The organism is Campylobacter concisus (assembly GCF_002913225.1).
Classification (GTDB): domain Bacteria; phylum Campylobacterota; class Campylobacteria; order Campylobacterales; family Campylobacteraceae; genus Campylobacter_A; species Campylobacter_A concisus_J.
Genome location: NZ_PPAW01000018.1, coordinates 1 through 57671, shown reverse-complemented (window position 1 = coordinate 57671; position 57671 = coordinate 1). Strand labels below are relative to the sequence as shown.

The 57671-nt window shown below is 37.7% G+C and carries 58 protein-coding genes and 1 pseudogene (1 of these 59 running past the window's edge); 49 read left to right on the top strand and 10 right to left on the bottom strand.

Features of this window, described 5'->3' with window-relative positions:
• The 18 genes from CYP26_RS04325 to CYP26_RS04240 form a co-directional block, all read left to right on the top strand.
• On the top strand, positions 1–911 hold the 3' portion of the coding sequence (locus CYP26_RS04325) for an iron-containing alcohol dehydrogenase family protein (RefSeq protein ID WP_103630509.1). 166 nt of this gene lie to the left of the window's left edge; 911 of the gene's 1077 nt are visible here — the last part of the coding sequence; the start codon falls outside the window, past its left edge; its stop codon occupies positions 909–911.
• On the top strand, positions 911–1546 hold the full coding sequence (locus CYP26_RS04320; protein WP_103630508.1) for a class I SAM-dependent DNA methyltransferase: 636 nt from the start codon (positions 911–913) through the stop codon (positions 1544–1546). Before CYP26_RS04325 ends, CYP26_RS04320 begins: the two co-directional genes overlap by 1 nt.
• A 74-nt stretch (positions 1547–1620) precedes the next feature.
• On the top strand, positions 1621–2802 hold the full coding sequence (locus CYP26_RS04315; protein WP_103630507.1) for a DegT/DnrJ/EryC1/StrS family aminotransferase: 1182 nt from the start codon (positions 1621–1623) through the stop codon (positions 2800–2802).
• On the top strand, positions 2802–4370 hold the full coding sequence (locus CYP26_RS04310; RefSeq protein ID WP_103630506.1) for a cytidine 5'-phosphate N-acetylneuraminic acid synthetase: 1569 nt from the start codon (positions 2802–2804) through the stop codon (positions 4368–4370). The genes CYP26_RS04315 and CYP26_RS04310 overlap by 1 nt, the downstream gene beginning before the upstream one ends.
• The gene (locus CYP26_RS04305) at positions 4367–5041 is read left to right on the top strand and encodes a cytidylyltransferase domain-containing protein (protein WP_103630505.1); all 675 of its coding nucleotides are present in this window, start codon (positions 4367–4369) and stop codon (positions 5039–5041) included. The genes CYP26_RS04310 and CYP26_RS04305 overlap by 4 nt, the downstream gene beginning before the upstream one ends.
• A 1-nt stretch (position 5042) precedes the next feature.
• The gene (locus CYP26_RS04300; RefSeq protein WP_103630504.1) at positions 5043–6101 is read left to right on the top strand and encodes an N-acetylneuraminate synthase family protein; all 1059 of its coding nucleotides are present in this window, start codon (positions 5043–5045) and stop codon (positions 6099–6101) included.
• A gap of 1 nt (position 6102) precedes the next feature.
• Complete coding sequence (locus tag CYP26_RS04295) at positions 6103–7068, top strand: radical SAM/SPASM domain-containing protein (RefSeq protein ID WP_103630503.1); 966 nt, start codon at positions 6103–6105, stop codon at positions 7066–7068.
• On the top strand, positions 7065–7610 hold the full coding sequence (locus tag CYP26_RS04290; RefSeq protein WP_103630502.1) for an acyltransferase: 546 nt from the start codon (positions 7065–7067) through the stop codon (positions 7608–7610). Before CYP26_RS04295 ends, CYP26_RS04290 begins: the two co-directional genes overlap by 4 nt.
• The gene (locus CYP26_RS04285; protein ID WP_103630501.1) at positions 7600–9372 is read left to right on the top strand and encodes an LIC12162 family transferase; all 1773 of its coding nucleotides are present in this window, start codon (positions 7600–7602) and stop codon (positions 9370–9372) included. Before CYP26_RS04290 ends, CYP26_RS04285 begins: the two co-directional genes overlap by 11 nt.
• On the top strand, positions 9354–10865 hold the full coding sequence (locus CYP26_RS04280; RefSeq protein WP_103630500.1) for a lipopolysaccharide biosynthesis protein: 1512 nt from the start codon (positions 9354–9356) through the stop codon (positions 10863–10865). Before CYP26_RS04285 ends, CYP26_RS04280 begins: the two co-directional genes overlap by 19 nt.
• 5 nt (positions 10866–10870) lie before the next feature.
• Positions 10871–11503 (top strand): class I SAM-dependent methyltransferase, encoded by a 633-nt coding sequence (locus CYP26_RS04275; protein WP_103630499.1) that lies wholly within the window; start codon positions 10871–10873, stop codon positions 11501–11503.
• Positions 11493–12224: a LicD family protein gene (locus tag CYP26_RS04270; RefSeq protein WP_103630498.1), complete on the top strand. Its 732-nt coding sequence runs from the start codon at positions 11493–11495 to the stop codon at positions 12222–12224. The genes CYP26_RS04275 and CYP26_RS04270 overlap by 11 nt, the downstream gene beginning before the upstream one ends.
• A 19-nt stretch (positions 12225–12243) precedes the next feature.
• Entirely contained in the window at positions 12244–13020 is a 777-nt protein-coding gene (rfbF, locus tag CYP26_RS04265; RefSeq protein ID WP_103630497.1) for a glucose-1-phosphate cytidylyltransferase, read from the top strand.
• Positions 13002–14114 (top strand): CDP-glucose 4,6-dehydratase, encoded by a 1113-nt coding sequence (gene rfbG / locus CYP26_RS04260; protein ID WP_258031408.1) that lies wholly within the window; start codon positions 13002–13004, stop codon positions 14112–14114. The genes rfbF and rfbG overlap by 19 nt, the downstream gene beginning before the upstream one ends.
• Positions 14102–14509, top strand: coding sequence for a WxcM-like domain-containing protein (locus CYP26_RS04255; RefSeq protein ID WP_219809005.1), 408 nt, complete (start codon positions 14102–14104; stop codon positions 14507–14509). The genes rfbG and CYP26_RS04255 overlap by 13 nt, the downstream gene beginning before the upstream one ends.
• A 9-nt stretch (positions 14510–14518) precedes the next feature.
• Entirely contained in the window at positions 14519–15235 is a 717-nt protein-coding gene (locus CYP26_RS04250) for a hypothetical protein (RefSeq protein WP_103630495.1), read from the top strand.
• Positions 15222–16334 carry a DegT/DnrJ/EryC1/StrS family aminotransferase gene (locus CYP26_RS04245; RefSeq protein ID WP_103630494.1) on the top strand — a complete coding sequence of 371 codons (1113 nt, stop codon included), beginning with the start codon at positions 15222–15224 and terminating at the stop codon, positions 16332–16334. The genes CYP26_RS04250 and CYP26_RS04245 overlap by 14 nt, the downstream gene beginning before the upstream one ends.
• Entirely contained in the window at positions 16324–17223 is a 900-nt protein-coding gene (locus CYP26_RS04240) for a glycosyltransferase family 2 protein (protein WP_103630493.1), read from the top strand. Before CYP26_RS04245 ends, CYP26_RS04240 begins: the two co-directional genes overlap by 11 nt.
• A gap of 48 nt (positions 17224–17271) precedes the next feature.
• Here CYP26_RS04240 and CYP26_RS04235 read toward each other — a convergent pair whose 3' ends face one another.
• Positions 17272–17838, bottom strand: coding sequence for a sugar transferase (locus tag CYP26_RS04235; RefSeq protein WP_258031407.1), 567 nt, complete (start codon positions 17836–17838; stop codon positions 17272–17274).
• 103 nt (positions 17839–17941) lie between these two features.
• Between CYP26_RS04235 and CYP26_RS04230 the strand changes: the two genes are divergently transcribed.
• On the top strand, positions 17942–18925 hold the full coding sequence (locus tag CYP26_RS04230; RefSeq protein WP_103630492.1) for a YeiH family protein: 984 nt from the start codon (positions 17942–17944) through the stop codon (positions 18923–18925).
• On the opposite strand, the gene nadD is transcribed toward CYP26_RS04230, so the two are convergent.
• Complete coding sequence (gene nadD, locus CYP26_RS04225) at positions 18909–19790, bottom strand: nicotinate (nicotinamide) nucleotide adenylyltransferase (protein ID WP_103630491.1); 882 nt, start codon at positions 19788–19790, stop codon at positions 18909–18911. The genes CYP26_RS04230 and nadD overlap by 17 nt on opposite strands.
• A gap of 79 nt (positions 19791–19869) precedes the next feature.
• Between nadD and gap the strand changes: the two genes are divergently transcribed.
• From gap to CYP26_RS04180, 8 genes are all read left to right on the top strand, one after another.
• A complete protein-coding gene (gap, locus tag CYP26_RS04220; protein ID WP_103630490.1) occupies positions 19870–20868 on the top strand; it encodes a type I glyceraldehyde-3-phosphate dehydrogenase in 999 nt (332 codons plus the stop codon).
• A gap of 16 nt (positions 20869–20884) precedes the next feature.
• Positions 20885–22084, top strand: coding sequence for a phosphoglycerate kinase (locus CYP26_RS04215; RefSeq protein ID WP_103630489.1), 1200 nt, complete (start codon positions 20885–20887; stop codon positions 22082–22084).
• Positions 22085–22087: 3 nt separating this feature from the next.
• Positions 22088–22771 (top strand): triose-phosphate isomerase, encoded by a 684-nt coding sequence (locus CYP26_RS04210; protein WP_103630488.1) that lies wholly within the window; start codon positions 22088–22090, stop codon positions 22769–22771.
• Between the two features lie 217 nt (positions 22772–22988).
• Entirely contained in the window at positions 22989–23807 is an 819-nt protein-coding gene (fabI, locus tag CYP26_RS04205; protein WP_103630487.1) for an enoyl-ACP reductase FabI, read from the top strand.
• A gap of 80 nt (positions 23808–23887) precedes the next feature.
• Complete coding sequence (locus tag CYP26_RS04200) at positions 23888–24556, top strand: DUF2625 family protein (RefSeq protein WP_103630486.1); 669 nt, start codon at positions 23888–23890, stop codon at positions 24554–24556.
• Positions 24557–25437: 881 nt separating this feature from the next.
• Positions 25438–26460, top strand: a complete 1023-nt coding sequence (locus tag CYP26_RS04190) for an NADH:flavin oxidoreductase/NADH oxidase (RefSeq protein ID WP_103630484.1) — start codon at positions 25438–25440, stop codon at positions 26458–26460.
• Between the two features lie 130 nt (positions 26461–26590).
• Complete coding sequence (locus CYP26_RS04185; RefSeq protein ID WP_103630483.1) at positions 26591–27937, top strand: FAD-dependent oxidoreductase; 1347 nt, start codon at positions 26591–26593, stop codon at positions 27935–27937.
• A gap of 3 nt (positions 27938–27940) precedes the next feature.
• On the top strand, positions 27941–28654 hold the full coding sequence (locus CYP26_RS04180) for a DUF4272 domain-containing protein (RefSeq protein WP_258031405.1): 714 nt from the start codon (positions 27941–27943) through the stop codon (positions 28652–28654).
• A gap of 34 nt (positions 28655–28688) precedes the next feature.
• Here the strand turns inward: CYP26_RS04180 and CYP26_RS04175 are convergent, their stop codons facing one another.
• The 6 genes from CYP26_RS04175 to CYP26_RS04150 all read right to left on the bottom strand — a co-directional run bounded on the left by CYP26_RS04175 (position 28689) and on the right by CYP26_RS04150 (position 32939).
• Entirely contained in the window at positions 28689–29447 is a 759-nt protein-coding gene (locus CYP26_RS04175) for an energy transducer TonB (protein ID WP_181000860.1), read from the bottom strand.
• Positions 29448–29484: 37 nt separating this feature from the next.
• Positions 29485–29868: a TonB system transport protein ExbD gene (gene exbD / locus CYP26_RS04170; RefSeq protein WP_103630481.1), complete on the bottom strand. Its 384-nt coding sequence runs from the start codon at positions 29866–29868 to the stop codon at positions 29485–29487.
• Entirely contained in the window at positions 29855–30283 is a 429-nt protein-coding gene (exbB, locus tag CYP26_RS04165; RefSeq protein WP_103630480.1) for a TonB-system energizer ExbB, read from the bottom strand. Before exbB ends, exbD begins: the two co-directional genes overlap by 14 nt.
• Positions 30284–30466: 183 nt before the next feature.
• On the bottom strand, positions 30467–31123 hold the full coding sequence (locus tag CYP26_RS04160; protein ID WP_103630479.1) for a cysteine hydrolase family protein: 657 nt from the start codon (positions 31121–31123) through the stop codon (positions 30467–30469).
• On the bottom strand, positions 31123–32109 hold the full coding sequence (locus CYP26_RS04155; protein WP_103630478.1) for a sensor histidine kinase: 987 nt from the start codon (positions 32107–32109) through the stop codon (positions 31123–31125). Before CYP26_RS04155 ends, CYP26_RS04160 begins: the two co-directional genes overlap by 1 nt.
• Complete coding sequence (locus CYP26_RS04150; protein ID WP_021092061.1) at positions 32106–32939, bottom strand: DUF234 domain-containing protein; 834 nt, start codon at positions 32937–32939, stop codon at positions 32106–32108. Before CYP26_RS04150 ends, CYP26_RS04155 begins: the two co-directional genes overlap by 4 nt.
• A gap of 110 nt (positions 32940–33049) precedes the next feature.
• Here CYP26_RS04150 and CYP26_RS04145 point away from each other — a divergent pair, with 110 nt between their 5' ends.
• Genes CYP26_RS04145 through thiE form a run of 3 tightly spaced genes read left to right on the top strand, consistent with a single transcriptional unit; the run spans position 33050 to position 35730 of the window.
• The gene (locus CYP26_RS04145) at positions 33050–34378 is read left to right on the top strand and encodes an aminotransferase class V-fold PLP-dependent enzyme (protein ID WP_103630536.1); all 1329 of its coding nucleotides are present in this window, start codon (positions 33050–33052) and stop codon (positions 34376–34378) included.
• Positions 34365–35123 (top strand): bifunctional hydroxymethylpyrimidine kinase/phosphomethylpyrimidine kinase, encoded by a 759-nt coding sequence (thiD, locus tag CYP26_RS04140; RefSeq protein ID WP_103630537.1) that lies wholly within the window; start codon positions 34365–34367, stop codon positions 35121–35123. Before CYP26_RS04145 ends, thiD begins: the two co-directional genes overlap by 14 nt.
• Positions 35116–35730, top strand: coding sequence for a thiamine phosphate synthase (thiE, locus tag CYP26_RS04135; RefSeq protein ID WP_103630477.1), 615 nt, complete (start codon positions 35116–35118; stop codon positions 35728–35730). Before thiD ends, thiE begins: the two co-directional genes overlap by 8 nt.
• 488 nt (positions 35731–36218) lie before the next feature.
• Here thiE and CYP26_RS04130 read toward each other — a convergent pair whose 3' ends face one another.
• On the bottom strand, positions 36219–37325 hold the full coding sequence (locus tag CYP26_RS04130; protein ID WP_103610807.1) for an FtsW/RodA/SpoVE family cell cycle protein: 1107 nt from the start codon (positions 37323–37325) through the stop codon (positions 36219–36221).
• Positions 37326–37377: 52 nt separating this feature from the next.
• On the opposite strand from CYP26_RS04130, the gene CYP26_RS04125 reads away from it, so the two are divergent.
• The 15 genes and pseudogenes from CYP26_RS04125 to CYP26_RS04055 form a co-directional block, all read left to right on the top strand.
• Positions 37378–38349: an RluA family pseudouridine synthase gene (locus CYP26_RS04125; protein WP_103630476.1), complete on the top strand. Its 972-nt coding sequence runs from the start codon at positions 37378–37380 to the stop codon at positions 38347–38349.
• On the top strand, positions 38282–38956 hold the full coding sequence (locus CYP26_RS04120; RefSeq protein WP_181000856.1) for a fibronectin type III domain-containing protein: 675 nt from the start codon (positions 38282–38284) through the stop codon (positions 38954–38956). The genes CYP26_RS04125 and CYP26_RS04120 overlap by 68 nt, the downstream gene beginning before the upstream one ends.
• Positions 38957–39074: 118 nt before the next feature.
• Entirely contained in the window at positions 39075–39488 is a 414-nt protein-coding gene (locus tag CYP26_RS04115; RefSeq protein WP_004317176.1) for a hypothetical protein, read from the top strand.
• The gene (trmB, locus tag CYP26_RS04110) at positions 39488–40675 is read left to right on the top strand and encodes a tRNA (guanosine(46)-N7)-methyltransferase TrmB (protein ID WP_103630475.1); all 1188 of its coding nucleotides are present in this window, start codon (positions 39488–39490) and stop codon (positions 40673–40675) included. The genes CYP26_RS04115 and trmB overlap by 1 nt, the downstream gene beginning before the upstream one ends.
• On the top strand, positions 40659–41330 hold the full coding sequence (locus tag CYP26_RS04105) for a cell division ATP-binding protein FtsE (RefSeq protein WP_004317228.1): 672 nt from the start codon (positions 40659–40661) through the stop codon (positions 41328–41330). The genes trmB and CYP26_RS04105 overlap by 17 nt, the downstream gene beginning before the upstream one ends.
• Positions 41317–42132 (top strand): cell division protein FtsX, encoded by an 816-nt coding sequence (locus CYP26_RS04100; protein ID WP_103570181.1) that lies wholly within the window; start codon positions 41317–41319, stop codon positions 42130–42132. The genes CYP26_RS04105 and CYP26_RS04100 overlap by 14 nt, the downstream gene beginning before the upstream one ends.
• The gene (locus tag CYP26_RS04095) at positions 42129–43346 is read left to right on the top strand and encodes a murein hydrolase activator EnvC family protein (RefSeq protein ID WP_103630474.1); all 1218 of its coding nucleotides are present in this window, start codon (positions 42129–42131) and stop codon (positions 43344–43346) included. The genes CYP26_RS04100 and CYP26_RS04095 overlap by 4 nt, the downstream gene beginning before the upstream one ends.
• Positions 43347–43419: 73 nt before the next feature.
• The gene (pyrH, locus tag CYP26_RS04090; RefSeq protein ID WP_103630473.1) at positions 43420–44136 is read left to right on the top strand and encodes a UMP kinase; all 717 of its coding nucleotides are present in this window, start codon (positions 43420–43422) and stop codon (positions 44134–44136) included.
• A gap of 18 nt (positions 44137–44154) precedes the next feature.
• Positions 44155–44370 carry a DNA-directed RNA polymerase subunit omega gene (locus CYP26_RS04085; protein ID WP_004317259.1) on the top strand — a complete coding sequence of 72 codons (216 nt, stop codon included), beginning with the start codon at positions 44155–44157 and terminating at the stop codon, positions 44368–44370.
• Positions 44357–46546, top strand: a complete 2190-nt coding sequence (locus CYP26_RS04080) for a RelA/SpoT family protein (RefSeq protein ID WP_103630472.1) — start codon at positions 44357–44359, stop codon at positions 46544–46546. The genes CYP26_RS04085 and CYP26_RS04080 overlap by 14 nt, the downstream gene beginning before the upstream one ends.
• Positions 46547–46555: 9 nt before the next feature.
• Positions 46556–47764 (top strand): tyrosine--tRNA ligase, encoded by a 1209-nt coding sequence (gene tyrS, locus CYP26_RS04075; RefSeq protein ID WP_103630471.1) that lies wholly within the window; start codon positions 46556–46558, stop codon positions 47762–47764.
• Entirely contained in the window at positions 47765–48856 is a 1092-nt protein-coding gene (locus CYP26_RS04070) for a nitronate monooxygenase (protein ID WP_021092139.1), read from the top strand. It abuts the gene before it with no gap.
• Positions 48853–50298, top strand: coding sequence for an N-acetylmuramoyl-L-alanine amidase family protein (locus tag CYP26_RS04065; RefSeq protein WP_103630470.1), 1446 nt, complete (start codon positions 48853–48855; stop codon positions 50296–50298). The genes CYP26_RS04070 and CYP26_RS04065 overlap by 4 nt, the downstream gene beginning before the upstream one ends.
• Positions 50295–52163 (top strand): bifunctional tRNA (5-methylaminomethyl-2-thiouridine)(34)-methyltransferase MnmD/FAD-dependent 5-carboxymethylaminomethyl-2-thiouridine(34) oxidoreductase MnmC, encoded by a 1869-nt coding sequence (gene mnmC, locus CYP26_RS04060; RefSeq protein WP_103630469.1) that lies wholly within the window; start codon positions 50295–50297, stop codon positions 52161–52163. The genes CYP26_RS04065 and mnmC overlap by 4 nt, the downstream gene beginning before the upstream one ends.
• A 21-nt stretch (positions 52164–52184) precedes the next feature.
• Positions 52185–52427: pseudogene (locus CYP26_RS04055) on the top strand (tRNA (adenosine(37)-N6)-threonylcarbamoyltransferase complex transferase subunit TsaD); the annotation flags it as partial.
• A gap of 48 nt (positions 52428–52475) precedes the next feature.
• On the opposite strand, the gene putP reads toward CYP26_RS04055, so the two are convergent.
• Complete coding sequence (gene putP, locus CYP26_RS04050) at positions 52476–53963, bottom strand: sodium/proline symporter PutP (RefSeq protein WP_021092063.1); 1488 nt, start codon at positions 53961–53963, stop codon at positions 52476–52478.
• 148 nt (positions 53964–54111) lie between these two features.
• Here putP and CYP26_RS04045 point away from each other — a divergent pair, with 148 nt between their 5' ends.
• The 4 genes from CYP26_RS04045 to CYP26_RS04030 form a co-directional block, all read left to right on the top strand.
• Positions 54112–54822, top strand: coding sequence for an amino acid ABC transporter permease (locus CYP26_RS04045; RefSeq protein WP_012140157.1), 711 nt, complete (start codon positions 54112–54114; stop codon positions 54820–54822).
• A complete protein-coding gene (locus CYP26_RS04040; protein WP_103558564.1) occupies positions 54815–55543 on the top strand; it encodes an amino acid ABC transporter ATP-binding protein in 729 nt (242 codons plus the stop codon). Before CYP26_RS04045 ends, CYP26_RS04040 begins: the two co-directional genes overlap by 8 nt.
• 11 nt (positions 55544–55554) lie before the next feature.
• Positions 55555–56325 carry a basic amino acid ABC transporter substrate-binding protein gene (locus CYP26_RS04035; RefSeq protein ID WP_103630468.1) on the top strand — a complete coding sequence of 257 codons (771 nt, stop codon included), beginning with the start codon at positions 55555–55557 and terminating at the stop codon, positions 56323–56325.
• 128 nt (positions 56326–56453) lie between these two features.
• On the top strand, positions 56454–57671 hold a 1218-nt coding region (locus CYP26_RS04030; RefSeq protein WP_181000855.1), incomplete at its 3' end, for a cache domain-containing protein.

The window sequence follows — 57671 nt, the reverse complement described above, 5'->3', positions numbered from 1 at the left end:
AAGATGAAATTTTCTTTGTTCAGACAAAGGATGAACCTAAAACTAAAGGTATTAATCTTTTAAGAGATAATTTGCTTGTAAAAAATAAAATAAATCCAAAAGCAATTGTATCATTGGGTGGTGGTTGTACTCTAGATACTGGAAAAGCAATAGCAAATTTATTAAAAAATCCAGGAAATGCCGAGGACTACCAGGGATGGGATTTAGTAAAAAATCAAGCTATTTATAAGATAGGTATACCAACAATTTCTGGCACTGGGGCTGAAGCTAGTAGAACTTGTGTTATGACAAATCCTGAAAATGGTTTAAAACTTGGAATGAATAGCGATTTTACCATATATGATCAACTTATTTTAGATCCTAATTTAACAAAAAGTGTACCAAGAGATCAGTATTTTTATACTGGAATGGATACTTATTTGCACTGTATTGAATCACTAAATGGTAGTTATCGTAATGCAATAGGTGATGCCTTTTCTCATCAAGCCATAAATTTATGTAGAGAAATATTTTTAAGTAAAGATATGATGAGTGATGAAAATAGGGAAAAATTAATGGTTGCTTCATACCTTGGTGGATGTGCGATAGCAAATAGTTATGTAGGATTAGTTCATCCATTTTCTGCTGGTCTTAGTGTTGTTTTTGATACACATCATTGCATTGGAAACTGTATTGCAATGACTGCAATGGATGAATTTTATCCAAATGAACTGGAAGAATTTTGGACGATGGCAAAAAAACAAAATGTTAGTATTCCTAGAGGAATTGCCAGTAGTGTTTCTGAAGATATATACAAAAAGCTTTATGTATCAACTATAATTCATGAAAAGCCATTAAATAATGCCTTAGGGGATCGATTTAAAAATATTTTGACTTTTGAAAAAGTAAAAGAAATATTTAGGAAAATGTAATGGCAAAGTATCATAAGTATGTTTTTGATGTAGAAAAGCGCACTTTTATAGGTGATTTTGAAAATATGTATGCACATGAGTCTATTGAGAAATTTGATTCATGGCATCAAGATGATAGTAGGCAATTACAGCGTAAGATATGTTTAGAAATTTTAAATCAGTATAATTTTAATACTATAGTAGATATTGGCTGTGGTAAAGGGGCTCTAACACATATTTTAAAGAAAAAAAACAATACTTGCTTGGGCATAGATATATCTCAAACTGCCATAGATGTTGCAAAAGAAAGGTTTAGCGATATCGATTTTGTTGTGCGTGACATAAATAATATAGGAGCTTTTTCTGATTTGATATTAACAAGAGGCATTTGCAGGGGGGGGGGTAAATTAGACTTAGTATTTTCAAGCGAGGCTTTTTCTTATTTTTCAAATTATAAAGAATTGCTAAAAGAGATATCTGAAGTCAGTGAGTATTTTATGATAAGTCTATATTTGCCAAATGATCCAATAGGATTTGTCAAAAGCGAATCCGAATTGTTGGATAGTATAAGATATTATTTTGAAATTGTAGAACATGTTAGCCTTAGTGTGCAAAAGTCTGTAATTGTTTTTGCTAAGTCAAAACAATATTTTTGATTTTGCTTTAATGATATTTACTCCTATAAATATTTTTATATAGAGTATGCGATATAGAAAGTTGAGACAATATTATGGATTTTAAAATAAATTTTAGTGGGACTGGCCACAAGTATACTAAAGAAGAGTTAAATGTTGTTTTGGAAACTATGCAAGATGCGGATCCGCTTACTCAAGGAATATATAGGGATAAATTCGAGAAAGCATTTTGTGAGTATAATGGAAATGATTTTGCATTTAGTGTTTGTAATGCTACCGCAGCTCTTGAACTGGCTGCTCAGCTTTGTTTGTTTAAAGAAAATGATGAAATTATTGTTCCGTCTCATACATTTACTTCTAGCGTTTATCCTTTTATTAAAAAAGGGGCAAAAGTTGTTTGGTGTGATATAGACTTAGATACTAGAGTTGTAAATTTAAAAAATATAAAAAAATGTGTTACTAAAAATACTAAAGTAATAGTTGTCGTTCATCTTTATGGTTTTATGATCCCAGATATTGAAGAAATTGCCAAGTTTGCAAAAGAAAACAATATTTTATTAATTGAAGATGTTGCTCAAGCAATGGGGACTGAAATACATGGTAAAAAAGCTGGAACTTTTGGTGATTTTAGTATTTTTTCATTTCATTCACATAAAAATATTACAACACTTGGAGAAGGCGGGATTATAGCAGTTAAGGATAAAAAATATGCCGATATAATTCCAATGTTGAGGCATAACGGACATTGCGCTTTTGAAGGTGAAAGAAAAGAATACTGGAAACCAGCAATGGGTAATGTTGATATCCCAAATTTAAATGGTATAGATTTGATGCCAAACAACTACTGTTTAGGTGAAGTAGAATGTGCATTGGGAACAAAACTGCTTGATAGGCTTGATCAGATGAATGAGTTTAAGAGAAAAAGAGCTGTAGATTTTATAGATAATTTAAAGGATTTTAGAAGTATTGTTTTTCATAGAGTAGACAATGAGAGCCATAATTATCATTTGCTGGTTGCATATATTAAAGCCAATAAGAGAGATCAACTGATGGAACGATTAGCATATGAAAAGGGCATAAAATGCGTTGTTCAATACTGTCCACTAAACCGTTATCCTTTATATAAAAAGCTAGGATTTGGTAATGCAAATTGCCCAAATTCTGATACTTTTTTTGATAACATGATTTCTTTTCCGTTTCATCATTGGATGAGTGATGATGATTTTTCTTATATGATAAAATCAACAAAAGAAGTAGCAGTAGAATTAGGACTTTAATGGATAATTTACTTTTAGTAATTCCTGCAATTAAAAAAAATGCTGTTATTCCAGATCAATTAGTTAGAAAGCTAAATGGAGTGACTCTTTTTCAAAGAGCTATAAATACAGCACTGGATATTACAAATAAGATTTTAGTAGTTACCGACTCTGAAGAAATTTCTTTAATATGTAATAGAAATAGCATTAATTTTTATAAAGACAAAGACCTGCGCTTAAATTCTGAGAATATTTTAGAAATAATATATTCCATTGTAAAGCCATATAAAGAAGATAATATTTTTATTTATAGAGCAAACACTCCACTTGTCGATAGTGAAATTTTAAAAGATGCTTATACTACTTTTAAAAGAGACAGTTTAAAAATTTTAATGTCAGTTAAATCTAACAATAAAAATATCTTTTTTATGGAGAATGATACACTAAAACCTATCGAAAGAGATGTTTTTTATAGAGAGTTAAAGGCGTTTTATATATTTTCAAAAAAAAATCTCGCACTAAAAGATTTTAAGCCATATATTCTAGATAGTGAAAAATGTATAGAGATCGAAAGCTATCAAGATTGGTGGGTATGTGAGAAAATTTTAAGAAGAAAACGTATAGTGTTTAATGTTATAGGGGATTCTTGTATTGGAATGGGTCATATTTATAGGTCGTTAACTATAGCAAAAGAAATAAACGACCATGAGATAATTTTTGTTTGTGATGAAAAATATAACTTTGCTGTCAACAATATTGCTTCTAAATACCATAAAGTTTTTTCGTCAAGTAATGTGCTAAAAACAATTCTTGATTTAAAACCAGATCTTGTTATAAATGATTGCCTTAATAATGATGAAATGTATATTCATAGTCTTAAGAATGCCAATGTAAAAATTGTAAGTTTTGAAGATATAAGCGAAAGTTCACGATATGTTGATTTGGTGTTTAATGAATTATTTGAAATTCCACAAAAAGATGGAAAAAACTATTTTTGGGGGCATAAATATACACTATTAAGAGATGAATTTGATGATGCAAAGCGAAATGATAATTTTAAAAATGTAAATAGTATTTTATTGTCTTTTGGCGGTAGTGATCCAAACAATTTAACACTAGTGGCATTAAAGTCTATATTGAAAACATGTATAGAATTTGAAATAAAAATAAATATAGTTTGTGGAAGTGCATATGCTTACGAAGAAGAGTTGAAGGATTTCATTGCAAATTGTAAATATAAAAATATTTTTTTATTTATTAATAGTGTTGCTATGTCAAAAATAATGGAAGAGTGCCAGGTTGCTATTTCATCAAATGGTAGAACTGCGTATGAACTAGCAGATATGCATATTCCAACTATTGTTATATCTCATCATGAGAGAGAGGCTACTCATACATTCACATCCCTTCAAAACGGATTTATTAATCTTGGTGTTTTTGATAAAAAAACAGCCATAAAACTAGAAGAAAAATTTAAAAAATTAGTTGAAGATATAGATTATAGGGAGCTTTTGTTTAATAATATCAAAAAATATAATTTCAGGTCCAACAAGAATAAAGTTATTTCTAAAATCTTGGAGCTGCTATGAAAACAACTGGTGTTATTCAAGCTAGAATAGGATCTAAAAGATTACCATGTAAAATGATGTTAAATTTAAATGGACACCCAGTAATAGAATGGGTTGTAAAGAGAGTTCAAAGATCATCTTTAGATGAGATTATCGTTGCTATACCTGATACTAAGGAAAATGACATTTTAGAAAAGTATCTAAAAGACTTAGATGTAAAAATTTTTAGGGGTGATGAAAATAATGTTCTAAAAAGATTTTATGATGCTCTTAAAGGCACACTATCTACACATTTTGTTAGAGTCTGTGCAGATAATCCACTGATAGATCCAGCAGAGATAGATAATCTAATTAAATTTTATAAAAATAATAATTGCGACTACGCTTATAATCATATACCAAGAGGTAATTTATATCCAGATGGTCTTGGTGCAGAAATAATATCTTCGGAGCTTTTTTTTGATATTTTTCATAAAGTTACATTGGTTGAGCATAAAGAACATGCGTTATCGTATATCTGGGACAATCAAGAAAAGTATAATATAAAAACGTTTGATCCGAATAATGAAATTTTAAAAAGACCGGACTTGAAATTTGATATAGATACATTTAGTGATTACTATAAGCTAGCAATGAAAGACTTTGATATAGATGTTAGTTCTTTAGACTTAGTTAAAATTTTTGGAGAATGAAATGAAACTTGTAGATTTTATGAATAGTGTAAACCCTTATGAAACAAAACTTTATAAACCTTTTATAATAGCTGAAGCCGGTGTAAATCATGAAGGAAGTATGCAAATTGCAAAAAGACTGATTGAGGAGGCGTATGAAGGTGGTGCTGATGCGATTAAATTTCAAACATATAAAGCAAATACAATAGCTTCCAAAAATTCTCCTGCTTATTGGGATACTACGAAAGAGCCTATTTCTAGTCAATATGAACTTTTTTGCAAACATGATAAATTTTGGAAAAAAGAGATGGAAGAGCTTAAAAGCCATTGTGATAAAGTTGGTATAGAATTTCTTAGTACCCCATTTGATATCGAGAGCGCTAAATTTTTAAATGATCTGATGGATGTTTTTAAAATTTCATCTAGTGATGTAACAAATAAGCCTTTTATAGAATTTATATGCAACTTTAAGAAACCAATAATACTATCCACTGGCGCTAGTTTTTTATACGAAATACAAGAGTCTGTTGGCTGGATAGAAAGAGCAGGCAATACTTTGGCTCTACTTCATTGTGTGCTCAATTACCCAACTCCTGATGAAAATGCAAATTTGGGTATGATACTTGGGTTAAAAAGAGCATTTCCTGACAAAATTATAGGCTATAGTGATCATACATTGCCAAAAGATATGCAAATTTGTAAAAACGCAATTTTGCTTGGGGCTACTATTATTGAAAAGCATTTTACTCATGATAAGACTTTGACTGGAAATGACCATTATCACGCAATGGATAAAAATGATTTAACTAAATTTAAAAAAGATATAGAAGAAACTTTTAAAATTTTGGGAAAATTTGAAGTTAGTGCGCTTGATGATGAAAAACTAGCTAGAGATAATGCTAGAAGAAGCTTGGTAGCATCAAAAGATATTAAAAAAGGTGATATTATAAAAAGAGATGATCTCACCTTTAAAAGACCGGCAATGGGGATAAGTCCCAAATTTATAGATGATATTGTAGGTAGAAGAGCATTTTGTAATATAAGTGAAGATGAAGTTTTAAAATGGAATATGGTCGAGTAGAATGCAAGATAATATTTCAAGATACACAGAAAAAGACTTAAATAATATTTTAAGTAATGAACTAGGTGAAAAATATATTAGTTACAGGAAGGAATGGAATAGTATTAGTTATAATAACTTTCCAGATTTTCCATTGCATATAGATTTTGAAATGCAAGATAGATGCAATCAGTCTTGCATAATGTGTCCAAGAAATACCAAAAAACATCCAAATATAAATTATAAAGTAAATACAAATTCCAAATTAAGTTTTGATTTATTTAAGAAAGCTATTGATGAAGGAAAAAACAATGGTTTAAGGTCTATAAATCTTGGTGCTTTTGCTGAGCCACTATTAAATAAAGACGTTTTTAAAATGATTAAGTATGCAACCGATAATGGTATTGTAGACACAAGAATTATTACAAATGGATTGTTATTAGAAAAATATATAGATGATATTTTTGATAGTGGGCTAGTTAATCTTTTTGTATCGCTAGATGCATTTTATGAAAATACATACAATAATATTAGAGGCAAAGGCATGTCTTTAGTTAAAAGTTCATTAGAAAAATTTTTAGCGGAAAGATCTCTTAGAAAAAGTATACTCCCAATAACTAGAGTTTCTTTTGTAGATATGAAAAAGAATAGAGATGAAAAGAAGAAATTTATAGAATTTTGGAGAGATAAAGTAGACTTTATAGATATACAGGTTTTTGACAATTACAATATAGATATTAATGGCGAATTTGATTTTTCTATGCACAAGAAATGGAATTGTTTTTCCCCATTTGCTAGAGTGGCTGTTTTGTCGAATGGTGATATATTGCCTTGCTGTAATTTTTTTGGTAGAAACATACCAATAGGCAACATAAAGATTATTTCTATAAAAGATGCATTCAATAGTAAAAAGATGAATAATATTAGACAAGGTATATTGGATGATAGTCTAAGAAATTGTTCTATTTGCCAAAGGATTGGTGAGTGATAAAAATTTTTAAAAAAATACTTATATTTTTATATTGTAACTTTATATTGGAGATAATTGCGTTATCTCCAACAATTATTGGAGATAAATTAAGATGGATATATGTTAAAATTTTTGCTAGAAAGTTAGGTAAAAATTTTAGAGCGCATACTGGAACATTTTTTTATTATCCTAAAAATTTGAGTATAGGCGATAATGTTAGTATAAACGGAAATTGTATAATTCAATCTCTATCGAATTTGAAGATAGGAAATGATGTAATGATAGCTTCAAATTGTAATATAATGACATCAAATCATGGTTTTAAAGATAAATATATACCCATGAATCTACAAAAAAATGAAACAAATGAACTTATTATTAATGATGATGTGTGGATAGGCTTTGGAAACGTCATAAACTCTGGTGCTAGGAAGGTGGAGATAGCAAAAGGGGTTATAATAGCATCAAATTCTGTAGTTACAAAAAGTATAGATATTGAGTATAGTATATGGGGGGGGGTTCCCGCCCATTTTATCAAGATGAGATTTGATGATGAGTGATAAGAGTGTTTTTTTGTGTACAACTGCTTTAGAGGATACATGGGATGCTAGTGCAGATAAGCTATTGTTTTTAGGAGAACATTGCAGACTTTTTGATAAAAAAAAATACTACGAGAAATTAAATTATCAGATTTTTAAATATATTTGGAGCGACAAGAGAGAGATTGATCGTGCTTTAAAATATTGCATTGATATTTTTGATGAGATTATTGAAAAACTTGCTGAGTTACTTAATGATTATCATGGCGTAAATTATTCAATAAAATATTGGCAAGGTCTATTATTGCCGTGGTTACAATATTATATATTAACTATTTATGATAGATATATGCATATTAAAATGGCATATATGGAACATAAAAATTTATACACAAATATTTTGAGTGAAGATGATTTTAGCTTTATAGCAATTACAAAAGATTTTTTTGAACATGCACATAGTGATGATTATTTTAATCTTCAGCTTTATTCGCAAGTTGTTAAATTTTTAAATTTAAAGAGTAATGTAATAAGCATAAATCATTTAAGAATACAAACAAAAATAGAAATTGGTAATAAAAAACCACTAATAAAAAGGGTATTAGGAATATTATCTAGTGTTTTAAATAAGTTAAATTTTAATAAAAAAGTAGTAATAGTAAGTCCATATTTTAAATTTAATGCTATTGGACATTGTTTAAAGCTGTTTTTTCATTCTAAATTTAGGATAGTTTTTGATAATATGAATTATCCTATTTCTATAGATGTGCAACCAAATTTGAGTACTAGAAAAAAATATTTTTATAGTGTTAAATTTACAGACGAATTTAAGAATTTTTTATTTTATTCTTTAGTGCAAAACTTCCCTATTATATATTTAGAGGCCTATAGAGATTTTGATAAAAAGATAGATGAGCTAAAACTACAACCTCCTAAAGTAATATATAGTGCAAATGCATTGTACTACAATGAATTTTTTAGATTTTTTTGTGCTAAATATAAAAAAGATATTGTTGTAGCATACGGACAACATGGAGGTGATTTTGGTATAGATAAAATAGATATTCAAGAAGAAATAGAAAGTAAATTTTGTGATATTTACTATACATATGGTTGGAAAAAAGAGGACGTGCCTTGCGGTATTTTACCGCAGCAGCGGCTGCCAAGACGGGGTCACAATAACAAGATAGTTTTAGTAATGACTTGTATGCCGAGATATTTACATTGCATTACATATATAGAAGATGGTGCTAAAATGTTGCAATATATTGAAAATACAAAAGTTTTTTTGAATAAATTAAAATATGACAGTTTATTGAATATTAGAACCTATCATGGAGATTATGGGTGGAATGTTAAAAATAGACTTTTAGGGTGTGGGAAAAAGTTATTTTTTGATACAAAAACAAATTATTATAAACAAATATCTTCATCGAGACTCAATGTGTTTGACCATATGCACACAGGCTATCTTGAGTCATTGTCTTTAAATAAACCAACAATTATTTTTATTGCAAAAGGAGTGTACTCGTTTAGGGAAGAAGTAAAACCATATATAAATGAACTTATAGATGCCAAAATTTTATTCATAGGCGCCGAAGAATGTGCTGACTTTATAAATAAAAATTATGAAAAAATAGAGATGTGGTGGAATATCAAAGAAGTTCAAAATGCTAAAAATTTGTTTTTGCATAAATATTTTAGAACATCATCAAACTGGGTAGAAGAGTGGATTAAAGAATTTGATGTGCTTTTGGAGAGTGGATGCGCGAACAAAGCTTAAAAAAAAGATATCTAGCCAAGCTTTTTTCAAATATAGTTAGCTCGTTTATTAATATGGCGATAGTTGTTATTGTTCCAAAAGCTTTAGGGCCAATGTCGTATGGTCTTTTCATGTATTTACAAAATTTTTTTAATCAAATGATGGGCTTTTTAGATATTGGCACTTCAAGTGCTTTTTTTGTAAAGCTCAGTGCAAATAATTCTAGAAAATCATTATTTGTATTTTATTCTATTTACATATTATGTATATTTATTTTTTCTATCCTTTTTATTTATGCGCTAAATTTATTAGAACTAAATGAGCATTTTATGCCAAATGTGCCTCAAAACTTTATATTGATAGGTTTTCTATACTCTTTTTTTTTGTGGTTAAGCCAAATTTTTATCAAAATTTCAGACGCATATGCTATTACTGTTAGTGTTGAATTTATTAAGATAGTTCATAAAATTTTAATGCTTTTATTACTTATTTTTTTTGTATATAAACTTTCTTTCGATTTAAAATTATACTATTTATATAATTTTATTTTTTATATTTCATTTATTTTTATTCTCATTTTATTTTTTTATAAAATAAGAATTTTTAAAGATATATATGGCTTAAATTTAAAAGAGTTAAAAGATCTTTTTAAAGAATTTTATTCTTTTTGCCACCCACTGTTTTTTTATACTATTGTTACTACTTGTGCAACAGTCTTTGATATTTGGCTTTTGCAAAAAGTATCAGGGAGTATTCAAAGTGGGTTTTATGGTCTTGTATATGGTCTTGTTTCTGTTGCACTTATATTCACTAGTTCAATGACTCAGATTATTATAAGAGAATTTTCTAAAGAATATGCAGTAAAAAATTATGAAAGATTGAGATTTTTAATTGTAAGGTATGTGCCTATGCTTTACTCTATAGCTACTTTCTTTAGCGTTTTTGTATCTTTTCATTCCGATGCAATACTTGCTATTTTTATAAATGATGACTTTAAAGGTGCTTGGCTGGCATTGTCTTTGATGGCTTTTTATCCACTTCATCAAACTTATAGTCAGATAATAGGAGGTTACTGTCATGCTACTTTGCAAACAAAATTAAATAGAAATATAGCTTTGTTTTTTATGCCCATCGGGTCTATAATTAGTATAATTACTATATATTTTTTAAATTTAGGTGCAACAGGTTTAGTAGTTAAGATGGTATTACTACAAGCAATAAGTACTAATGTAATGCTTTTTTTTGCCACCAAAGACTTAAACATAAAAATATTATTTTTTATTAAACATCAAATTTATTCACTTTTGTTTTTTGTTTTGTTTGGTATTTTATCAGAATATATAGCTATTTTCGATAGTATTGTTATAAATTTCATTGCTTGTGGCATTTTTTATGTTTGTTTATGTATAATAGGAATAATCATTTTTCCACAGGTTTTTGCTATGAAGCCAGAAGATGTGAAAATGCTTTTAAAGAAGATAGTGGGATTTGTTTATATAAAATTAAAAGGGTAAAAAGCATGGATAAGAGTTATTGGGATGAATTTTATAAGCAACATACTGGAGATAGTGTTATAAAACAACAAAGCACTTTTGCTAGTTTTTGTCAAGAAGAATTTTTCAAAGATAAAAAGTTAAATATTATTGAACTAGGTTCTGGGAATTGTAGAGATTCTATTTTTTTCGCTGCTAAAAAGCATAATGTAATAGCAATTGATCAAAGCAGTATTGTGATAGAAAGCAAAGAACATATTTCTTTAAAAGATAATTTAACTATTAAAGTAGCTAATTTTGTAACCGATGATTATTCTAAATATGGTGATATAGATGTATTTTATTCTAGATTTACGATGCATGCTATTACAAAGACAGAAGAAGAAGAAATAGTAAAAAAAGTATATGATAACCTTAGGCAAAATGGGTTATTTTGTATAGAGGTAAGAACAACAAAAGATCCATTATGTGGTGTTGGACGCAACATGGGAGACGATACATTCTTTACCGATCATAATAGACGATTTATTAATTCGGATGTTTTTTTGAAACATGTCTTGAAGCTTGGTTTTAAGCTAAGATATTTTACGGAAAAAAACAACTTATCCATTTATAAGAATGATAATCCTGTTTTGATGAGGATAATACTTGAAAAATGATTATTCATATAGTGAAGATGAAATTTTATTTAAAAAAGTAAATCAGCTTCTACGTAGTATAAAGTGTGAGTACTGGGTTTGTCATGGTACTTTACTGGGCATAATAAGAGATAATATGATTTTACCATGGGATCATGATATAGATTTCGCTGTTTGGAAAAAAAAAGTAAAAACGGAAGACATAGAAAAACTTTTTAAGGACAGTGGTTTTAAACAAGAAATTATTCTAGGTGAGATGGATTGTTTGCATTTTACAAACGGTTCTAAAAAAGTAGATATTAGTTTTTATGATGTAAAAGATAATGTTGCTTCAGTTAGATGGATAGTTCCAAAAAAAACAAATCTTAAAAATAAATTTTTAAATTTTATCGCAATGATTATGCATTCACTTGATAATGATATTGTTATTGACCTTGAGATTAAAAACATAAAAGATTTATTAAAATTTTTATTAATAAAAGTAACAAAGCTAATAAAGCCATTTATCAAAAAGAATACTAGAAAAATAATCTATGAGAATGCTATAAAAAGCTTTTGTTATACTGGATATAGCTATGATATAAATTTAATGGAATTTAAAAACATTGTTTTTTTAGATGAAGTTGTTCCTGTTCCAATAGATTCTGAAAAATGTTTAGAAATGACGTATGGTAAAGATTGGAGAGTCCCAAAAAAAAATTATGTTTGGTACAATGAGGCAAATAATTTAATAAACATGTAATTAGAAAAGGAATTTGTTTATGAAAGTTTTATTACTTGCTGGTGGGTTTGGAACTAGGCTAAGTGAAGAAACAGACACTAGACCAAAACCCATGGTTGAAATTGGTGGTAAGCCTATCCTTTGGCATATTATGAAAATTTATAGCCACTACGGGTTTAATGATTTTGTGGTTTTATTGGGCTATAAGGGCTACTGTATAAAAGAATTTTTTGCAAATTATTTTTTACATAGAAGCGATATAACTATTGACATAGCTAGTGGTAAAATGGAGATATTAAATAACACTAGCGAACCGTGGAGAGTTACTATGTTGGATACAGGTTTAAATAGTATGACTGGGGCTAGAATCAAAAAAGCTAGAAAAATCGTAGGAGATAATGCCTTTATGCTGACATATGGAGATGGTGTAGCTAATATAAAAATAGACGACCTTTTAAAATTTCACTCATCTCATAAAAAAATAGTAACAATGACTTCAGCGCAGCCAGATGGAAGATTTGGCGCTTTAGAAATTTCAGATCAAGATCAAGTATTACAATTTAAAGAAAAGCCAAAAGGTGATGGCAGTTGGATAAATGCAGGTTTTTTTGTTTGTGAGCCTGAGGTGTTTGATTATATCAATGACGATGAAAGTACTGTTTTTGAGCAAGAGCCACTTATGAGACTTGCTCAAGATGGGGAGATATTTACTTATAAACATCATGGTTTTTGGATGCCAATGGATACACTAAGAGATAAAAATAAACTAAATGAAATGTGGCGAGAAAATAAAGCGGAATGGAAAATTTGGGAATAAAAATGTTCAAAAATGTTTTTAAAAATAAAAAAGTTTTAATTACAGGGCATACCGGCTTTAAAGGTAGTTGGCTTAGTGCATGGCTCTTAAAATTAGGCGCAGAAGTTATTGGAATTTCAAAGGATGTCCCAACAAATCCATCCATGTTTGGTCTGTTAAATTTAAAAGATAAAATTAAAAAAGATTATAGAGTTGATATTCGTAATTTGAAAATTTTAGAAGAAATTTTTCTTAATGAAAAACCGGATTTTGTTTTTCATTTGGCAGCCCAACCAATCGTTTCTGTTTCATATGAGGACCCAATAGAAACCATAACCTCAAATGTTATAGGTACCACAAATATTTTAGAGATATTAAGAAAAGCAAAGCACGAATGCACGGCTATAATTATAACAAGTGATAAAGCTTATGATAATATTGAACAAGTTTGGGGATATAAAGAAAATGATGCGCTTGGCGGAAAAGACATTTATAGTGGGTCTAAGGGCGCAGCAGAGCTCATTATTAAATCCTATTGTAACTCATTTTTTAAAGAGATTAAAAATATAAGGATAGGTGTAGCAAGAGCAGGAAATGTAATTGGTGGCGGGGATTGGGCTAAAGATAGAATTGTAGTGGATAGTATGATGGCATGGAGTAAAAACAAGGCTGTAAATATTAGATCTCCAAAATCTACAAGACCATGGCAACATGTTCTTGAGCCACTTAGTGGTTATTTAAATTTGGCTATGGTACTATCTTTAGATGATAGTTTAAATCACGAATGTTTTAACTTTGGTCCAAGAGCTGAACAAAATCATAGTGTGGCAGAATTATTGGTGGATCTTAGTAAAATTTGGAGTTTAAAAGATATATATAATGTTGTAGATGAAATAATTTTTGACGAAGCTAAATTACTAAAGCTAAATTGCGACAAGGCGTTGCACTATCTTAAATGGCATGCAAGCTTAGAGTATAAAGAAACAATTGAGTTTACCTCACAGTGGTATTATGACTTTTACAAAAAAAACTCAGATATGTTTAAAAAGACAACAGAGCAAATAATAGAATATGAAAATATTGCAAAAAATAGAGCATTATCATGGACGGAGTGATTTTAACACCATTAAAACAAATTTATAATCCAAAGGGTGACATTTTTCATGCGATGAAACAAAGTGATTATGGTTTTTGTGGTTTTGGCGAGGCGTATTTTTCAACCATAAACGAAAAAGAGATAAAAGGTTGGAAAAAACACAATCAAATGGTGCTTAATCTTGTAGTCTGTTTGGGAGAGATTAAATTTGTAATTTATGATGATATAAAAAAAGAATTCTTTAGTGTAAATTTATCTCATAAAAATTATAAAAGATTAACAATAAAAAATGGGCTATGGATGGCTTTTTGTGGTCTCGGAAAGAATAATATGCTTTTAAATATTGCAAGCATAGAGCATGATTCTAACGAGTCTATTAGCATGGATATTAATAACATTAAATATGATTTTTAAAGGCTTTAAGTGAAAAAAATATATCAAAAGGAGTGGTTTGGTATAAAATTTAGTGAATTTACTAAGCTTAATTCTAAAAAAATTGCAGATGATGAGTTTTATAAAAAATTTTATGAGCTATTTTATAAAAAATTTAATTCATATAAAGACCTTTCAAAAGACTATATTGAGCGTAAAACAAATATTGCAAGAGATATTATAACCTTTTCGAAAAATTACAAGGATATTCTGTCTATAGGTTGCGGTAATGGTTTTATTGAAAATTTTATAATTAAAAATAGCGATAAAAATATATTAGCAATAGAGCCTTCTAATAATTTTAAGTGGTTGACAAATGGGGGGGGGTGTAAAACCGTGATAGGCTTTTTCCCGGAATGTGTCAAAGATGAGAAAAAATATGAATTTGGTTATTGTAGCACTATAGACTATGTTTTTAATAATGAAGAGTATACTAATTTTTTAAAAAGCGTTTATGAATATGGATTTAAAGAATTTTATTTAGCTGAGGTTATTATGCCAGCAGAAGGATTTGTTGCAAGTATAAAAGAGATTGTAAAAACTGTTTTATCACTACTTGGATTATATAATAAGGGTCAGTTTTGGGGATACTTAAGAAATATTGATGAACATATCATGCTTCTTAAAAAAGTTGGTTTTAAAAATATAACTTGTGGTGCGCATAAACATGGATCGTATTGGATTAGGATTAAAAATGAGAAAGATTAGACTTTCGAAATCTTCAATTGGTGATATGGAAAAACAGGCCGTTTTGAAGGTACTTGATGAAGAGTATCTTGGTATGGGCAAAAATGTTATGCAATTTGAAATTGCTATTAAAGAGTATTTAGCTACCTATATGGAAGTGGTATGTGTAAACACTGGAACCTCTGCTCTTCATTTGGCCCTTGCAGCGCTTGATTTTAATGAAAGCGATGAAATTTTAGTTCCAACTATTACTTATGTTGCGTCATTTCAGGCTATTTCTGCCTTGGGGTTAAGACCCATTCCTTGTGATATAGATCCAGACACGATTTTTATCGATAAAGATGATATTAAAAGAAGAATTACTAAAAAAACTAGAGCCATTATGCCAGTGCATTATGCCAGCTCATCTAAGGGCATGGAGAGTATTTATGAAATTGCAAATGAGTTTGAGCTAAGGGTTATCGAAGATGCTGCTCAAGGATTTGGCTGTCTTAGGAATGGTAAAAAAGTTGGCAGCAGTGGAGATATAATTTGTTTTAGTTTTGATGGGGTAAAAAATATTACTTGTGGTGAAGGTGGAGCCATTTTATCTAGTGATTTAAAATTTATACAAAAAGTTAGAGATATGAGACTTCTTGGAGTTGAAAAAGATAGTGAAAAAAGGTATTCAGGTCAAAGAAGCTGGGATTTTGATGTGAAGCTTCAAGGTTTTAGATATCACATGAGCAATATTATGGCTGCAATTGGAATAGCTCAACTTTCGAGAATTGATGGCTTCATATCCAAAAGAAAAGAGCTAGCCAGACTATATGTGGATTTGCTTAAAGATGTAAATGAAGTTGATTATTTAAAATTTGATTTTGATGATGTTGCTCCATATATCTTTGTCATAAAGGCAAAAAATAGAGATGGATTGCGAAATTTTTTACTAGAGAATGGCATAGAAACAGGTATTCACTATAAGCCAAATCATATTCTAACAAAATTTAATACCAGTTATTCATTGCCAAGAAGCGAAAAAATATATAATGAAATTTTAACGCTTCCGTGTCATTTTGACTTGGAAATGGACGATATAAAATTTATTGTAAATAAGATAAGGACATTTTATGCAAGATAAACCACTAGTTTCGGTGATTATGAATTGTTTTAATAGTGATGAATTCTTAAGAGAAAGTATTGAGAGCGTAATAAACCAAACATATAAAAATTGGGAATTAATTTTTTGGGATAATCAATCAACTGACAATAGTGCAAACATTGCAAAATCGTATAATGATAGTAGAATAAAGTATTTTTATGCCCCAACATTTGCTCCACTTTATGGCGCTAGAAACTATGCCGTTAAAGAAGCTAAGGGTGACTTCATTGCATTTTTAGACTGTGATGACTTGTGGAAAAATGATAAGTTAGAAAAACAAATTTCATTAATGCATAATAGTGATTTTGGGCTTTGCTACACTAACTTTTATATTATGGGTCAAAATAAGAATAAGAAATTATTTGTAAAAACTCAGCCATCGGGATACATTTTTAAACACCAAATAGCTAATTATTCTATCGGAATTTTAACAGTTATGATTTCCAAGAAAGCATATGATAATATTGAAGATAAGTTTGATTCAAGCCTAAATTTTCCAGGAGATTATGACCTTTTTATTAGGCTTTTAAAAAATGAAAAGGCCTGTTATATAGATGAGCCACTTGCGTATTATAGAGCTTCTAATGCAAATAGTATCTCCAATACAAAACGCCTTGATAACATAAAAGAGGTGAAAGTTGTATTAAAAAAATTAAAGGATATGTATAGTGAGAAGGATATATTAAAAAGGCTAGATGAAGCAAAGGCCATAATGGATATAAAAGAAATTTTGTTTTCATTAAAAGATCTTAATACAAAAGAAATTCTAAGAATTTTACGAGATATGTCTTTTAAAGATGCTTTTTCTTTAACTGTTTTAAATAAAATTATCTCAAAAATTTTACGAACTTTAAGATGGTACTCTTAAATTTATTTGTAATATAAACGACGCACTAAAAAAGCCATTTTTATATTTTTATGAATTATGTTCTATGTTTTCATGCGTCGTTCTAAATTTATAGCACTTAAATATTTTAGCATCCAGCCCAACCCTATTTTGCAAGAAGTAAAGGCTGCCAGGCGACTGTTCGTCTATCTTTTTCTTTACGTAAAATTTAAGCACAAAAGGTATCACAAGAAGCATCGAGCAGCTTACATAGTCGATCACGCGTTTTAAGGCGTATTCAAGGGCATTATAAGGCTTGATATCGTTTAAAAAGTTTAAATTTTCGCCATTTTCTGGGATGTAGCACTTTTGCAGATAAATTTCTAAAAAGCTCTCCACATTTAGAAATTTGATCTTTTTATACTTCGTCTTAAACTGCAAAAGCGTGAGAAATCTCACCAGCTTGCTATCAACAGGCTTTTCGGTATTTAGCACTATTAGCCTTTGATCGCCTGATTTTATGAGATTTTCTAGTGCGCTTCGAAGAGCTTTGGCGTCGCTATTTTTTGGGGATAAAAAATTCACTTGGCCAAATTTCTTCCTAAGCTTCTCTAGCTCGAGTTTGGTGAAAGTATATTTTTCGCCAAGGATGATCATAGGCCTATCCCTTTATCTTTATTTTAAATTTGCATTATAAAATTCGTCTAATTATACCCAAACGTGCTAATTGCATTTTTAAAAAAAGAGTTAAGGTTAAAATATGTCTCATAAATTTCTTGCTGTGCTTGTTCTGGCGGTGATTTGCGCCATTTCTTTTGCGCTCTCAAACACGGTCTTGGCTAAATTTCACACAAGTCCGCTCATCATCTCTATCATTTTAGGCGCCATTTTTGCAAATCTTTTTACAAAACAAACTCAAATTTTAAAAAGTAGTGGCGTCGTAGCGATCGCTGGGAAGCAAATTTTAAGGCTAGGCATCATACTTTTTGGCTTTAATATAAGTCTTAGTGAGATCGCAAGTGTCGGCACTCTAGGCGTGATATACTCAGCTTTTATGGTATTTGTGACCTTTTGCTTTGCACTTTTTGCTGCTAAAGCTTTGGGGCTTAGCAAAGATAGTGCCGTGCTCATTGGCTCAGGGGCAAGCATCTGCGGTGCAGCTGCTGTTATGGCTACTCAAAATGAGATAAAAGCGGACGCAAACAAGCTTGCTATCGCTATTTGCACGGTGGTGCTCTTTGGGACGATTGGTATGTTTATCTATCCATTTATCGCTAAATTTCTAGCTCTCACGCCTCAGCAAACTGGCTTTTTTATCGGCGGCTCACTTCACGAGGTAGCCCATGTAGTGGCAGCCTCGGCGGCATTTGATAGCGCAGCAAGCAGCACCGCCCTCATCATAAAAATGCTTCGCGTCATCATGCTTGTGCCATTTTTGTTTTTGCTAAATTTTTTAAATTTAAGCCAAAATAGTGACGCCTCAAAGCTAAAGAGCATTCCGTGGTTTGCGCTATTTTTCCTAGTGGCGATCTGCGTTAGATCTTTGCCATTTTTCCCTGAAAATTTGGTACAAATTTTAAAGCTAGCAGCTAGCATTTGCCTTTGCGTGGCGATGTGTGCTTTGGGGTTTGGGATAGATAGGAGTATATTTAAAGCGACGGGCAAAAGACCATTTTTGTTAGCATTTTTTATATTTTTATGGCTTATTTGCTCATCGCTTGTGTTTGTTAAGACTCTTTGCTAGTTTTTAGCTTTTGCAAAAACTCTTCGATGTTGTATTTTGCTCTGTAGGCTGGGCTTAAAAGGTGTATCAAAATGTCGCCAAGGTCCATCACGATCCAATCAGGCGAACTCTCCGTACCTATAAATTTCTCTCCAAGAGGCTTAAGCTCCTCTTTTAGATCCTCAGCTAGTGAGTAAGCGTGCCTCTCACCAAGCGTAGTAGCGATAACTACGGCCTTTACGAAATAATCATCTCCACTCATATCAAACACTTGTATCTCTTCGGCCTTTTTTGCGTCTAAAACCTTAACTATACTTTCGGTGCGCTCTTGCATCGATCTCTCTTGCATCTTTAATCCTTGGTAAAAATTTATAATTTCATCTTTTATCTTGCTAGGCAGCTCATCAAGCCCCTTTTGCTGCCTGATCTGCGACGAGCTAACATCCACGTGCACGTCCATTTTTTGTAAATTTTGCGGAATTTCTATGTGATTGCGCTTGGCGATCACAAACTGCACTAAATTTTTTAGCTCCTCATAGCCGTGCCACTTATCAAGCGTAGCTAGGTGATCCGCGCCTATTATGAGATAAAATTTCTCTATCTTAAATTTCTCATACAAATACTTAACCGTCTCTATGGTAGGCACCGGGCGAGCTAAATTTATCTCATAGTCTGATATCTCGACCTTCTCTAGGCCGCACCAAATTTCTCTTATCCACTTTAGGCGAAGCTCTGGCGGAGCTGAAAATTCGCTCTTAAAGGGACTTATAAAAGTTGGCATGATGATGAGCTTGTCGATATCAAGGCCGCTTAGTGCCATTTTTACAATGCTATCGTGTCCTAAATGAACCGGATCAAAGCTCCCGCCAAAAAGTGCTAACTTCATCTATTAAAGTGCCTTGTTTATATTTGTTTTAAAATTCTTTTTTGTAGAATTAGGCGTAATTATATCAAAAGGAGCTAAGATGTCAGTTAAAGTAGCAATAAACGGCTTTGGGCGTATCGGTAGGTGTGCTGCGCGTATTATTTTAGAGCGTGATGATGTTGAGCTTGTCGCTATTAACGACACCGCAACAAGGGATATGACGAGGTACTTGCTCAAATACGACAGCGTTCATGGCGAATTTAAGCAAGACGTTAAGGTGATAAGCGACGATTTTATAGAAGTAAACGGCAAAAAGATAAGAGTTTTTTCTACAAGAGATCTAAACGAGCTTAGCTACGCAGACTACGGCGTAGACGTGGTTTTAGAGTGCACTGGCAAGTTTTTAACTACCGAAAAATGTGAGCCCTATCTAGCTCGCGGCATCAAAAAAGTCGTCATGAGCGCTCCCGCAAAAGACGACACAGCGACATTTGTAGTTGGCGTAAATGACGATAAATACGCAGGCGAGGCGATCGTCTCAAACGCAAGCTGCACTACAAACGGCCTAGCTCCAGTAGCAAAGGTGCTAAACGATAAATTTGGCATCGTAAAGGGGCTGATGACTACGATCCACGCATATACAAATGGTCAGAGCCTAGTTGATGTAAAAGCTAAAGACTTCCGCCGCTCACGTGCTGCAGCGCTAAATATCGGACCTACGACTACCGGAGCTGCAAAAGCTATCGCTAAAGTGCTTCCAGAGCTAAGCGGCAAACTACACGGCCAAGCAGTGCGCGTGCCAGTGGCAAACGTCTCAATGGTCGATCTAACGGCGGTTTTAAAAAGACCAGCTAGCAAAGAGGAGATAAACGAGGCATTTAGGGCGGCTGCGGAGTCAAATTTAAAGGGAATTTTATTCGTTGATGACGACTACAGAGTTAGTAGCGACTTTTGCACAAGCACCTTTAGCAGCATCGTAGCTAGCGACACTACGCAGGTTATTGCTGATGATATGGTGAAGGTCTTTGCGTGGTACGACAACGAGTGGGGCTATTCAACAAGGCTTGTTGATCTTGCTAAGATCGTGGCTACAAAGTAAATTTAAAGGGTAAAAAATGAGTGATATTTTATCGATCAACGACCTTGAGCTTAATGGTGCAAAAGTCTTTATAAGGTGCGATTTTAACGTGCCTATGGACGAGTTTTTAAACATCACTGATGACCGCAGGATCCGCTCAGCGATACCAACTATCCGCTACTGCCTAGATAACGGCTGCAGCGTGGTTTTAGCTAGTCACTTAGGGCGTCCAAAAAATGGTTACGAAGAGAAATTTTCACTTCAAGGCGTGGCAAAAAGGCTATCAAGATTGCTTGATAGAGAGGTGATATTTGCTGAAGATGTGATCGGAAATGACGCTAAGACAAAGGCTGGGGCGCTAAAAGCTGGCGAAATTTTGATGATAGAAAACTTACGCTTTGAAAAAGGCGAAACCAAAAACGATGAAGCTTTGGCAAAAGAGCTTTCAGAATTTGGCGAATTTTACATCAATGACGCATTTGGCGTTTGTCACAGAGCTCACGCATCGGTTGAAGCGATCACTAAATTTTATGATGAAAAGCACAAGGCAGCGGGATTTTTACTACAAAAAGAGATAAATTTCGCTCAAAATTTGATAAAACATCCATCACGTCCATTTGTCGCAGTTGTGGGCGGCAGTAAGGTTAGTGGTAAGCTTCAAGCATTGCATAACCTTTTGCCACGTGTTGATAAGCTGATAATTGGCGGTGGCATGGCATTTACATTTTTAAAATCACTTGGCGAAAACATCGGAAATTCGCTCCTTGAAGAAGAGCTCATCGAAGATGCAAGGCAAATTTTACAAAAAGGCAAAGAGCTAGGAGTGAAAATTTATCTGCCAGTGGATGTCGTCGCTGCTCAGACATTTTCAGCTGAAAGTGCCGTAAAATACGTCCCAGCGCAGGAAATCCCAAATGGCTGGATGGGGCTTGATATCGGGCCAGCGTCCATTAGGCTATTTAAAGAGGTCATCGCCGATGCGCAAACCATCTGGTGGAACGGACCTATGGGCGTTTTTGAGATGGATAAATTTAGCAAAGGCAGCATCAAAATGAGCCACGCCATCATCGACACTCACGCAACTACCGTTGTTGGCGGCGGCGATACGGCTGACGTGGTCGAGCGCGCAGGAGATGCTGACGAGATGACATTTATCTCAACTGGCGGCGGTGCTAGCTTGGAGCTAATAGAAGGCAAAGAGCTGCCTGGCATAAAACCGCTTAGAAAAGAGGAGTAGGTCTTGAAATTTCTAGCGAATTTAAAGTGCAACCATACAAGAGAGAGCTTTAGAGAGTACGCGAAAATTTTAGACGCAAATTTAAGCGCAAACGACGACGTGAGCGTATTTGCTCCAGCTAGTGCCTTTGATGAAAAAAGGCATATTTTTAGGCTTGGGGCGCAGAATTTCTACCCGTGCGAGAGTGGGGCATTTACTGGCGAGATCGGCAAGGTGATGCTTGATGAATTTGAGATCAAAGACGTGCTGATCGGTCACTCTGAAAGGCGTGAAATTTTAAATGAAAGCGAGGAGTTTTTACGAGCAAAATTTGACTTTGCCGCAAAAAATGGCTGGAATGTCATCTACTGCATCGGTGAAAATTTAAGCACAAATGAAAGCGGAGCGACCAAAGAATTTCTAAGCCGCCAGCTTGAAAATATAGACCATGGCTATAAAAATTTAGTCATAGCCTACGAGCCGATCTGGGCGATAGGAACCGGCAAAAGCGCTAGCATAGAGCAGATAGATGAGGTGCTAAGTTTCTTAAAGACAAAGGCAAACGTGCCGCTACTTTACGGCGGAAGCGTCAATGCAGCAAATATCGCTGATATCGCAGGTATAAAAAGCTGCGATGGGGTGCTGGTAGGGACAGCCAGCTGGGACGCGAATAATTTTCTAGGGCTTATTAGCGCGGCATCTCGCTGATAAATTTAAACGATCTTGCAAATTTCACCCTGTGACAGGCTACCTGCCTAGTCTTGGGATGAAATTTGCTGCGAAACATTTAAATTTACCTAGCGATATATCCGCTTGTTGGTTTGTTTAAATTTCGAAACGCAAATTTAAACATCTGGAGTTACGTGATACTGTCGCTATTAAATTTGGTTTAAAATTTGAATTGCAAAATTTTAAAGGAGAAATGATGATTTTAAAAGGTAAAAAAGGTCTGATCGTCGGTGTTGCTAATGCTAAATCAATAGCTTATGGCATTGCAAAAGCTTGTCACGATCAAGGTGCGCAGATGGCATTTACATACCTAAATGACGCTCTTAAAAAGCGTGTAGAGCCGATCGCTGAGGAGTTTGGTAGCAAATTTGTCTACGAACTTGACGTAAATAACCAAGCACATTTAGATGGGCTTGCTAGCCAAATCAAAAAAGACCTTGGCGAGATCGATTTTGTCGTGCACGCTGTGGCTTACGCACCAAAAGAGGCGCTTGAGGGCGAGTTTGTAAATACCACAAAAGAGGCATTTGATATAGCGATGGGCACTAGTGTTTATTCGCTGTTAAGCCTTACTCGCGCGGTCCTACCGGTTCTAAAAGAGGGCGGCTCGGTGCTAACTCTTACATATCTTGGCGGACCAAAATTTGTGCCACACTACAACGTCATGGGCGTTGCAAAAGCGGCACTTGAGAGCTCAGTCCGCTACCTAGCACACGACCTTGGCGCTAAAAATATCCGTGTAAATGCGATCAGCGCAGGCCCTATCAAAACGCTTGCGGCAAGCGGCATAGGTGACTTTAGGATGATTTTACGCTATAACGAAGTAAATAGCCCACTAAAACGCAACGTCACCACAGAAGACGTCGGTAACAGCGCTATGTACCTACTTAGCGACTTAGATAGCGGCGTAACAGGCGAAGTTCACTACGTAGATTGTGGCTACAACATCATGGGCATGGGCGACGTAGCTACCGACGCTGAGGGCAACACTATCCTAGCTTGGGACGCAAAATAATCTACTGATATAAATTTTGGCGGGGTGGCTCGCCAAATTCTTCTTTTAAATTTCACCAAATTTATCGCAAGGACAGAAAAATGAGAGCTTTAGACGAGCTTATAGATACAAATGAGCCAGGCTGGGCGCTGATCGAAGAGTGGCTAAAAGAGGCCAAAAACGACTATGAAATTTTGCCTCGCGATGAGAGCAGGGCGCAAAGTGAGCTTTTAGGGCTTCAGGTCACCACTCGCTCGCCGATGGGAGCGCTTGTTTATGGGTGCGGCGGTGTTGTGATAGATGGCGGCTGGCTGCGTGTGCTAGGCTCTGGATGTGAGCAGATGAAGCGCGGAATTTACAGCTTTAATCTTGGCAAAAGCTTTAGCCAAGCAGGGCAGATGCCTAGCTATTTGCTCGTGGCGGACGATGTTTTGGGCGGATTTTTCGCGGTAAATGGCGGCGCCTTTGGAGGTAAAGCTGGCAACGTCTTTTACTACGCACCAGATAGTGGCAAATGGGAAGATACGCAGCTTGGCTACTCGCAGTTTTTATACTGGGCGTTATGCGGCGATATATCTAAATTTTACGAGCTTTACTGCTGGGATGGCTGGCGCGAAGATGTGAGAAATTTTAGCCTTGATAAGGTTATGTTTGCGCTACCACCACTTCTTTGGCAAGACGCAGACGTAAGGCTAAGGCTAAAAGATATGAAAAAAGACGGCGTTAATATCGATGAGTATTTTGCTTCTTTGTTTAAGGGGGAGAAATAGATAAATTTTAGTAGCTTTACAAATTTTAAAAACTTTCATTCACTCGCCTTAGTAACTTACCAAATTCAGGTCTCGTTATCATTTGCCACTAAGTTTAGAGCCGTGATATGCTCGTTCATAAATTTTAAAATTTGAGGGAGACTTTCTAGAATAGAACGCATGTAGTGCGAAGCGCTATCGCATGCACCTCTAACGTGCGAGGGGATTGTGGGATTTAAAAAGGGGGATAAGGGGACGGCCTCGTAACTCAAGTCCCCTTGTCTCCCTTTTGGATAAAAGAGTTTTTAAATTTAAGGTCTGTATTTTTAAAAGAGAAATTTGCTATTTTGTAAATTTTAAAATTCCATTCACTCGCAAGAATTGACTACTAAAATTTGGCTTCGCTTACAGCTTAGCTCAAATTTTAGAGTCGAAATTACTCGTTCATGAAATTTTAAAATTTGTCTAACGCTCACCGATACGCAAACGCATGCAGTGAGAAGCACTAAATATGCACCTCTAACGTTGTCGAGGGCTTTACTTCGACTTTGTCTCATAACTGCGGGTAGACAGGGGATTGTTAAGGGGAAGGGAGCTTCTTTGTTTCGCTAGCTCGCAACTGCAAGCAGACCGTAATTCAAGCCCCTTCCCCCTTAACAAAGAAATAAAACTTTAAATTTTAAAAATCTTTTTTGCAAATTTTAAAATTCCACTCACTCCCAAGAATTGACTACTAAAATTTGGCTTCGCTTACCGCTTAGCTCAAATTTTAGATCCGAAATTACTCGTTCATGAAATTTTAAAATTTGCTTGAACTTTCTAAGTCACAAGAGATAAATTCCTGCAAATCCAAGAATTTAAACAAATATCTTAAAATAATCAAAAAATTTAAAGGAAATTTCATGCAAAATAAGCTTTTTTCGCCGCTTAAGATAGGCGGCATCGAGATCAAAAACCGCATTATCATGGCTCCTATGTGTATGTATGAGGTCAAAAAAGATGATGGCCGTCCAAGGTGCTTTCACAAGCTACACTACGCTACAAGGGCGATCGGTGGTGTCGGTATGATCATCGTTGAGGCGACAGCTGTGGAGGCGCGCGGCAGGATCACCAAAAAAGACCTTGGGCTTTGGAGTGACGAGCAGATCGATGCTCACGCGGAGCTAGTAAAGGGCTGCGCTAAATATGGCGCCAAAATGGCCGTCCAGCTTGCTCACGCTGGCAGAAAGGGCACGTGTGAAGACATCATTGCGCCAAGCATGATCAAATTTAGCGATGACTACGCCACGCCAAAAGAGATGGGCGCAGGGGATATCGCAATCGTCAAGCAAAGCTTTGTGGAGGCGGCCATTAGGGCAAAGAGCGCAGGATACGAGGCTGTGGAGATACACGCAGCGCATGGATATTTGATAAATCAATTTTTATGTGCTGGCACAAACAAGCGAAGTGACGCATACGGCGGCACTTTTGAAAACCGCATAAGGCTGCTGCTTGAAATTTTAAAAGAGATCAAGGCTGGCGCTAATATCACTGTTGGTGTTAGGATAAGTGCAAGTAGCTGGCTTAAGGGCGACTGGGACGTAGAGGAGAGCGTAAAGCTAGCACGTGAGCTAGATAAAAATGGAGCTGACTTCATCCACGTCTCAGCTGGCGGTGTCTATGCAAAAGTTGATAGCGCGCCAAAATTTATACCTCTTTATCAGGCTGGCTACGCAAAAGCGGTGAAAAATGCAGTTAAAATCCCAGTTATCGCAGTCGGCCTCATCACAAAGGCAAGCGAGTGCGAGGCGTTGCTGCTTGGTGATGTCTGCGACGGCGCGGCGCTTGGCAGGGAGCTACTACGCAACCCATATTTTGCTTTTGGCGCCATGAAAGAATTTGGCGAAAGCGACAAAATAGAAAACGCCTATAAAAGGGCATACTAAGATTTTATGGCAAGGTGAGAGCCTTGCCAAATTTCACTTTTACACAGCCTATTTTTCACACCTCGCTTTTTGCTGTTTGATTTAAATTTAATATAGTATCATTTGTGTAACTAAACTTTCAGGGGAGAAAATGAGGCAAAAGCACTTTGAGGTGGCAATTGTTGGAGCGGGCATTAGCGGGACGGCACTCTTTTACGAGTTGGCTGCATTTAGCGATATAAAAAAGGTCGCGCTTTTAGAAAAATATGACGGCGTAGCGACGCTAAATTCAAGCGGCAAGGGCAACTCGCAGACCATCCACTGCGGCGATATCGAGACAAACTACACGTTAGAAAAGGCAAAAAAGGTCTCACAAGTGGCAAACATGCCGGTAAAATACGCTCTAAAATACAACTTAGAGGGCAAATATATGTTTGCTCATCAAAAGATGACGCTAGCCATCGGAGATGCCGAAGTAGAGCGCATCAAGGAGCGATATGAGAGCTTTAAGGAGCTATTTCCTTATCTTGAAATTTATGATAGAGAGAAGTTAAAGCAGATCGAGCCAAATGTCGTTTTTGACGCAAATGGCAACGAGCGACCTGAAAATATCATTGCTATTGGCGCGCAAAATGGCCAGTATACGACGATGGACTTTGGTGGCGTGGCAAATTCGCTCGTGCAAAATGCGCTAAATTTAGGTGGCGAGGGCTATGAGATCAGCCTAAGTTCAGAAGTGACTGATATGAAAAAGGTGGGCGATACATTTCATATCAAGATAAATGACGGCGAAGTGATCACTGCAAACTACGTCGTAGTAGATGCTGGAGCACACTCGCTATTTTTAGCTCACAAGATGGGTTACGGCCTTCATCTTAGCACGCTGCCAGTTGCTGGAAGCTTTTACTTTGCCAACAAGCGCCTGCTAAACGGCAAAGTCTATATGGTGCAAAACGATAAGCTGCCATTTGCCGCACTTCACGGCGACCCAGACATCCTAGCTAATGGCAACACTCGCTTTGGTCCAACAGCTCTTGTCATACCAAAGCTTGAGAGATTTCACGGCTGTTCTAGCTTTTTTGACTTCTTAAAGTGCCTAAAATTTGACAAAAACGTCCTTGAAGTCTTTACAAATTTACTAAAAGACGAGGACATCAGGTCATATATTTTACGAAATTTCTTGTTTGAAGTGCCATTTATCAATAAAAAAGAATTTGTTAAAGACGCTAGAAAGATCGTGCCAAGACTAAGCGAAAATGACCTAAGCTACGCTGTAAATTTTGGTGGTGTAAGGCCACAGGTGATCGACCGCAACAAAAAAAGGCTCGAGCTTGGTGAGGGCAAGATCAGCACAGGCGAGGGCATAAGCTTTAACATGACGCCAAGCCCGGGGGCTACTAGCTGTTTTGAAACGGCGAGGGCTGATATGGAGGAAATTTGCAAATTTTTGGGCAAAAATTTCGACGAAGATAAATTTAACGCCGAGTTTTTTGGGTAGGAAATGGGAGTGTTTGATATTTTTAAAGGAGGTGCAGATATGCCAAAAACAGCACAACAAAGAAAAGATGAGAATATAAAAATTTTAAAGCAAGAGGGCGTAGCGGTGCTTGAGAGCTTGCCGCTTCGCTATGAAAATGATGAGGTTACGCCAAGAGATATTGACGAGATAGTAAGGCGCGCAGTTTGCTCATTTACAGCGATAATGTGTGCTTGCACGATCCGTGATGAGGGCTCTTTGGGCGAAGAAAATATGGCGTGGGCAAAGAGCTTTTTGGGTGAGGCTTACGACGGACTAAGCGTAAAAGAAAAAGAGGTCGTTGAAGACAGAGCCGATATGAACACGGCTGTGAATATGGGCTGGAAATATGAGTCGCTTTGGATATTGCTTTGGGCGCTTGGCATAGCTGAAGATATCGGTCAGATGGATAAAATTTGTGACTGTGAGTTTGTGATGAATGTCTTTAGAGAGGGTGGGCTAAAAAGCCGCTCAAAGCTTCGTAGTATGGATGAAATTTTAAGCAAGCTCGATCTAGTTTATCGCTACCACTGGGCGTGTGTAAATGCAAGAGTAAATGGCACAAAGGCGGCTGGACTTGACGAAGAGGTCGTTATGGAGAGGCGAGCAAGGCTTGAGTGGCTATGCTGCAAAGGGCAAGAAAATGACGATTTGAGCGCTGAATTTAACGCTTGGGACTATCCTGATCTAAACACTTGATATAAGAAATTTTAAGCTCATTTGAGCTTAAAATTTATTTTAATGTAAACGCTATCGGAAAGCGAAGATAGCGGTCTTCTTTTGGTTTTGGAAACTCAGAGCTTGCTTTTAAGATATTTTCTATCGCCCCTTTATCAAGCGACTCAAAGCCAGAGCTCTTGCTCACTTTAAGCTCATCTACCGAGCCATCAGTTTTAAGCAAAAATCTAACTTCAACAACGCCTTGGTGTCTCATGCGCCTTGCGTTACTAGGGTAGTTTTTGTGTTTTTTAACAGCAGCTATGACCTTGCTAAAGTCCTCGTCGCTTTGTGCGTTTGCTAAATTTAGCTCTTGCGCTACTTTTTGAGCTGGAGCTGAGGCGATAGACTTATTATTTGCTGGTAAATTTGTATTTACAGCAGGTGCTGGGGTCGCGATAGGAGCTGGTGCTGGTTCTGCTTGAGGCTCAGCCTTTGGCTCAATTTTTGGCTCAGGGCGAGGCTCTGGCTTAGGTTCTAGCTTTTTCTCCACTTTTTTTGGCTCAGGTTTAGGCTTTTCTATCTTTTTTGGCTCTGGTTTTGGTAGTGGCTTTGGCTCAACTTTTGGCTCAGGCTTAGGCTCTGGCTTTGGAGGCTCTGGCGGTGGCGGAGGAGCTGGCGGTGTTGGCTCAGGTATTAGCACTTGTTCGCTTATCTGCGGAGCCGTGGTCTCTGGTACAAATGAGTTAAGAGATATCTTGATGGGCTTTTGCTCAGATACCTTTATCTCAAAGTGGTGATGCACCATTATAAAATAAAGCGCCACGCTATGCACCAGCAGCGAGACAACTAGGCCGGTATAGTTTGAAATTCTATTCAGAGACTGTTTGGATTGCAAAGTTTTCGTGTCCCTTTTCTTTTAATATATCTATCACTTTTACAAAACTATCAAATTTCGCGTTTTTGTCGCTTTTTAGCTGCACTAAAGTCTTAGTATCAATGGTGTTTAGCTTCTCTTTTAGCTCATCTGTGCTAACTTCCACGTCGTCTATGAAAAATTTATTATCTTTATCGATAATCACACTCACTTTTTTCTCGTCTTCTTTTATCTGCTCTGTGCTATTAGCACTTGGTAGATCGACCGCGATCTTACCTTGAGCGATGAAGGTCGAGATGCTTAGCACTATGGCTAGCAAAACGAGCATGATATCGATAAATGGGACGATATTTAGCCCGTCTTTTTTATTTAGACGCATTTTGAGCCTTGTATCTGTTTATCATGACGTCTACTTTTCTGATAAAGCCATTGTAGATCATAAGCGTCGGGATCGCCACAAGCAGGCCAAATGCGGTCGCTTTTAGCGCTAAAGAAAGACCGATCATGATACTTTTTGTATCGATGCCACCAGCCATACCCATGTCGTAAAATGTGATCATAATGCCAGCAACTGTACCAAGAAGCCCGATATATGGGGCATTTGAGTAGATGATGTAAAGTGTGGTTAAATTTTTTGTCAGCGCCTCTTCAAGAGTTTCTATGCTTGCGTAACCATTTATATTAACGCGTGAGTAAAAAATAATACGCTCTATCGTATACCAAAGCACAAAAAAGCTCATAACGCCTAAAATACCGATGATTATGTGATCGATATGATGTTTTAAAAGTTCCATAATACCTCTTAGTGTGAAATTTTTGTGTTATTATAACTTGTAATGATAACTAATGTCAAATATTTTTTAGAAAAAAATGAGAAAATTAAAATTAATTTATTTTGTTTTACTTGAATTTAAGAATATAACGGCTTTTAAATTTTAAAAAGAGCTGATAATCATTTTTGTTTAAGAGCTAGAAATTTAAAGCTCTAGCTCTTTTACCACACGTGCATTCAGTGCCATTTGCATGTGGTGTAAAAATACATTTTGGTAAAAATCACCACTATGCCCTGGTGCATCGTAGGTTTGGACTAAATTTGCAGGCACGATGATCTCTCTTTTTAAATTTTGCTCATTTGCGCTAAGTCTTAGGTGAGAGACAAGCTGATATACGCACATATCGGTGCAGTCACCCATGATGACAAAGCTGTCAAATTTACCTATAAATTTATTAAATTCCTGCGAATAAGCGATGCTAAGTGAGTTTTTGTAAAAAATTTTCATCTCATCAAAAAAGTCTAAATTTCGTAGCTCATCAACTGCCTCTGCCTCATCTTGCCCTTTTAAAGCATGAGCTGGGAAGCTCGCAAACTCAGCTGAATTTGGCTCATGAGCATCTTGGATGAGGATGTAGTTTTTAAGGTCAAATTTCTCTCTTGCTAGCTTAAAAGTATCTGCTATAAGGCTTGCTAGCTCGCCTACACGCTTGCTAGCTAGTGCGCCTTCAGAGCAAAAGCCATTTATCATATCAACGCTTATAAAGGCAACTTTTTCGCTGCCATTTTTAAAAATTTCGCTAAATTTAAGCGCCTTTAGGCCATTTTGCCACGCATTTAGCTCATCTAAAATTTCTCTCATCACTTCTCCTTTATAGGTAAATTTATACAAAATGTCTTTGGCTCAAGGGTTATCTCTATGCTGCCCTTGTGCGCCTCGATGATCTGCAAGCAAAGGTGCAGCCCTAGGCCATTGCCCTTTAGTTTGCTCGTCTTAAACGGCTCAAAGACGATATTTTCATTTTTTATAGAGACACCGCTGTCATAAACTATAAATTTATGTTCATTTGGCGTCTTTTCGTAGCTTAGTCTCACCACACCTTCGTCGTTTTCGTCCTCTTCGATGGCGTCTATGGCGTTAAATAAAATGTTTTGAAAGACCATCGCGATGAGGTCAAAGTCGCCACTATAAAGGGCGTCAGGGAAATTTAGCTCAAAAGTTATATCTTTTGAATACTCATAAAATTTAAGCGCCTCTTGGCACTCGCTTTTGATATCTAAAAAGTTAAATTCCTTTGGCGTGATACTAAGCCCTTTTGTAAAAAGAAGTGTGGCTTTGATGATGCGCTCAACTCGCCAAATCCCATTTTGTATCTGCTCGACGATAGGCAAAATTTTTGGCTCGGCTCTTTTTAAAAGGGTGGAATTTAAAAGCGAGATAGAGCCTATGGGGTTTCTTATCTCGTGAGCTAGGTGCGCTGCTACTTGACCCATCGAGGCTAGGCGCTCGGTGCGTTTTTCCTGCGTTATGTCGGTAGCAGAGATGATCTTTTTATCATCTTTGACCACCTTTTTTACTAGAAAAATTTGTGAGCCAAAATTTAGCTCGCCCTCATCTTTTGGGACGAAATTTAGCGCTTTGCCAAGCTTTTGCGCCTCTGAGTTTTGCAAGAAAATTTCATCATTTTCATCAAGTACCCAAATGGCATTTGGCAAAATTTCCACGATATCTTTTATAAAACCTTGCAAGCTCATATAAGAAGCGGTCAAATTTTTATACTCACGCTCTATCAGATAGGTCTGCTCTATTAGGCTTTTTAGGCCATTTTGTATATCGATATCACTCACAGCAACTCCTCATAATCTTTTATCTCATAAAGCCTAAGCCGCTCATCTTTTAAGCCCAAAAGCTCGTTGCTAAAGCCACTTTTTGAAAAAAGTGCGATGATATCAGGCTTTATGCCTAGCCTTTCGCACTTGTGAAGCACTAAATTTAAGACATTTTTGCAAATTTTTCGCTCTTTATACTTTGCTTCGCCGACTATTATCTTGCCATTTATGCTAAAAAGCATGTCTAGCTCTATATTTTTGCTCCAAAATGAACTTAACAAAATGCCGTTAAATCCAAGCTTTTTAGCCATTAGTTCGCCACTTAAAAGCTCAAAGCCAAGGCTCGCGTACTCGTCAAATTCTCTTTTTATAAGCTCTAAAATTTCTTCACTCCTGCCCTCTTTTAAAAGGCTTAAATTTGGCTCGATAAATCTAAACCAAAACCTTGAAAAATGGCTATTAAAATGAATTTTATCCTCTATCTTATAAGCTCGCTCGCTCTTTTTTAAAATTTGGCGTTTGTTTTTTACTCGTGGCTTTTCTTGGCTCTTTTCAAGCACTAAAAAATCCTTGCTAAAAAGCTTTGCATAGACCCTATTTGTCATGCTTTGGGGCAAAATTTTATTTACGCTAAATTTCTTTCTGTCGCTTCTAGCAAGTTTAATAAGAGCCATTTTGATGGCCTCGTCGCTGTCCTCGTCAAAGTAAAACCTAGCCATCAAATTTTTATAATCATCTAAAATTTCAGCCCTGATCGCCTCAAAAACATCGTAATATGAGCCCTTTAATAAAAAGTCATCAAAAACAAGATGAAATTTTATAACTTCAGCAATACCAAGGTGTTTCATCCGCTCAAATGTCGATTTTATGGCTAAAATTTCGTATCCTTTGTGTGGCGGATTGTAGCATATTTTTAGAAAATTTTAATTATAATCACGCAAAAACTAAAAGGCTAAAGTTGGTAAATTTAGAGCACATTAGAAGAGATATTATTTTAAAAAAAGGGATACATTATTTCGACTACACCGCCTCAGGACTTGCGTATAAACCCATCGAGGACGAGGTCGCCGATATCTTAAAAACCTACGCCAACACCCACTCGCTAACATCATCAAACGCCTATAAAACGCAGCTTTTATATGATAACGCTAGAAGCGAGCTAAAGCGCGCATTGGGGCTTGATGATAGGTTTTATCTCATAGCCACTGGATACGGTGCCACTGGTGCGATCAAGAAATTTCAAGAGCTTTTGGGGCTTTACGTGCCTCCAGCTGCTAAAAGAAGGTTTGATCTAAAGCCAAACAACGACTCGCCGCTAGTCATCCTTGGACCTTATGAGCACCACTCAAATGAAGTGAGCTTTAAAGAGGCGCTTTGCGAGGTTGAGCGCATCAGACTTGCAAAAGACGGCAGTATCGACCTATCTCACTTGGAGCAAATTTTAAAGATAAACCAAGGGCGCGAGATCATCACTAGCTTTAGCGCAGCCTCAAACGTCACAGGCGTCATAAGCGACTACAAGCAAATTTACACGATGGTTAAGAAATTTGGCGGTATCGTGGCATTTGACGTGGCGAGCCTTAGCGCCTATGCAAATTTAGACTGCGACTACTTTGACGCGCTTTTTATCTCGCCGCATAAGCTTCTTGGCGGAGTTGGCAGTTGTGGGCTACTGGTCATCAAAAAAGTGCTAGCAAATGACGATGTGCCAAGCTTTGCAGGCGGTGGCACGGTAAGCTATGTGAGCAAAAACTACCATATATTTTTAAAGGATCAAGAGGCACTTGAAGAGGCTGGCACACCGCCTATTTTGGGGCTCATACGTGCAAATTTAGCCTACAGACTAAGAGAAGAGATAGGGCTTGCGACTATCTACGAAAACGAGAGCGAGCTTAGCGACTATCTTTGCCAAAGGCTAAGAGAAATCCCAGAGCTTATAAGCTACTGCCCACCAAATTTAAAGCGCCTTGCCATTTTTTCATTTAATGTAAAAAACGTAGCTCCATACGAGCTTTCAAAAATTTTAAGCAAAGAGTATGGCATACAAACACGCGCTGGCTGCTCGTGCGCAGGCTCATACGGACATGATCTTTTGGGGCTAAAAGAGGATCCAAGCTTCACCCACAAGCCAGGCTGGGTGAGGGTCAGCCTGCACTATACGCACACCTTTGAGGATATTGATTATTTGGTGAGTGCGATCAAGAAAAGTATCGAGAAATACGCACTTTCGTGGCAGGTCAAAGACCCTTTTGACGTAAAAGAGATAAGTGGGTGTGTCGGTGAGTAAGAAAAATGTTTTGATAGTTGCTGGAAGCGACAGCGTCGGTGGCGCAGGAGTGCAGGCGGATATAAAAAGCTGCGAGGCATTTGGCTGCTTTAGCGCAAGTGTCATCACAGCCGTGACCGCGCAAAATACAAATGGCGTTAGCAGCGTGCTTGCGATGCCAGCAAAGATGGTAAAAACTCAGTTTGAGATGGTGCTAGCTGAGCTTGATATAGACGCTGTGAAGGTTGGTATGCTCTTTAACGAGGAGATAATAGCCGTTGTAAGCGCGTTTTTAAAGGAGTTAAGAGCTAAAAATGTGCCGGTTGTCATAGACCCAGTTTGCGTGGCAAAGTCGGGTGCAAAACTGCTTGAAGACGCAGCGATCGAAGCGCTAAAGGAGCTATTAAAGCTCGCAAGTGTCGCCACGCCAAATGTAGATGAGGCTAGGATTTTGGGTATTAATTTTACAAATTTGCCTTGCGATATGGTGCTAAAGCGAACGAAGGTTGATGAAATTTGCGAGGATACGCTCTATCTAAAAAATGGTGGCGTGATGAAATTTAGCGAGGAGCTTTTTGGGCCAAAGGTGATGCATGGGGCTGGTTGTAGCTTCTCAAGCTCGCTAGCGGCCATTTTAGCGCAGCAAAGTGATCTAGTAAGCGCCATAAAAATGGCTAAAAAATTTGTGGCAAACGGGATAAAAAATGCTCATAAAAGTAAATTTGGAGCACGGCTTATAGATCATAAAGCGGGGCTTAATGGCTGAAATTTACGCTATTAGCGATGATATTTTAATGCCTGAAAATTTGGCTTTGGACTACACTAGAGAAATTTTAGAGTGTGGGGTTAAATTTTTTCAGTTTAGGTCAAAAAAAGCGGTCAAAAACGAAAAGCTTGCAAGTGAAATTTTAAATTTATGCGAGAAATTTGGCGCGAAATTTATCGTAAATGACGATGTCAAATTTGCTAAAAAGATAGGCGCAAAGGCCGTTCATCTAGGCAAAGACGATGAGGGCATAAAAGAGGCGTTTGAGATTTTGGGCAAAGACGCATACGTGGGCGTTAGCTGCTATAACGATATAAATTTAGCCATAAATGCCGCTAAAAACGGCGCTAGCTACGCTGCTTTTGGCTCTGTTTTTACAAGTCCTACAAAGCCAAATGCCCCAAAATGTGATTTCGAAGTGGTTAAAGAGGCAAAGCAAATTTTAAACCTACCTGTTTGCGTCATAGGCGGTATAAATGAGAGAAATATCGGCTCACTTTCCCATGCAAATCCTGATCTCATCGCTGTCATCTCAGCAATCTACAAAGACGGTAACATCAAAGAAAATATCAAAAATTTACAAAAGATAATCAAGGCAAATTTCTAAGCCTAAGCGGTTTTTGTAAAATTTGTTTTGAAAATTAGCAAAACACAAATCACATAGGTAAAATTTAAATTATAATTCTATGTTTCGCAAATTTAAAAAATTTACTCACTCTCCTTAGCAACTTACTAAATTTAGGGCTCATGGCCATTCGCCACTAAATTTAGAAGCGTGATATGCTCGCTCATAAATTTTAAAATTTGATATAGTTTTTTTGAGATAGACCGCATGCAGTGCTTTAGCACTGAAGCATGCACCTCTAACGTGCGAGGGGTTTGTGGGATCTAAAGGGAGATAAGGGGACGGCCTCGTAACTCGAGTCCCCTTGTCTCCCTTTTAAGTAAAAAGAAATTTTGCAAATTTAATCAAGTTGCCTTTACAAATTGTAAAATCCCATTCACTCGCAAGAATTGACTACCAAAATTACTCACTCATGAAATTTTAAAATTTGCTTGACACTAACATGATTTAACAAAGCAATTTTGCAAATTTTAAAATTTAAATTTCACCGAGCGGTAGGTCTGATCAAACCTAAACGTTAGCAAATTTTGCAGTATCCCAAAAAGCACCATGAAGGTGACAAAGCTGCTTCCGCCGTAGCTAAAAAACGGCAGCGGCACGCCAACAACCGGCGCAAAGCCGATCGTCATCGAGACATTTACCCCCACGTAGACAAAGATGAGCGCGGCTATGCCAGTGGCGGTCACCTGCGTGAAATAATCATTCTTAAGCCCGTAGTTTAGGCTAAGTAAGTGCGTTATAAGCGCTCCATAAAGCCCCAGTAAAAGCAATGCCCCGTAAAAGCCAAAACGCTCAATATTGTAGGCGAAGATGAAGTCACTTGTGGCGATTGGCAAAAATTTAAAGTGCGTTTGCGTCGCCTCGTCCTTTGGCTTGCCTTTTAGCCCACCACTACCTATGGCAATGATACTTTGTTTGACGTGGTAGCTTGGCTCTTCGGCGATGAAGTCGTGGATCCTCTTTTTTTGATAATCATGCAAATTTTCATACAAAACCGGCGCCGAAAATCCTATGGCAAGGATGATGCAGATCCAAATTTTCTTATTTACGCCGATGACAAAAAGGATGGTGTAGCCAACTATCAAAAGTATGAGCGCGGTGCCAAGATCAGGCTCTTTCATGATGAGCGCAAATGGCAAAAGTATGTAAAAACTAAGCCTTAAAAAGTCTTTTAGCCCGTATCCCTGGGCCTCTGGCGGGCGCTGCTTAACTAGATAGGCTAGCATCAGCAAAAAGGCTGGCTTCATGAGCTCTGAGGGCTGAAGCGTGAAGTGAACGAAGGGAATTTCCAGCCAGCGCCTAGCTCCAAGCTTGCTAACGCCAAAGATATCAACGCTTAAAAGCAGCACGATGCAGACCCAGTAAAACATCGGGATGATCCAGTCGATGCGTCTAATAGGCAGTAAAAATGCGATGCAAAATGAGACAAATCCGATGCCAAAATACACAAGCTGTTTGTTTGCCAAAATGTCGTTTGCTTCGGAGACTAGGATGTATGAGATGGCTATTATTGGGATGATTAAAAACGGCTGAATAAAATCAAAATGTGTTAAAATACGCCGATCTAGTTTTATCAAGAAGCAAACCTTAATTTTTGGGCTAGATTATATCACAAACAAGGCTTTGATTTTGGTTAAATTTAATGTTTTAAATAGCTCAAGACTCGACGTTGCAGTGGCACAGGAGCTTCAAATTTCACGCAATCAAGCTTTAAATTTGATAAAAGACTCCCTTGTAAGCGTAAATTTAAAACCAGTCTCAAAACCAAGCTTTTTGTTAAATGAAAACGATGAAATTTGCGTAAATTTTGCCCCAAAAAAAGAGGTACAAAACGAGTACGAAGTAAATTTTGAGATCCCTATCATCTACGAAGATGACGATCTCATAGTGCTAAACAAACCCCCGCAAATCGTCGTTCACCAAGCCCCAAGCGTCAAAGAGGCGACGTTAGTTGAGTGGCTAAACAAAAAGGGCTTTATGCTCTCAAATTTAAACGGCGACGTAAGAGCTGGTATCGTCCACCGCCTAGACAAGGGCACGAGCGGCGCTATCGTCGTTGCTAAAAACAACTTCGCCCACGCAAAACTAAGCGAGCAACTAAGCGATAAGAGCATGGGACGAATTTATCTAGCGCTCACCGACCTGCCCCTAAAAGAGGACGTCATCATCGACAAGCCAATCGGCAGAAATCCAAACAACCGCCTAAAAAAAGCGATCGTCGAGGACGCTAAATTTGCAAAAAGTGCCTTTGTAAATTTGCTAAGCGAAGGCGGAGTAAATTTGATAGCGGCAAAGCTTTTTACAGGCAGGACGCATCAGATAAGAGTGCATCTTGCTAGCATAAATCGCCACATTTTAGGCGATGATTTATACGGATTTAAGAGCCAAGGCGATAAAATAAGCAGGGTTATGCTTCACGCTTATATGCTCTATTTTATCCATCCGCGAACTGGCAAAAGGGTAGAATTTACCGCAAAAACGTATGATGACTTTAACCAAATAATTTACAAAAAAATTCCCAAGGAGATTTTTGATGAAAAAATTTGCCCTACGCATATTGACACCATTTTTAGTAGCTTTCTTAGCGGGATGCGGCTCTAGCATACCGACTCAGCAAAGCACGTCACTACCAACTATTACAAGCTTAAAAACCATTTCAGACATGACAGAAGTTGGCTTTGAGTGGAACCCAGTGAGCGACGAGAGCGTCGTTGGCTACTACCTTTACCGCTCAAATCCAAACGATGCAAACTCAAAAATGCAGCTAGTTGCAAACATCAAAGACCGCTTTGCTACGCACTATGTGGATCGTGACCTAGCTCCAGAGACAACTTACTCATACCAGATGAGAACCTACTCAAGCAACGCCATCTCTCAGCCAGGTGCGATCGCAACTGCGACTACTAAGCCACTACTTGACTCTGTGCCATTTGCACAAGCTATCACAGGGCTTCCAGGCCGCGTAAAAGTGATCTGGAGACCACATCCTGATAGCACTGTGGCTAGCTACATCATCCAAAGAAGCGATGCAGGAGCTAATAAATTTAGCCAAGTAGCAGAGGTAAATGGCAGACTAAACGCCGAGTATATCGATACTGAGGTAAAACCTGGCAGGTCTTATGAGTATAGGATCTTAGTTAAAACTTCTTCAGGTGTCATCTCAAAACCAAGCCAAAATATAAGCGCCACAACAAAGGAGTTACCCTAAATCAGTAACAAACGTCCAGGCGACCAAAAATGCGCCAAAAAAGATCATCTTAACGTGGGATTATGCGCCAGCTGAGGATTTTTCATACTTTAAGGTTTATAGAACGACTAGTAAAATTTTGCCTTACACATATCTAGCAAAAACGACTAGCAACACCTACGAAGACCTCATAAACACAAACGCAGCGACAAGGTATTATAGAGTTACAGCAGTCGATAAAGACGGTCTTGAGAGTTTGAAGCAAGAAGAGCCGATCGTTGGTAGCACACTTGGCGCACCAAAAACTCCAAGCATAAGCGCTAGCTACGATGGCAGCGGCGTAAATGTAAGCTGGAGTGCAGTTGATAGAGCTAGCTCATATACAGTTTATAGAAGCGGTGCTAGCGAGAAAGTCTTTAGCGGTATAAGTGATACTGGGCTTAGAGATGACAGCGTTCAAAAAGGAGCTAGCTACTCTTACAGCGTCGTAGCAGTCGATGAGTACGGCATCGCCTCTGATAAGTCATCAAAAGCAGAAGTTAGCATAAAATAATGCCAAATTTCATCGCTTCGTCCTTAAAAGAGCTATCGTTTCCATTTGGTAACGACAAGATCAAATTTCTTTGGCAGGCAAATGGCCGAAACGAGAGGCTCATCTACACAAAAAATGAAGATGAAGGCTTTTTTCTAGTCGTAAAGCCTGGTAAAAATGGCGTCGTCATAAAGGGAGAAAAGCTTACAAAGCCTGCTAAAGTTGGACTTTTACAAGAAGCGCTTGAGCTTTTTAAAGAGCTAAGTTGCAATGGCATCATCAGCCAAGCATTTGCCGTCAAGAAGACAAATTTAACCAAAAAAGTGAGTGAAATTTTAAGCCTTGAGGAGTTTGCGCCAGCATTTTGCGAGCTAAAGGATAAATTTAAAGAGATTTTCATAGAGATAGGCTTTGGCTCTGGCAGACACTTGCTCTATCAGGCTAAAAACAATCCAAATGCCCTAGTTATCGGCATAGAGGTCTATAAACCAAGCATCGAGCAAGTAGCAAAGCTAGCTAGGGCAAGTGCCCTAGAAAACGTGAGGCTGATAAATACCGACGCAAGACTCTTACTCTCGCTTGTCGGATCAAATTTAGTTGATAGAGTCTTTTTGCACTTTCCAGTGCCGTGGGATAATGCTGAGCATAGACGCGTGGTCTCAACGGCGTTTGCGCTTGAGTGCGAGAGGATACTAAAAGTGGGTGGTAAATTTGAGCTAAGGAGTGATAGTAAGGAGTATTGCGACTTTAGTTTGAGTAAATTTTTAGAGCCCACAAACTCAAAAATAGAAGCTTTTAAAAATAGAAATTTAGAAGTAACTAGCAAGTATGAAGACCGCTGGAGACGCCAAGATAAGGATATCTACGACGTTATTTATACTTGTGAGGTTGAAAGTGGCGAGAGTGTTTTGGCTGGGGATTTTAGCTTTAAAGAAAAGACAAGCGTAAAAAATATCATTAATAATTTCAAAAATTTCATCATCAAAAAAGGGGATCATTTTTTACATTTTGAGGAAATTTACACCATAAACGAGAGTGAAATTTTGCTAAAAGTCGCCTTTGGAGCGTTTAACAAACCAGAGCAGTGTTTCATCAAAATAAGCGATGAGAAAAGCGAATATTTTATAAAAAAACCGATCTTAATACGTGAAAATTTAGCAGCACACGAGCTTTTGAAGGAGTATTTGGCTGATGCAAGAGATAATTAGTGCAAGAAATTTAAGCCTAGCTTATGAGCGCAACGAGGTTGTGATCAATAGTGTAAATTTAGACATCTACGCAAATGACTTTGTCTTTATCACAGGCAAGAGCGGAAGCGGAAAAAGCACGCTTTTAAAGTCATTTTACGGAGAAATTTCGCCCCTAGCTGGCGAGCTAAATGTCTGCATGACGCAAATGGACGATATAGATGACAAAAGACTTTGCGAGCTTAGACAGCGAGTTGGCATTATATTTCAAAACTACCGCTTGATAAATGAGTGGAATGTCGAAAAAAACGTCATGCTGCCACTCATCATCAAAGGCGTCAATCAAAATGTGAGCAAAAAGCAGGTGGCTAAACTTTTAAAGCACGTAAATATGCTTCACAAAGCTGATAAATATCCTCGTGAGCTAAGCGGCGGCGAGCAGCAAAGGGTCGCCATGGCAAGAGCTCTAGCGCACAATCCAAATTTGCTCTTATGTGACGAGCCAACGGGAAATTTAGACGAATACTCAAGCGACGTCATCTGGTCGCTTTTAAAATCAGCTAGAGAATTTCTAGGAACAAGCGTAGTCGTGGTGACGCATCACATCCCATCAACACTTCGCATCCCATACCGCCACTTCGTCATAGAAAATGGAGGCGTGCATGAGATCGCTTAAAAACCACCTTGGATTTATATTGCCGTTAATCGCGCTTTTATTTTCAGTGCAGTTTAGCCTTACAGCGGACAAGATCGTAAGAGAGTACGAGCGCCTTATGGGAAATGACTACAACATCGTGGTGGTCTCAAACAAGGAGCTAAGCGAGCCAGTGCTAAAGCCAGTGATTAGCACGCTAGCTAGCGTCGAGCCACTAAGCCCACAAAAGATCATAGACCGCCTATCAAACGATATCTCGGCTAAAAATTTATCCATCCTGCAAAATGCCTTGCCTAAATTTTACTCGCTAAGACTAAGTGAATTTCCATCGCCAGAGTATATGGAGGAGATAAAGCAAAAGCTTTTGAAATTTGATGGTATAAGCAAGGTTGAGACATTTTCAAAGACCCATGATAAGGTCTTTAAGATGTTAAATTTAGCTAAAAGCATATCTTATGCATTTATGGCGATACTTTGTGTTGTTGGGCTTATGCTTATGCTTAAACAGACTAAAATTTGGCTATTTGAGCATAGAGAACGCATTGAAATAATGACACTTTTTGGCGCGCCATTTTGGTTAAAATCAGCCATGCTTTATAAATCAGCCATGGTTGATAGCATAGTTGCGACCATTGTTGTTGGTGCTTTTTTCTTTTTCTTACCAAATTTTGAAATTTTTAGAGAAAATGCCGCAAGCATCGATGTAGTCTTGCCTAGCCTTGATCTTTCAAGAGATATATTTATCCTTTTTGGAGTGGCTGTGGTTTTAAGCATTTTTGCTGTTAGTTTAGTGATGAGTAAGGCTAGAAAAAGCACGATATGAAAAAAGGAATTTTTATACTTTTGCTAGCATTTGGCCTAGCTTTTGCATCAAACACTAAAGAGAAGATAAAAGACTCCAAAAACTCGCTAAGATCGAGCCAGGTGATGAGTGAGCAGCTTAGTAAAAAGCTTGATGACTTGGCTGGTGATATCGTAACTGGTGAGAAAAAACTTCGTGGCATAAGTGGCGATATCACAAATTTAAAGGGTCAAATTTCAGTTCTTGAGACAAATGCTTCAAAAGCGCTTCTTGAGCTTGATGATCTAACAAAGCAAAACAAAGAGCTAGAGCGCACGCAAAAAGAGCTAGAGCAAAATATGATAAGGATCATCGCAGAAGATCTCTCATTTGATCTCATGATGTCTGCAAGCGAGGGCAAACAAAGCGAAGAGAGCATCATCTCATCGCAAATTTTAACCAAGCTAAATGCCATAGCAAAAGAGGACTTTAAAAGGCTTAGCGAAAACTACGAAGATACGATAGAAAAGATAAAAAACAAATCAAGCAAGATAAATGAGATAAACTCAAGCATAAAAAACTATAGGCGCAAGCAAAATGATCTACAAAGCCTAGAGAGCACGCAGAAAAATACAATAAACGGACTAAAACGTGATAAAGAAATTTACAGCAAAAAGCTAGCCAAGCTTCAAGCCCAACAAGACGAGCTAAGAAAGACGCTTGAGCAGCTTGCTATCATGCAAAAGCAAGAGGATGAAGCAGCCAGAGCTGCCAGAGAAAAGCAAGAAAGAGCAGCTAGCAAAGGTGGCAAAAAGGGCGAAAAGAGCCAGCCAATGGGTGGGGGCTATCAGACAAGCTCAGTTAAAAGATACTCAGGCGCAAGGACTATCGCTCCGCTTGATAGCTACTCTGTGAAGCAAAAATTTGGCAATTACGTAGATCCGATATATAACATCAAAATTTTTAACGAGTCAGTCGTGCTTCGCTCAAGTACCCCAGATGCGAAGGTAAAAAGCGTGCTAAATGGCAAGGTGGTCTTTGCAAAAGCGACTCCGATGCTTGAAAATGTCGTCATTATAGAAAATGAAAACGGCATCCACACGATCTATGCTCACCTAAGCCAGATCGCGCCAACTGTAAAGGTTGGCTCGCTCGTGCAAAAAGGCTATGTTATAGGTAGGGTAAGGAATGATCTCACCTTTGAAGTGACGCAAAGAAACTACCATATCGACCCGCTTGAAATGATCTCAAAATAGTCACTTTGTAAGCGTTATTAGCTAAATTTAAAGCCTTTTTGGCTAAAATGCGTGAATTTCAAGGAGCATGACAATGAGTAAGAGAAAACGCGTATTGGTCAAATTTTCAGGCGAGGCCTTGGCTGGAGAAAATGGTTTTGGTATAGACACAGCTGTGCTTAAATTTATAGCAAGCGAGATAAAAGAACTTATCGACAATGATATCGAAGTTGGCATCGTAATAGGCGGTGGTAACATAGTGCGTGGTGTGAGCGCTGCAAAAGATGGTATCATCAAGCGAACAAGTGGCGATCACATGGGCATGCTAGCAACTGTTATCAACTCGATCGCGATGCGTGAAGCTTTGGAGAGAAGTGGCCTTGAGGTAAGAGTGCAAAGCGCGATCAAGATGGAGGCGATCTGCGAGACTTTCATCGTGGGACGTGCGCAGCGTCATTTGGAAAAGGGCAGAGTTGTTATCTTTGCTGCAGGCACGGGCAATCCATTTTTCACAACAGATACAGCAGCGACGCTAAGAGCTATCGAGATCGGCTCAGATATGATCATAAAAGCGACAAAAGTTGATGGCGTTTATGACAAAGATCCTAAAAAATTCAAAGATGCAAAACTTCTAAAATCACTAAACTACGAAAAGGCGATGAGCGATGACATCAAGGTTATGGACGACACTGCCATAGCTTTAGCAAAGGATAACGCACTGCCGATCTTAGTTTGTAATATGTTTAAGGCTGGAAATTTGTTAAAAATAATAAATGAAGAAGAAGCAGCCCTATACTCAGTTGTAAAATAAATTTCAAAAAGGATAAAAATGAGAACAGAACAAATCACAGCAAGAGCGCTAAAACAAGTAGGAGATGACAGATATAAGCTTTCACTTATCGTTGCAAAGCGTGCAGAAGCGCTAGCAAATGGCGCCATAGCTTTAGTTGATGCTGATACTTCAAAGATGAAATTTGCCGACATCGCACTACTTGAAGTGGCTGAGGGCAAAATAGGCTTAGAGGCAATAGTTGAAGGAAAATAGTCTTTTTTTAGAGCAGTTGATAGAGCAAATTTTAGCTTGTAAAAACGTTTCAGAAGCGATAAAACTGCTCTTTTCTCTTTGTGAAAGAAGTGAAATTTTAGACAAAGCTATCGACAGCTGCGTCACATCTCACGCGGGACAATACCGCAAAAGTGGCGAACCATACGCCATCCATCCCATCTTAGTAGCCTCTATCGTAGCAAATATGGGCGGCGATGAGAGCATGGTCATAGCTGCACTTCTTCATGACGTGGTCGAAGATACCGACGTAACGTTAGGTGAGCTTCAGGCTGAATTTGGCGATGAGGTGGCAAAGCTAGTTGAAGGGCTTACAAAGATAGTTGCCATTAGAGAAAATAAGCTTGCAAGCTCAGATAGCAACGAAAAACTGGCAAGCTCGGCGCTAACTTTTAGAAAGATGCTATTAATCTCCATAGAAGACGTCAGAGTCCTTGTCGTAAAGCTTTGCGACAGACTTCACAACATGCTAACGCTTGAAGCGCTAAGACCTGAAAAGCAAAAACGTATAGCTGAAGAGACGCTTATGGTTTATGCTCCGATCGCTCATAGGTTGGGAATTTCATCGATCAAAAACATGCTTGAAGATCTAAGCTTTAAGTATGCGATGCCAGAAGAGTACGCAAAGATCGATAGCTACCTAAACAAAAACAAGCAGCAACTTAGCCTAAAGCTAAATGCTTTTCACGAAAAGGTAAGTCAAATTTTACTTGAAAATGGCTTTATCGAGGGTACTTTTGAGATACAAAAACGCATAAAACACTACTACTCGATCTATCTAAAGATGCAAAGAAAGGGCATTTCTATCGAAGAGGTGCTTGACTTGCTTGCCATTAGGATCATCGTGCAAAAGCCGCTTGATTGCTACCTGGCACTTGGAAATTTACATATAAACTTTAACCCTTTAATTTCTAGATTTAAAGACTATATCGCGCTTCCAAAGCAAAATGGCTATCAAACGATACACACAACCATTTTTGATAACAAAAGCATTTTTGAGGCGCAAGTTCGCACTTATGACATGCATAAAACCGCTGAATACGGTGTTGCTGCGCACTGGAAATATAAAAACGGCGAGGGCAGCCTCTTAAATCCAAAGCTTGACTGGCTAAATGACATCAGCATGCAAAATAACGAGAACGAGGGCAACGTCGAAGAGCTTTATGAATACGCAAAAGATAGCCTTTATATCGAAGATATCGCAGTTTATTCTCCAAAGGGCGAGGTCTTTACGTTGCCACGTGGTGCTACGGCGCTTGATTATGCTTATGAGATTCACTCAGAGATCGGACTTTACGCAAAAGAGGCTTATATAAACCGCGTTAGGATGCCGCTTCTAACGGAGCTAAAAAATGGCGACATCGTTAGGATAGTAACTGGCGAAGAGGCTAAATTTCGCTGCTCGTGGATAAATAGCGTGCGAACAGGCAAGGCAAAGGCGACAATAAGGTCATTTTGTAAGCAAAAGATAAGAGATATAAACTACAAAATGGCGATAGACATCTTAAAATCAGTATTTAACGTCTCAAAAGATAGAATTTTAGAGTGGATAGAGAGCGAAAATTTAGGCAAAAAGGTCTTTCGAGCGGCAACTGATAGCGAGTATCTGCAAGAAGTGGCAAATATGCTTAAAAAATACATCAGAAAAGAGCGTCCATTTATGATCTCTTTGGGCGACAAATATCAGATCAAAAAGCAAAAATTTGAAAACATAGTGATCTACTCAAACCACAAAATTTCAAATGTCGAGTTTGATTATTGCTGCAATCCAAAAAGGGGCGATAGCATAGTTGGCTTTAAAAATGGTCACACCGTGACAGTGCATCACAAGCTTTGCGAGCGCGCTGGTAAGCTCATGGATAAAGGCGATGAGATCATCTTTGTCAAATGGACGAGAAATGCCCCACATAGGTATAAAATTTTATTAAATTTAGAAAACAGAAAAGGTGCGTTGGCTGAATTTTTAACATATCTTGCTAGACTTGATATAAATTTAGCTACAATCTCGCTAAACGAAGCAAATGATCTTAGCGGAGATACGTTTGAAATAAGCGTCGAAATAGCAGAAAACATCGATGCAAACGAGATCAAAGAGAAGATCAAAGATAGATATAAGATTATTGATTTTGTTTCGCAAAGCGACCCATATCATAATTAGGAGAGAAAAATGGTTCAAGATATAGATGATATTTTACAAGAGATAAACCGCGGCGTTGCCGAGATGATCGATGCTGAGAGAGTTGAAAATTTGGTTAAAAATTATTATGAAAAAGGCGAAAATTTCTACGTAAAAGCAGGCTTTGACCCAACAGCTCCAGACCTTCACCTAGGTCACACAGTCGTTTTAAACAAGATGGCTCTACTTCAAAAACATGGCGCGATAGTGCAGTTTTTGATAGGCGATTTTACCGCTCAAATAGGCGATCCAACAGGTAAGTCAGCCACTAGAAAAAAACTAGATCAAGAGACTGTTTTAAAAAATGCAAAAACTTATGAAGAGCAAGTTTTTAAAATTTTAGATCCTAAAAAAACTGTGATAATGTTTAACTCAAAATGGTCAAATGAGCTTGGCGCTGCTGGGATGATCGAGCTAACTAGCACATTTTCAGTAGCTAGGATGCTAGAGCGTGATGACTTTGAAAAGAGGATAAAAGCGGGCAATCCTATATCAATCTCTGAGTTTATGTATCCGCTTCTTCAAGGATATGATAGTGTTGCTATGAAGTGTGACATCGAAATGGGCGGTACGGATCAGAAATTTAACCTTCTAATGGGCAGAACCTTGCAGCGAACATATAATATCGGCAAAGAGCAAGCTGTCATCATGATGCCACTTCTTGAGGGACTTGATGGCGTAAATAAGATGAGCAAGAGCCTTGGCAACTACATAGGCGTTACTGAAAATGCAAATGATATGTTTGCAAAAACGCTTAGCATAAGTGATGAGCTTATGTGGCGCTGGTACGAGCTACTAAGCACAAAAAATCTTGGCGAGATAGAAGAGCTGATGAATGACGTAAATAGTGGCAAATATCATCCAAAAAAGGCAAAAGAGGATCTTGCATACGAGATAACAGTGAGGTATCACGGCGAGGAGGCGGCAAAGGCTGCTATGGCTGAATTTAATAGCGTTCACTCTCAAAATCAGCTCCCAACTGATATGAAAGAATTTAGCTTAAAAGCGCCAATTTGGATAGTTGAAGCCTTATCTCAGTGCGGGCTAAGTGAGTCAAATTCTCAAGCAAGGCGAGATATAAAAGCAAACGCAGTTAGCATCAATCAAGAAAAAATTAGTGATGAGCAGTTAAAATTAGGAGCAGGCGAGTATATCTTGCAGGTTGGAAAGCGCAAATTTGCAAAGATAAAGGTTGAATAAATGGAGTTAAAGCCGTTAAAAATAGGTAAATACGAGATAAAATACCCGATATTTCAAGGCGGTATGGGGCTTGGCATCAGCTGGGACAAACTAGCTGGCAATGTGAGCTTAGAAGGCGGTCTTGGCATAATTAGCTCAGTTGGCACAGGCTACTATGAAAACCGCAAATTTATAGATAAAGAGCTAAACGCAAAGCCTTTTGGAAGCGAAAATTTCTACTCTACAAGAGGCCTTCGAGCTGTCATAGAAAATGCACGTAAAATTTGCGGTGACTTGCCACTTGGCGTAAATATAATGTATGCTGCAAACGACTACGCAAGGGTGGTTAAGGATGCTTGCGAGGCTGGTATAAACATCATAGTCTCAGGTGCAGGTTTGCCTACAAATTTACCCGAATTTACACAAAATTTTAAAGAGATAGCACTTGTGCCGATCGTCTCAAGCGCAAAAGCACTAAAGATCATCTGTAAGCGCTGGCTTCAAAGATATGAGCGCTTGCCAGATGCTGTCGTACTTGAAGGACCGCTAAGCGGCGGACATCAAGGCTTTACATACGAGCAGTGCCTTGATCCTGAGTTTTCGCTATTTAACCTCATTCCACAAGTAAAAGCTGAGATCAAAGAGTGGGGCGACTTTCCGCTCATCGCAGCTGGTGGAATTTGGGATAAAAACGATATCGAAAAGGCGATATCGCTAGGCGCAGACGGTGTTCAGATGGGCACACGCTTCATCGGTACTCATGAGTGCGACGCAGATATTGGCTTTAAAGAGGTTTTGCTAGCGGCTGAAGAGAAAGACATTGAGCTTATAAAAAGCCCAGTTGGCTATCCAGCTCGCGGAATAAGAACAAATTTGATAAATTTAGTCGATAAAAGAATGGGCCCAAAGATCCAGTGCATAAGCAACTGCGTGAGCCCTTGCCAAAGAGGCAAAGAGGCAAAGCAGGTTGGATACTGCATCGCGGATAGGCTATTTGACGCATATAGCGGCAAAAAAGAGAGCGGGCTATTTTTCACGGGAGCAAACGGCTATAAACTAAAAGAGCTAATAAGCGTAAAAGAGCTAATGCATAAGCTGGTACATGGTGAATGAAACGGGTTTTAATATCTCTTTTTCTAGCATTTAGCTTTCTTTTTGCGGCGACAAATTCGGAGACTTTTGCCAAATTTGATAGAAATTTTATGGCTCTAAACAGAAGTGCTAAGATCAAGCTTCACAACGATATAAAAAATATCTACGTCGATGCGATCATTAAAAATGATAAAAACACGAAAAAGCAGGCACTTACTAGGCTAATAACCAGCTCAAAGGCGCTTGGCTTTGACTCAAGCGCATATATAAGAGACCTAAATGCGATAAACGGCGTAAAAGGTGCCAGCGCACCAGCGGTTTTGCCAGCTTTAACGTTACTAAGTGCCACAAAGGTAAATGACACCTTGGTGCTTAAATTTAACACAAAGCTAGATACCGAAAGGCTAAAAACATCGTTTGCCAAACAGCAAAATGCCTACAAAAATATCATGGACATTGATGGCAGGCTAAATGGCAACCCACTAACATATAAAAATTTCATCTCAGACTACATCCACATCTCTCAGTATGATAAAAACACCGTCAGGATCATCTTTTCTGACAAGGTGCAAAAGACGATAAAAGCAAATGCGACAGGGGATTTGCTAATAATCAGCGCTCAAAATTTCATCTCAAATGAAAGTGTAAGAGCACCACTTCATAAGCTTAAAAATAAAAATGAAAAGCCAGCACAAAGCGCAGTAGAGCCAAATTTAAAGTCTGAGCCAGCACAAAGTGAGCCAGTAGAAGAGCCTTTGCCTCCAGTTGCTGCGGGTAAATTTTCACGCAACAAAACGATCGTTATCGACCCAGGGCATGGCGGCACAGACCCAGGCGCGGTAAATGGCAGTTTAAAAGAAAAAACAGCCGTTTTGGGTGTAGCTAAAAAGCTTGGCGAGATACTAAAATCTCGTGGCTACAAGGTCTATTTCACCAGATCAACTGACGTTTTTATAAATTTAAGATCAAGAACGAAATTTGCAAACGACAAGATGGCTGACCTCTTTGTCTCCATCCACGCAAATGCCGCTCCAAACGCTGCTAAAGCAAAGAGCATGCACGGCATCGAAACCTTTTTCTTATCGCCTGCAAGGAGCGAGCGCAGTAAAAATGCAGCCGCACTTGAAAATAAATCAGACATCGAAGAGATGAACTACTTTTCGCAGCAAACGTTTCTAAACGTGCTAAACCGCGAGAAGATCATCGCTTCAAACAAGCTTGGTATCGACATCCAAAAGGACATTTTAGCAAGCGCTAGAAAGGTATATGCAGCCAGCGACGGCAGCGTGAGAGAGGCGCCATTTTGGGTGCTCGTGGGCGCTCTTATGCCAGCGGTTCTTGTAGAAATCGGCTACATCACACATCCAGTCGAGGGCGAAAAACTATTTAACGAAGCCTATCAAAAAGCCCTTGCAAACGGCATTGCAAACGGTATAGATGGATATTTCGCAAAAAATAGATGAAAAATGCAAATTTAAGCTTTAAAGGGCAAATTCCATTTAGCGAAGAGTTTGGCGACATCTACTTTAATACCGAAAAACCCTGGCTTGAGAGTGAATTTGTCTTTGCGAGCGCACTTGATGAAATTTGGCAGAGCAAAGATAGCTTTATAGTCGCTGAGACTGGCTTTGGTGCTGGGCTAAATTTCTTCACACTTTGTAAGAAATTTAAAAATAGCTCTAAAAAGCTTCACTTCGTTAGCATCGAAAAAAGTCCTATCAAAAAAGAAGATCTTTTAAAAATTTATGAAAATTTAGGCATTTTTAAAGCTTATGCTAAAAAGCTAGTTTCACTCTATCCACCGCTAATCTCAGGCATACACCGCATAAATTTTGCTCCAAATATCACCTTTGATCTTTGCTACGGCGAGGCAGAGCAAATTTTGCCTGAGCTTGATTTTGCCGCCGATATCTGGTTTTTAGACGGCTTTGCCCCAAGCAAAAATGGCTCGATCTGGAGCGAGGATGTCTTCAAAGAGATCGCAAGGCTAAGCAGGGTTGGCACCATAGTTAGAACTTACTCGTGCGCAAAAATAGTGAAAGTTGGGCTAAAAAATGCTGGCTTTTTGCTGAGCCTAAAAGAGGGCTATGCTAGAAAACGCCAGATGAGTAGCGCCGTGCTAGAAAAAAAGGATGAAAATTTAAAGGACGCTTGGTTTGCTAGGTGCGAGCCAGTTGCCAGCGTAAAAGGCAAAACAGCGCTTGTGATAGGAGCAGGAGTAGCTGGGCTTGCAACAGCTGGTGAGCTAGCTAAAAGTGGTTTTAAAGTGGTGATCGCTGAGGCAAAGAGCGAGGTCGCGACAAATGGCTCAGGCAACCACTGCGGCGCCTTGATGCCGCTAGTTACGAAGCCTGGGGTAAATTTAGGCCGCATGCATATAAATGCCTTTTTGCAGGCGGTGAAATTTTACAAGGCAAATTTGCCAAAAAGCCTTATCAAATTTAATGGCTGCATCGACTATGCGTTTGATGATGAGCTGATTAGGAGATATGGCTCGTGGCAGGGGCAAGGCGCGGATGAAATTTTTAAATTTGATGAGAGTTTAAAGCCATATCCTGGGATATTTATAAAAGAGGCGGCTTATGCTAGGCCAAAAGAAATTTGCAAATTTCTCTCAACCAAATTTGAAATTTTATTTAAGCATGAGTATGAGAGCAGGGCGCACCTAAAAAATGGCAAGATAAGTGTTAAATTTAAAAACAACAAAAGCATAGAAACAGATATCTTGATCTTTTGTGCTGGTAGCAAAAGTAGCGAGATGTTTAAAGGCTACGACATGCAAATAAGTAGCGTCAGAGGCCAAGTCACGCACCTAAAGCCAGTTTTAAAAAATACAATGCCGCTAAGTGCAAAAGGCTACATCTGCCCAGCCGTCAAAGGGGTGCAAGTCATCGGCGCAACCTACGCTAGAAATGAAATTTGCGATACGCCTAAAGCTGAGGATAATGCTAAAAATTTAAGCGACGTGAGCGAGTTTTTTGACGCCACAAAAGCCACCATTATCGGCTCACGTGTTGGTTATAGAAGTTATAGCGGAGATAGGTTTCCGATAATCGGCGCCTTGCACGATGAGAAGTTTTACAAGCAAAACTACAAAGGGCTATTTTGGAGTAAAAATAAAGATAATAATCCAAAAGCAAGCTACGAAAAAAATCTCTTTGTAAATTTTGCTCACGGCTCACGTGGTCTTGGCACGGCGATACTTGGAGCAAATTTGATAACCGATCTTGTACTTGCTCGCCCACTTTGCATAGAAAGATCGCTATTTCATGAGCTTCATCCTGCTAGGTTTTTGATAAGAAAACTAAAAAGAGGACTAAAGGTATAAATTTAACAAGCTCAATCTCATAGAAATTTTAAGCGTTTTGGCGTAGTTGGCGGAGCAAGTGCAAATTTAAATTTACGCAAAAGGCTTGAAGCTCTTTGTCAAAAAAATGAGTGCGAGCTTTTGTTAGCTCCACTTGCGTTTTGCTCTGATAACGCGCTGATGATAGCAAGAGCTGGACGTGAGAAATACTTAAAAAAAGAGTTTATCTCGCATGATAAGCTAACTATAAATCCAAGGGTTAGCTTTAAGAAAATAGAAATTTAAAATTAAAGTAAATTTGATGGTGGCTAAAGCTAGCCACCTTTTTTAAATTTAAAGCCTTGTCTTCATCTTTTCAAATTCATCTTTTATCACTTGCTCGTGTGGTTCGCTAGTCATTTTATTTATCGCGTCGCCCCAGATACTGACCATGATGATGGCTAGGCTTGAGGTTAAAATGCCTGGTAAAATTTCATAAACATAGGCATTTAGTCCTGATGTTATCCAAAATATCACGGTAGCACCGCCAGCTATCATACCAGCAAGCGCTCCAAGTGCGCTCATACGTTTCCAGTAAAGGCTAAAAAGCAGTACCGGACCAAAGCTCGCGCCAAATCCAGCCCAAGCGTTGCCAACGACGTTTAGAACGTTATCTGTAGAGATAAAGGCAAGCACTGTGGCAATTATCGCTACGACCACGACTGCATAGCGGCTGATCGCTGTTTGCGTGCTTTGGCTCACCTCTTTTTTATAAAAGGCAAATATGAAGTCCTTTGTGACCGAGCTTGAAGTGACTAAAAGCTGGCTTGAGATGGTGCTCATGATCGCTGAAAGCACGGCTGAGATGATGATACCTATAAAAAATGGTGGGAAAAGTAGCTCACCAAGTTTTAAAAACACTGTCTCAGGGTCGCTTAGTCCGCCTCTTTGGCTAAAATAGACAAATCCGATAAGTCCGCTCATAATTGCACCTAGTAGGCCGATCGTCATCCAGCCAATGCCGATCCTTCTTGCCTTTGCAAGCTCTTTTGAGTCACGTATCGCCATAAATCTAACTATGATATGTGGTTGCCCAAAGTAGCCAAAGCCCCAAGCTAGAAGACCCAAAATGCCCCAGAAAGTCTGGTCCCTAAATGGATTTAGGTGATTTGCATCAAGTCTGCTTATCTCTTTTATTAAATTTGTATCGCTTGGCAAGTCTAAATTTAGATATGCCACGACTGGGATCGAGACTAGGACGCAAAACATCAAAAGACCCTGAAATGCGTCAGTTATGCTAACGGCTTTAAATCCGCCAAAAAATGTGTAAAAGACCACGATTATGAGCGTAAAGACCGCTCCGTATGCAAATTTTAAGCCAAAAAAGCTCTCAAAAGTCTTGCCACCAGCGATGATACCACTACTTACATAAAGCGTGAAAAATATCAAGATGATAAGACCTGAGATGATCCTTAAAATTTTTGTTCTGTCTTTAAAGCGGTTTTCTAAAAAGTCTGGTATGGTGATGCTGTCGCTTGCAACCTCAGTATAGACCCTAAGCCTTTTTGCTAGAAATAAGTAGTTGCAGTACGCTCCCACGATAAGACCAGCTATCATCCAGACATTTGCCACGCCAGTTGCGTATAAGGCCCCGGGCACGCCAAGTAGCATCCAACCACTCATATCAGAAGCACCAGCGCTAAGTGCGGTGACGACTGGACCCATTTGACGGTTATCTAGCAGATATTCGTTCATACTTGCATTTTTATCGTAGAAATATCGTCCGATGAAGAGCAAGAAACCAAAATATATGGCGATGGCTAAATAAGACCCAAAGCTCATAAAATTCCTTTCAAATAAAATAAAACGGTTATGTTATTACAAAAATATTTAAATTTCAATGAGCGGGCTCATTCCTTAAAAATTTTTAAGCAAAATGATATATTTTTTTTCGTATCATTTAAGGCTACATTTTAAAGAAAGGACGAAGTTGAACGCTCAAAATTTAGCCAAATTTCTATTTTTTATAATAATTGTCTCACTTGGAACATATTTTTTCTATCCAAGAGATCTTAGCGAGGCGCAAGAGATCGCATATATCAAAAGTTACGGAGTAACACTTGGCCTTACGATAGGCGGTATTGCTATAGGTATAACACTTGGATTTATTTTAGCTTTTATTAAATTTTTAGATATCAAGGTTTTAAATTTCGTCATAGACGAGTATATCGACATCTTGCGTGGAACGCCTGTAATACTTCAACTTCTAATATTTTCAGTGGTGATTTTTGCCACTTGGAGCGACAATTTCTATGTCGCCGTGATCGCACTTGGACTAAATAGCTCGGCATACGTCGCTGAGATCGTAAGAAGCGGCATAAATAGCGTCGATAAAGGTCAGATGGAGGCAGCTAGGGCGATGGGGCTAAACTACTACGTTTCGATGCGTGAGATAGTCTTCCCACAAGCTACTAAAAATATCTTGCCAGCGCTTGCTAATGAGTTTATCTCACTTTTTAAAGAGACCTCAGTCGTTGGCTACATAAGCGTCGTTGATATCACGATGCAAAGTAAGAGCCTTCAAGCGGTCTTTTACAGCCCAGAGCCAGTCATTTTTACGGGCATTGTATATTACGTGAGCGTTAAATTTTTCACCCTTTTGGTGAAACTACTTGAGAGGAGACTAAATCGCCATGATTGAGATTAAAAATTTAAACAAAAGCTATGGCGATTTGCGTGTTTTAAATGACATTAGCGTAGATATCAAAAAAGGTGAAGTCATAGCGATAATTGGCCCAAGTGGCGGTGGAAAAAGTACATTTTTGCGCTGCATAAACCGCCTTGAAGAGCCAGATAGCGGACATATCAAGATAAATGGCGAAGATATCCTCAATAAAAAATCAGACATAAATAAAATTCGCCAAAAAGTGAGCATGGTATTTCAGCACTTTAACCTTTTTGCAAACAAAAATGTCTTGCAAAATTTGACCCTTGCTCCGATAAAAGCTGGGATCTTAGACAAAGAGAGTGCCGAGAGGAGGGCAGATGAACTGCTAAAGAGTGTTGGGCTAAGCGACAAGAAATTTGCCTATCCGCACAAGCTCTCAGGCGGTCAAAAGCAGCGTATCGCGATTGCTAGAAGCCTTGCTATGGATCCAGAGGTGATACTATTTGACGAGCCAACAAGCGCACTAGATCCTGAGATGATCGGCGAGGTGCTTGATATCATGAAAGATGTCGCAGCAAAGGGCATAACGATGCTTGTGGTGACTCACGAAATGGGTTTTGCAAGAAATGTGGCAAATAGAATTTTCTTTATGGACAAAGGCAAGATAGCAGTTGATGACACACCAAAAAATGTCTTCACAAATCCGCAGCACGAGCGTCTGCGAGAGTTTTTAGGTAAAATTTTAAATCACTAATAAGGAGAAAAATGAAAAATTTATTAAAAGTTCTAGCGTTAGGGTTAGTTGTGTTTTTTATAGGTTGTGGTGATGATAGTGGCAAAAAAACCACTGCAAATGCGCCAGAAGCTAGCAAAGAGATAGTTTATAAGGTGGGTTCAAGCGCTGATTATCCTCCGTTTGAGTATCTTGATGATAAAAATCAAATCGTTGGTTTTGAGATCGATCTTCTAAATGAGATCACTAAAAAAACTGGGATCAAATTTGACGTTGCAAATATGAGTTTTGATGGGCTAATACCAGCTTTAAAAACAGGCAAGATCGATATCGCGATAAGCGGCATGAGCGCGACTGACGAGAGAAGAAAGTCTGTTGATTTTACTAAGCCATATTATTTTTCAGAGAATTTATTTATCCGCAAAAAAGGCTCAGATGTAAATAAAGACAACCTTAAGGATAAGAAAATTTCAGCACAAGTTGGCACAATCCAAGAGGATGCAGCTAAAAAGATCACAACTCAGTCAATCCCAGCTGAAAATGTAGCGGCAGCTATCATGTCACTAAATGCCGGTAAGATCGATGTTGTGCTTACTGATAGCCCAATAGGTGTTGAGTTTTTAAAACAAAATCCAGACTTAGAGGAGTTTTTAAGACTTCCTGACGGCACAGAGGGCTTTGCGATGGCATTTGATAAGGGCAAACATACTGATCTTATCAAAAAGATAGATGCTGCGATCGAAGAGCTACAAAAATCTGGCGAATTTGACAAAATGCTCGCTAAATACGACCTTAAAAAATAAATCCTAATATAAATTTGCAAGAGGTAAGATGCTTCTTGCAAAAAATCTCACAAATTTCTAATTTATAAAATTTAATATTATTTAAATATATTGTAATAAAATTGTCAATTTACTTTAAGGAGAATGCAATGAAGTCACTCAGGATGAGAACGGCACTTGTGCTAAGTGTCATGCTTTTGGTTTGTGTTAGTGTGGTTGGTCTTGTGACCTATAACATGGCTAAAAATTTATATACCGACAGGGTTGAGAGCAAGGAATTCCCACTTGCTGTCAATGAAGTTGGTTATAAAATAGAATCTTACATCGATAAGATAATCGACGCTTCTTATCAAATAACTCAAAATAGCTTTTTAATAGACTGGGTCAAAAATGGCGAGGACGAGCACGGCAGAAAGGTCTTGTTTGACTATTTTCAAACTCTTGCTAAAAATTTAAAGCTAGATACGATAATGTTTGGCTCAGATAGAACCCTAAACTACTACGTCGAAGATAAAATTTTAAAGGTCATTAACCCAGAAAATGACAAGTGGTACTACGCCTTAAAAGATGGCAGCAACCTAAGCCTGATCGATATCAACAAGGCTGAAGACGGCAGCGGCAAGATAATGATGTATATAAACTACAAAGTTCAAAAAGATGATAAATTTTATGGTATAGCAGCGACTGGCGTAAATTTAAGCGAGATAGTAAATTTTGTCCAGTCACAAAAGATAGGTCGCGGCGGTAAATTTCTACTAGTTGATGAAAAAGGCGACATCAAGATCGGCAAAGATGCAAGTGGCAATCTAAAAGATATAGTAGGCGAAGCAAATCTTAAAAAGCTAATCACCGAAAATGGCAGCTACATATCGCTAGATAAAGATGGCAGAAATTTATTGATCGGCTCAAAATATATCAAAAGTATGGGTTGGTATCTGATCGGAGAGCTTGACAAAGATGAGCTTTTAGAGGATCTAAATTCACTTGCTTATGCGTCTGTCGGAGTGCTTGTGGTGGTGCTTATTTTAGGACTATTGCTTTCACTTTACCTATCTTCTTACCTCCTAAAAATCATCCTCAAACTAAAAACAGGCCTACTATCTTTCTTTGATCTACTAAATCACAAGACAAACAAAGCAGAGCCTATAGATATAAGATCTAAAGATGAATTTGGTCAAATGGCAGAGCTAATAAACAAAAACACAAAGGCCATTGAAGATGGCATGAAAGATCAAAGTATCTTCATCCAAAAAGCCAACACCTTTGTAAATGAGATAAAAGATGGCAACTATGAAGCAAGCTTAGAAGCTGATACAAACAACCCAGCTCTAAATCAACTAAAAAGCACATTTAAAGATCTACAACTT

What these genes read in the sequence shown, in the direction of transcription:
- CYP26_RS04200 (WP_103630486.1), top strand. Translation starts at nt 23,888, where the DNA reads ATGAGAGCTTTAGACGAGCTTATAGATACAAATGAGCCAGGCTGGGCG.
- CYP26_RS04190 (WP_103630484.1), top strand. Translation starts at nt 25,438, where the DNA reads ATGCAAAATAAGCTTTTTTCGCCGCTTAAGATAGGCGGCATCGAGATC.
- CYP26_RS04305 (WP_103630505.1), top strand. Translation starts at nt 4,367, where the DNA reads ATGAAAACAACTGGTGTTATTCAAGCTAGAATAGGATCTAAAAGATTA.
- tyrS (WP_103630471.1), top strand. Translation starts at nt 46,556, where the DNA reads ATGGTTCAAGATATAGATGATATTTTACAAGAGATAAACCGCGGCGTT.
- CYP26_RS04120 (WP_181000856.1), top strand. Translation starts at nt 38,282, where the DNA reads ATGAAAAAATTTGCCCTACGCATATTGACACCATTTTTAGTAGCTTTC.
- mnmC (WP_103630469.1), top strand. Translation starts at nt 50,295, where the DNA reads ATGAAAAATGCAAATTTAAGCTTTAAAGGGCAAATTCCATTTAGCGAA.
- exbD (WP_103630481.1), bottom strand. Translation starts at nt 29,868, where the DNA reads ATGCGTCTAAATAAAAAAGACGGGCTAAATATCGTCCCATTTATCGAT.
- CYP26_RS04295 (WP_103630503.1), top strand. Translation starts at nt 6,103, where the DNA reads ATGCAAGATAATATTTCAAGATACACAGAAAAAGACTTAAATAATATT.
- CYP26_RS04185 (WP_103630483.1), top strand. Translation starts at nt 26,591, where the DNA reads ATGAGGCAAAAGCACTTTGAGGTGGCAATTGTTGGAGCGGGCATTAGC.
- CYP26_RS04070 (WP_021092139.1), top strand. Translation starts at nt 47,765, where the DNA reads ATGGAGTTAAAGCCGTTAAAAATAGGTAAATACGAGATAAAATACCCG.
- thiE (WP_103630477.1), top strand. Translation starts at nt 35,116, where the DNA reads ATGGCTGAAATTTACGCTATTAGCGATGATATTTTAATGCCTGAAAAT.
- CYP26_RS04280 (WP_103630500.1), top strand. Translation starts at nt 9,354, where the DNA reads ATGCGCGAACAAAGCTTAAAAAAAAGATATCTAGCCAAGCTTTTTTCA.
- rfbG (WP_258031408.1), top strand. Translation starts at nt 13,002, where the DNA reads ATGGAAAATTTGGGAATAAAAATGTTCAAAAATGTTTTTAAAAATAAA.
- CYP26_RS04310 (WP_103630506.1), top strand. Translation starts at nt 2,802, where the DNA reads ATGGATAATTTACTTTTAGTAATTCCTGCAATTAAAAAAAATGCTGTT.
- CYP26_RS04255 (WP_219809005.1), top strand. Translation starts at nt 14,102, where the DNA reads ATGGACGGAGTGATTTTAACACCATTAAAACAAATTTATAATCCAAAG.
- rfbF (WP_103630497.1), top strand. Translation starts at nt 12,244, where the DNA reads ATGAAAGTTTTATTACTTGCTGGTGGGTTTGGAACTAGGCTAAGTGAA.
- CYP26_RS04320 (WP_103630508.1), top strand. Translation starts at nt 911, where the DNA reads ATGGCAAAGTATCATAAGTATGTTTTTGATGTAGAAAAGCGCACTTTT.
- CYP26_RS04095 (WP_103630474.1), top strand. Translation starts at nt 42,129, where the DNA reads ATGAAAAAAGGAATTTTTATACTTTTGCTAGCATTTGGCCTAGCTTTT.
- CYP26_RS04315 (WP_103630507.1), top strand. Translation starts at nt 1,621, where the DNA reads ATGGATTTTAAAATAAATTTTAGTGGGACTGGCCACAAGTATACTAAA.
- CYP26_RS04035 (WP_103630468.1), top strand. Translation starts at nt 55,555, where the DNA reads ATGAAAAATTTATTAAAAGTTCTAGCGTTAGGGTTAGTTGTGTTTTTT.
- CYP26_RS04180 (WP_258031405.1), top strand. Translation starts at nt 27,941, where the DNA reads ATGGGAGTGTTTGATATTTTTAAAGGAGGTGCAGATATGCCAAAAACA.
- CYP26_RS04215 (WP_103630489.1), top strand. Translation starts at nt 20,885, where the DNA reads ATGAGTGATATTTTATCGATCAACGACCTTGAGCTTAATGGTGCAAAA.
- fabI (WP_103630487.1), top strand. Translation starts at nt 22,989, where the DNA reads ATGATTTTAAAAGGTAAAAAAGGTCTGATCGTCGGTGTTGCTAATGCT.
- trmB (WP_103630475.1), top strand. Translation starts at nt 39,488, where the DNA reads ATGCCAAATTTCATCGCTTCGTCCTTAAAAGAGCTATCGTTTCCATTT.
- CYP26_RS04100 (WP_103570181.1), top strand. Translation starts at nt 41,317, where the DNA reads ATGAGATCGCTTAAAAACCACCTTGGATTTATATTGCCGTTAATCGCG.
- exbB (WP_103630480.1), bottom strand. Translation starts at nt 30,283, where the DNA reads ATGGAACTTTTAAAACATCATATCGATCACATAATCATCGGTATTTTA.
- putP (WP_021092063.1), bottom strand. Translation starts at nt 53,963, where the DNA reads ATGAGCTTTGGGTCTTATTTAGCCATCGCCATATATTTTGGTTTCTTG.
- CYP26_RS04240 (WP_103630493.1), top strand. Translation starts at nt 16,324, where the DNA reads ATGCAAGATAAACCACTAGTTTCGGTGATTATGAATTGTTTTAATAGT.
- pyrH (WP_103630473.1), top strand. Translation starts at nt 43,420, where the DNA reads ATGAGTAAGAGAAAACGCGTATTGGTCAAATTTTCAGGCGAGGCCTTG.
- CYP26_RS04105 (WP_004317228.1), top strand. Translation starts at nt 40,659, where the DNA reads ATGCAAGAGATAATTAGTGCAAGAAATTTAAGCCTAGCTTATGAGCGC.
- CYP26_RS04285 (WP_103630501.1), top strand. Translation starts at nt 7,600, where the DNA reads ATGATGAGTGATAAGAGTGTTTTTTTGTGTACAACTGCTTTAGAGGAT.
- gap (WP_103630490.1), top strand. Translation starts at nt 19,870, where the DNA reads ATGTCAGTTAAAGTAGCAATAAACGGCTTTGGGCGTATCGGTAGGTGT.
- CYP26_RS04085 (WP_004317259.1), top strand. Translation starts at nt 44,155, where the DNA reads ATGAGAACAGAACAAATCACAGCAAGAGCGCTAAAACAAGTAGGAGAT.
- CYP26_RS04235 (WP_258031407.1), bottom strand. Translation starts at nt 17,838, where the DNA reads ATGATCATCCTTGGCGAAAAATATACTTTCACCAAACTCGAGCTAGAG.
- CYP26_RS04150 (WP_021092061.1), bottom strand. Translation starts at nt 32,939, where the DNA reads ATGAAACACCTTGGTATTGCTGAAGTTATAAAATTTCATCTTGTTTTT.
- CYP26_RS04245 (WP_103630494.1), top strand. Translation starts at nt 15,222, where the DNA reads ATGAGAAAGATTAGACTTTCGAAATCTTCAATTGGTGATATGGAAAAA.
- CYP26_RS04065 (WP_103630470.1), top strand. Translation starts at nt 48,853, where the DNA reads ATGAAACGGGTTTTAATATCTCTTTTTCTAGCATTTAGCTTTCTTTTT.
- nadD (WP_103630491.1), bottom strand. Translation starts at nt 19,790, where the DNA reads ATGAAGTTAGCACTTTTTGGCGGGAGCTTTGATCCGGTTCATTTAGGA.
- CYP26_RS04300 (WP_103630504.1), top strand. Translation starts at nt 5,043, where the DNA reads ATGAAACTTGTAGATTTTATGAATAGTGTAAACCCTTATGAAACAAAA.
- CYP26_RS04275 (WP_103630499.1), top strand. Translation starts at nt 10,871, where the DNA reads ATGGATAAGAGTTATTGGGATGAATTTTATAAGCAACATACTGGAGAT.
- CYP26_RS04040 (WP_103558564.1), top strand. Translation starts at nt 54,815, where the DNA reads ATGATTGAGATTAAAAATTTAAACAAAAGCTATGGCGATTTGCGTGTT.
- CYP26_RS04230 (WP_103630492.1), top strand. Translation starts at nt 17,942, where the DNA reads ATGTCTCATAAATTTCTTGCTGTGCTTGTTCTGGCGGTGATTTGCGCC.
- CYP26_RS04160 (WP_103630479.1), bottom strand. Translation starts at nt 31,123, where the DNA reads ATGAGAGAAATTTTAGATGAGCTAAATGCGTGGCAAAATGGCCTAAAG.